Below are 57,671 nucleotides of genomic sequence, written 5' to 3' on the forward strand. Positions count from 1 at the left end.
TCCGCACGACGGGTCGACCTACGGCCCGGCTCGGAGCCCCCTCACGGGAGCCGCACAGCGGAGGTACGCGCCATGCACGGACGACGGGAGCATCCCGCGCGTTCCCGTGCCGTATGCGCGTGGTCGATGATCGCCGACGGGCGATACCTCCGCGCGTTCCGCTGTCCCTGCTGACGCCGAACGCGCCACCCCGCACCGCGCCGCACGCGCCCGCCCGGTCGACCCGGCGCCGACCGCGAGCCACCGCATCTGAGCTCGACGGCTCCGCCGCCCGCCACCGAGCCCGATCCTCCGGCCGGCTCCCAGGCGACCGACTCACGGCACCGGCGTCACCACCGAGGCTCGCGACCGACCCGCGGCCCTGCCCGACCCGGTCCAGCCGGGCGGCGTCCGCCCACCGAACCAGTCCCACACCCGCGCACCGCATGACCCGCGGTCCGCCCCGTGCTCGAGGAGTACACCGTGTCCCAGGTCCTCGACCTCCCCGTCCGCGCGACGCCGCTGCTCGGCGACGCCCCCACGCCCGACGAGGTGCCCGCCGGCGCACCCGTCGACGACGTCGTCGTCGTGTTCGAACGCAACGTCCCGGTCGCGGGCGGCTCGTTCCACGCGCGCGTCGCGCATGGGCCGGCCCGACCGGGTGACGCGCGGGTCGCCGAGCTCACGGGGGTCTGGGCGGTCCCCGGGCGTCGTCGCCGCGACCGGATCCGGCGCGCCCTGGCGGCGCTCGAGTCGAGCGCCGCGACCGCGGGGTTCGCGCGGCTGCAGGTCGCCGTGGACCCGGCGCGCACGGACGCGCTCGCGCTGCTGCGCGAGCGTCGCTTCACGCTGGTCACGACCCCCGACGAGCCGTCGAGCGAGGTCGAGCTGGAGAAGCGGCTCGCGTGAGCCGCGCGAGCACCGTCCCGGACCACAGGTGCTGGGCGGCGTACGCGCGCCACGGCGACCACGCCCGCGCGCGGGCCTCGACGTCGCGCGGCTTGTCCAGGCCGAGCGCCTGACGCAGCACCAGGTCGCCTGCGGGCAGCACGTCGCGAAGACCCGTGGCCCGCAGCGCGAGGTAGTCGGCGGTCCACGGCCCGATCCCGGGCAGCGCCAGCAGGCGTGCGCGGGTGCCCGCCGGGTCGTCCGTCGCGTGCAGGTCGAGCCCGTCGGCGCACGCGCGCGCGAGTCCGACGAGCGTGCGCGACCGGCTCGCGGGGACGCGCAGGGCCGCGCGCAGCTCGCCGGGGTCCGCGTCCGCGATCTGCGCGGCCGTGGGGAAGAGGGTGAGCCCACCGGCGTGCACGGTCCCGAGCGCCTGGGCGAGCCGCCCGGTGAACGTGCGTGCCGCGGCGAGCGAGACCTGCTGCCCGAGCACCGTCTGCGCGGCGACCTCGATCGCGTCGACGTGTCCCGGCACGCGCAGGCGCGGGCGTGCGGCGACGAACGGTGCGAGCACCTCGTCGTCGCGCAGGTGCGACACGGCGTCCGCCAGGTCGTCCGCCAGCCCGAACCACCGCGCGAGCAGCTCGCGCACCTGCTCCTGCGTCCACCCCGCGCGGCCGCTCGCCGTCGGCACGACGTGGGCGCGGACCTCGTCGTCCGCGAGGTGCACGACGAGGCGCCCGACGCCGCCGTCGCCGTCCGGGACCAGCCGCTCGACGGTGCCGACGGCCGGGTCGGCCGGGTCGGTCGTCAGGAGCTCGACGCCCGGGACCACGTGCGTCGCGAGGTAGGCGAGCGTCGCGGCCGCGTCGAACGGCACTCGCACGACCAGCGTCGTGGACGTCGGCGGGGGAGCGGCGGCGGGTGGCGTCATGGTTCGTCACCGTAGCTGGGGGGTCCTACGGTGGGCCCGTGCCCGTCGACCCCGCGCCGCGTGACCCGATGCCCACGGACCCCTTGCGACCGGACCGTGACGCACCGGACCCGATGCGTCATGCGTACGGCTCGCCGACGGCGACGGTGACCATCGTCGAGTTCGGCGACCTCGAGTGCCCGCACTGCCGCGCGGCCGCGCCCGTGCTGCGCGAGGTCGTCGAGGACTCGGGCGGTCGCGTGCGTCTGGTGTGGCGGCACTTCCCGCTGTTCGAGATCCACCCGCACGCGCTCACCGCGGCGCTCGCGGCCGAGGCGTTCGCGGCGCACGGTCGCTTCTGGGACCTGCACGACGCGGCGTTCGCGCACCAGGACCGCCTCGCGGACCCGGACCTGCGCAGGTACGCGAGCGACGCGGGGATCGATCCCGACGAGGTCGTCGGCGAGGCGGTGCAACGCTGGGCGCCCGCGGTCGAGGCCGACTACCTCGACGGCCTGGCCCACGACGTCGCCGGCACCCCGACGCTGTTCGTCGACGGCACCCGCTACACCGGCCCGATCACCGCCCCCGCCCTGCGCACCGCGACGTCCGGCTGACCACCCGGTAGCCGTGCCGGCGCCCTCGGCTGCGTGCGCCGCGACCCGGCGTGGCAGGGTGGGCGGGTGATGCGGACGGCGTTGGTGACGGGGGCGGGCAGGGGCATCGGGCGCGGGATCGCCCTCGGGCTGGCGCGTGCGGGGTACGACGTGGCGGTCGTCGGCCGGACCCGCGCGCACCTCGACGACACGGCGGCGGAGATCGCGCGGGAGGCGCCCGCGGCCACGGTCGTCGTGGCGGCTGCGGACCTCGTCGATGCGACGGAGGTGGCCGACGCGGTGGCACGCGCCGAGGACGGCCTCGGTGCGATCGGCCTCGTCGTCAACAACGCCGGCGTGATCGAGCACGACGAGACGGACTTCGCGTCCGACGACGTCGAGGACGCCTGGCGTGTCGTCGAGACGAACGTGCGCGGCCCGATGCTCGTCGCGCACGCCGTGCTCCCCGCGATGCTCGCGCGCGGCGAGGGACGGCTCCTGCAGGTCAACTCGGGCTCGGGCTACAACCTGCAGACGTCGTACACGGGCTACGGCATCAGCAAGGGCGCGCTCGGCCGGCTCACGGCGCTGCTCGACGCGCAGTACCGCGACCGCGGCATCCGCACGCTCGACCTCGCGCCGGGCGTCGTGGCGACGGACATGACCGCCGCGATGCCCGTGCACGCCGACCGCACGGCGTGGACGTCGGTCGACGAGGTCGTCGCGCTGGTCCGCGCGTTCGGCGACGGCGAGCTCGACGCGTTGTCCGGCCGGTTCGTGCGTGCCGGTGCGGACACGGTCGAGTCGCTGCAGGCCGCCGCCGAGGTGATCGTGCGCGAGGACGCGCGTCGGTTCCGTGTCCCGGCCTACGGCGCCGACGACCCGCTGGCCTGACCGCCGGCGCCGGACGCCTCGTCGTCCAGGTCCGTGACCGACGCCGACTCTGCGGACGCCGAGCCCACAGACGCCGAGCCCCCGGACGCCGCGCCGGACGACTCCGGGGCACGCCAGGGGAGCGGCGGGAGTGAGGTCGGCGCCTCGCGCGGCGGCGAGCACAGCGGGAGCCGCTCGCCGAGCCAGCGCAGCAGGACCGAGCCTGTCGCGGCGGCCAGCAACGACCCGGCGAGGATGCCGACCTTCGCCTGGCCCAGGTGCTCCTCGTCGTCGAACGCGAGCTCGGCGATGAACAGCGAGATCGTGAACCCGATGCCCGCGAGCACGGCGCCACCGAGCAGGTGCCCGTAGCGCACGCGTCCGGGCAGGTCGCCCATGCCGAGCCGGATCGCGATCGTGGACGCGCCGCTGATGCCGATCGCGTTGCCGACGACGAGTCCGACGACGACCGCGATGGTCAGGCGGGAGCGGGCGGCGTCGGCGAGCGACTCCGCGTCGAGCCGGACGCCCGCGTTCGCCAGACCGAACAGCGGCACGACGACGAACGCGCTCCAGGGGTGCAGCATGCGCTGCAGCCGGTCACCCGCGGGGACGGCCGCGCGCGCGGCGAGCTCGGCGAGGCGCTCGCGGTCCGCCGTGGTCTCCTCGACGAGGTCACGCGCGTACCAGCGCACGGCCTCGACGTCCTCGCGACGGGGTGCGGTCGCCGGCACGACCAGCCCGACGGCCACTCCCGCGAGCGTCGCGTGCACGCCGGAGGCCTGCACCGCGACCCACAGCGCCACGCCGCACAGCACGTACGGCAGGAGCCGCCACACGCGCAGCCAGCGCAGGACGAGCATCGCGACGACGAGCGAGCCCGCGACGCCGAGTGCGATCAGGTCGACGTCGTCGGTGTAGAAGACGGCCATGACGGTGATCGCGCCGATGTCGTCGACGATCGCGAGCGTCAGCAGGAACAGCCGCAGCCGGTCGGGGCACGCCGGCCCGAACAGCGCGAGGATCCCGACGAGGAACGCGGTGTCGGTCGACATCACCACGCCCCACCCGTGCCGCACGTCGGTGCCCGCCGTGATCGCGAGGAACAGCAGCACCGGCACGACGAGCCCGCCGAGCGCCCCCATCGCGGGCACGGCGACGCTGCGCCGGTCGCGCAGCTCACCACGCGTCGCCTCGCGGCTGATCTCGAGCCCGACGACGGTGAAGAACACGGCCATCGCCGCGTCGTTGACCCAGCCGTGCAGCGTCAGGTCGAGCGACCAGTCGCCCACGTGCAGCCCCGCGGTGGTGTCCCACAGCGCGTGGTAGGCCGACTCCCAGGGGGAGTTGACCCACACGAGGGCGATGACGGTCGCGGCGAGCAGCACGAGGGCCGACCCGGCCTCGGTGCGCAGGAAGTCCCGCACGTTCGGCGTCAGGGACGGCACGCGGACGCGCAGCGCCGGCCCGACGCTCGTGCTGGTCGAGCTCGCCGTCACAGGTCGCGTTCGGCGTCGCCGCGCAGGGAGGCGACGTGGTCCGGCACGTAGGTGGACAGCTCGCGCGGTGGGCGCTCGTAGCCGGAGGACGGTGCGGGGCGGTCGGGCAGGACGACCTTCTCGTGCGGCACGTCCGTGTACGGGATCGTCGACAGCAGGTGCGCGATCATGTTGAGCCTCGCGTGCTTCTTGATGTCGCTCTCGACCACGAACCAGGGGCTCGCGGGCACGTCGGTGTGGACCATCATCTCGTCCTTGGCCCGCGAGTAGTCCTCCCACTTGGAGATCGACTGCAGGTCGGTGGTGGACAGCTTCCACTGGCGCAGCGGGTCGGCGAGGCGGGAGCGGAACCGCCGGAGCTGTTCCTCGTCCGAGACCGAGAACCAGTACTTGCGCAGCAGGATCCCGTCCTCGACGAGCATCTGCTCGAAGATCGGGGTCTGGCGCATGAACGTCGCGTACTCCTGCGGCGTGCAGTACCCCATGACGCGTTCGACGCCCGCGCGGTTGTACCAGGAGCGGTCGAACAGCACGATCTCGCCAGCGGCGGGCAGCTGCGCGACGTAGCGCTGGTAGTACCACTGCGTCTTCTCGCGCTCGGTGGGCGTGGGCAGCGCGGCGATGCGCGCGGTGCGCGGTGAGAGGTACTCGGAGATCCGCTTGATCGTGCCGCCCTTGCCGGCTGCGTCGCGGCCCTCGAACACCACCGCGATGCGCGCCCCGGTGGCCCTGGTCCACTCCTGGACCTTGACGAGCTCGGTCTGCAGGCGGAACAGCTCGGCCTCGTAGACCGCGTCCGGGATCTTCTGGGCGGCGCGGCCCGCCTTCTTCGCCTTCTTCCCCTTCGTCCCCATGTCGGGACGCTACCGCGCCGCACGCGTGCGGTCGCCGGGAGTCGAGGACGAGGCACCTGGGCGCGGTCCGTCGCGCGGGCGCGGGCGACGACGAGGCGTGACCGGCGGCCGCCGGCGGCGACGCCGTCGATGCGTCGCAGGTGCGTGCCGAGACGATCGCGCGCGCCGCAGATGCGGCCCTAGAGTGGGGTCCCGTGACGCACTATCGGATCAGCGAGGCCGCCGAGCTGCTCGGCGTCAGCGACGACACCGTGCGCCGGTGGGTCGACGCCGGTGCGCTGCCCGCGACGACGGATGCCGCGGGACGCGCCGCGATCGTCGGTGCCGACCTCGCCGCGTTCGCGGTCGAGCGCGCGGCTGCGCCCGACGACCCCGCGGCGCACCGCTCGTCGGCGCGCAACCGGTTCTCGGGGCTCGTCACCGCGATCACGGCCGACACCGTGATGGCGCAGGTCGAGCTCCAGTGCGGGCCGTTCCGCGTCGTCTCGCTCATGTCCAGCGAGGCGGTGCGGGAGCTCGGGCTCGAGGTCGGCTCGCGCGCCTCGGCGGTCGTCAAGGCGACGACGGTCGTCGTGGAGACCACCAGCGGGGTGCGGTGAGGCGGCGTACGGTCGCAGGCGCCGCGCTCGGCCCTGTGCTCGCGGTCGCGCCCGTGCTTGCGGTCGCGCTCGCCGCGGTACTCGCGGGGTGCGGCTCGTCGTCCGCGCCCGCCGGGGGTGCGCCGGCGTCGTCGGCCGGGGCCGGTCACGCGCCGGGCGGTGAGCTGACCGTGTTCGCCGCTGCGTCCCTCGAGCCCGTGATCGACGAGCTCGCGGCCGCGTTCACCGCCCAGCACCCGGGTGTGACGTTCGCGCGCGTGACGTACGACGGCTCCTCGACGCTCGCGACGCAGCTCGTCGAGGGTGCGCATGCCGACGTCCTGGTCACGGCCGATCCCGCGAGCATGCAGACGGTGGCCGACGCCGGGCTGGTCGACGGCGAGCCCGCCGTCGTCGCCACCAACACGCTGCAGATCGTCGTGCCGGCGGGCAACCCGGACGGCCTGACCTCGCTCGCGGACCTGGCGGCGCTGTCCGCGCACGGCGGCAAGGTCGTGGTCTGCGCGGCGCAGGTGCCGTGCGGCGCGTCCGCCGCGAGCGTCCTGGAGTCCGCCGGCGTGACCCTCGTGCCCGCGAGCCTCGAGCAGAACGTCACCGCCGTGCTCACCAAGGTGACCGCGGGGGAGGCCGACGCGGGCCTCGTGTACCGCACGGACGTACTCAAGGCCGGCGACGCCGTCGAGGGCGTCGACTTCACCGAGTCGTCCGAGGCCGTCAACGCCTACCCGGCTGCGGTGCTGACCGACGTCACGGCCCCGGCCGTCGCGCGTGCGTTCGTCGACTTCCTCGTCTCGCGCGAGGGCCAGACCCTCCTGGCCGCGCGAGGCTTCGCCCCGCCCTCCGAGGCGGGCTGACCGATGCCGCGCCCTGCCCCGACCGCAGCAGCCCCGACCGCACCTGCACCGATCGCATCCGCACCGATCGCATCCGCACCGACCGCATCCGTCCCGACGGCGCCCGCCCCGACGCCTCGCTGCGCGACGGCCGGACGTGCGAGGGGGCGCAGGTGACGACGACGAGCGTGCGCGGGCCGGGCGCGCCGCGGCTGCTGTGGCTGCCCGCCGCGCTCGCGGTCGGACTGCTGGTGATGCCGGTCGTCGCGCTCGTCGTGCGCGCGAGCTGGGCCACGCTGCCCGAGGACGTGTCGTCGCAGGCCGCGCGTCAGGCGCTCGCGCTGTCGCTCGGCACGTCGCTCGCCGCGACCGCGTGCTGCCTCGTGCTCGGGGTCCCGCTGGCCCTGGTGCTCGCCCGCGCGACGGGCTGGGCCGCCGACGTGCTGCGCGCCCTGGTCACGCTGCCGCTCGTGCTGCCGCCGACCGTCGGCGGCATCGCGCTGCTCTACCTGCTCGGCCGACGCGGGCTCGTCGGGCGCTCGTTGGACGCGTGGTTCGGCGTGACGATCCCGTTCACGACGACGGCGGTGGTGATCGCGCAGGTGTTCGTCGCGATGCCGTTCCTGGTGCTGGGGCTCGAAGGCGCGCTGCGGACGGCCGGCACGCGGTTCGAGACCGTCGCGGCGACGCTCGGCGCGGGGCGCTGGACCACGCTGCGGCGCGTGACGCTGCCGCTCGCGGCACCCGGGCTGCTGGCCGGGACGGTGCTGTGCTTCGCGCGGGCGCTCGGCGAGTTCGGCGCCACCGCCCTGTTCGCGGGGAACACGCCGGGCGTCACGCAGACCATGCCGCTGGCGATCTACGCAGCCTTCAACGGCGCGGGCGTGACGCAGGGCGCCGCGGTCGCGCTGTCGTTGCTGCTCGTCGTCGCGGCCGTCGCGGTGCTGCTCGTCGCCCGCGCATGGCGACCGGGCCGGATGGCGGGCGCATGAGCGACCTCGACGGGACGGTGATCGGGCGCGGGCAGGGGCGTGCCGTGGGGCGTCCCGGTGGAGGCGCCCGCGGTGGGCCGGGTGGGCAGCCGGACGACGCAGCGCGCGGTGCGCTGGTCGCGGACGTGCACGTGCGGCGTGGTGCGTTCACGCTCGCGGCCGCGCTCGCGGTCGAGCCCGGGCGGGTCACCGCGGTGCTCGGGCCGAACGGCGCGGGCAAGTCGACGCTCCTCGCGCTGCTGGCGGGCACGCTCGGCGTCGAGCGCGGGCACGTGCGCGTGGGGGACCGCGTGCTGACCCGGACGATGCCGGGCGAACGCGACGTGCACGTGCCCGTGGACCGGCGGTCGGTCGGGCTGCTCGGGCAGGACCCGCTGGTGTTCCCGCACCTCGACGTGCTCGAGAACGTCGCGTTCGGGCCGCGCGCCGCGGGGGTGCGGCCGGCGCACGCGCGCGACGAGGCGGCGGCGTGGCTCGAGGCCGTGGGGCTGGGCGACCTCGCGCGTCGTCGGCCCGACGAGCTCTCGGGCGGTCAGCGCCAGCGGGTGGCGCTCGCGCGCGCGCTCGCGGCCCGCCCCGACGCGCTCCTGCTCGACGAGCCCTTCGCGCAGCTCGACGTGCGCACCGCCGCCGAGCTGCGCGACGTGGTGCGCGAACACGTGCGCGCCGCGCGCGTGCCGACCGTGCTGGTCACGCACGACGTGGTCGACGTGCTCGCGCTCGCGGACCACGTCGTCGTGCTGCACGACGGCGACGTGGTCGAGCAGGGCGACCCTGTGACCGTCCTCACGGACCCGGTCCACCCCTTCACCGCCGCCCTGGCCGACCTCAACCTCCTGCGCGTCACTCCGATCACCCCTGCAGGTGCCGGCGCGCCGGCCCTGCTCCGCTCCCCGTCGCTCGCGCTGACGGTCCCCGCCGACGCCTTCGCCTCGTGGGTGGAGAAAGCGTCGGCTGGCGTGACCTTCTCCACCCACGACGCGTGGCAGCTGACGTTCTCACCCGGTGACGTGCGGATCTGCGGCGTTGCCGACGGGACGGGGGACCGGCCGGGGGACGGAGCGGCCGACGCGCGTGCCGACGACGTGTCGGCGCGCGACGGCCGGGCCCAGCTCGCGTGGGACGCCGTCGTCGTCGACGTCGAGCGGGGGCCGCGGGGCCTGCGCGTGCGCACGACCGACGACGTGCTCGTCGACGTCGCGGCGGCGAGCGCCGTGGCGCTCGACCTGCGGCCGGGCAGTCCCGTCCGGCTGCGCGTCGCGGCCCCCGACGTGCGCGTCCGCGCCGTCTGACGGCCCCCGTCCCGCACGCGCGTCGGCCCTCGTCCCGCACGCGCGTCGGGCGACTTCTCACACGCGCGTCGGGCGACCCGTGCGCGAAAGGTTCCCGCGACGCAACAGCGGGACCACCGGTACCGAAACATCCCGTTCCTAGCGTCAGGCACGTCCGAGCCCCCACCGAGCCCCGGAGGCCCCCATGGCGCAGCCGCTCGCGACCGTCGACCCGCAGGCGTCGACCCCCACCGCCGTCCCGACACCGGTCGCCGCTCCTGGTGCGCCGCTCGTCCACCGTCCCGGCCGCTGGATCGACGGCTGGGACCCGCAGGACGAGGGGCAGTGGTCGACCGTCGGGCGGCCGATCGCCCGGCGGAACCTGATCCTGTCGATCTTCGCGGAGTTCCTCGGCTTCGCCGTGTGGGCGCTGTGGAGCATCGTCGTGCCCCAGCTGCCCGCGGCGGGGTTCGCCCTCAGCGTGGACCAGATGTTCTGGCTCATCGCGGTGCCGAGCCTCGTCGGCGCCACCCTGCGTATCCCGTACACGTTCGCGGTGCCGCTGTTCGGCGGCCGCAACTGGACCATCGTGTCCGCGCTGCTCCTGCTCGTGCCGACGATCAGCCTCGCGGTCGTCGTGCAGAACCCGGACACGTCGTTCGGCGTGCTGCTCGGGGTCGCCGCGCTCGCCGGGCTCGGCGGCGGCAACTTCGCCTCGTCGATGGCCAACATCTCCTTCTTCTACCCGGAGCGTGAGAAGGGCCGTGCCCTGGGGCTCAACGCCGCGGGCGGCAACCTCGGCACCGCCGCGGTCCAGCTCGCGGTGCCGCTCGTGATCGTCTCCGGTGCGGGCGTCGCGCTCGAGCGTGCGGGGCTGATGTTCGTGCCGCTCGCGATCCTCGCGGCGGTCCTGGCGTGGCGCTGGATGGACAACCTGTCGCACGCGAAGTCCGACCCGCGGTCCTACGGTGTGGCGGCCCGTCAGCGGCACACCTGGATCATCTCGTTCATCTACATCGGCACGTTCGGCTCGTTCATCGGCTTCTCGGGCGTGTTCCCGACGCTGATCAAGGGCACGTTCCCCGAGATCACGGCGTCGGTGGCGTTCCTCGGTGCGCTCGTCGGCTCGGTGGCCCGGCCGCTCGGCGGGATCCTCGCGGACCGGCTCGGCGGCGCACGCGTGACGATCGCGGCGTTCGCGGTCATGGCGGCGGGCGTGGTCTCGGCGATCGCCGCGCTGCGGTCCCACAGCTTCGGCGCGTTCCTCGCGTCGTTCCTGGTGCTGTTCGTCGCGACGGGTGCGGGCAACGGCTCGGTCTACCGGATGATCCCCGCGGTCTTCCGGCACGGCGCCACGGACGACGAGGACCGGGCACGGCGCGCGCGGTCCGCGGCCGGCTGCCTGGGCATCGCGGGAGCGGTCGGGGCGTTCGGCGGGTTCCTCATCCCGCGCGGCTTCGCGATCTCGACGTCGCAGACCGGCAACATCCAGGCGGCCCTGTGGGTCGTCGTCGGGATGTACGCGGTGATGGCGTTCGTGACGTGGGCGGTGTACTCGCGGCGCGGGTCGTCGTTCGGCCAGACGGTGATCTGAGGCCCCTTGACGACCACCACCACTGCTCCGCAGGGGAGCACGCCGTCGCTCGAGCAGGTCGCGACGGTGTGCTCCTACTGCGGCGTCGGCTGCGGCATCGTCCTCGACGTCGCGCGCGACGACGAGGGGAACCGCGTCGCGCGCTCGGCGCGGGGCGACCGGTCCCACCCCGCGAACGCCGGCCGGCTGTGCACCAAGGGCGCGACGAGTGCCGACATGCTCGCCGCGGGCGGGCGCGCCACGCGTGCGCTCGTGCGTCCCGAGCGCGGCGCGGAGCCCGAGGCGACGGATCTCGACGAGGCGATCGACCTCGTCGCCCGCCGCCTGCGCGAGGTCGTCGAGACGCACGGACCGGACGCGCTCGCGTTCTACGTGTCCGGGCAGATGAGCCTCGAGGCGCAGTACCTCGCGAACAAGCTCGCCAAGGGCTACGTGCGCACGCACCAGATCGAGTCGAACTCGCGCCTGTGCATGGCCAGCGCGGGCACGGGCTACAAGCTCTCGCTCGGAGCGGACGGGCCGCCCGGGTCGTACGACGACCTCGACCACGCCGACGTGTTCCTCGTCATCGGCGCGAACATGGCCGACTGCCACCCGATCCTGTTCCTGCGCCTGCTGGACCGCGTCAAGGCGGGCGCGAAGCTCGTCGTCGTCGACCCTCGTCGCACCGCGACCGCCGACAAGGCGGACCTGTTCCTGCAGGTCCGGCCGGGTACGGACATCGCGCTGCTGAACGGGCTGCTGCGGCTCGTCGTCGAGGCGGGCGGCCTCGACGAGGAGTTCGTGAGCGAGCACACCGACGGCTGGGACGCCGTCGAGGCGATGCTCGAGGACTACCCGGCCGACGAGGTGGCGCGCCTGACGGGCGTGCCGGAGGCGGACCTGCGGGCCGCAGCCGCGCTCATCGCGGGCGCCGCGAACTGGGTCTCGTGCTGGACCATGGGTCTCAACCAGTCCACGCACGGGACCTGGAACACGAACGCCCTGGTCAACCTGCACCTCGCGACGGGGGCGATCTGCCGCACCGGGTCCGGCCCGTTCTCGCTCACCGGGCAGCCCAACGCCATGGGCGGGCGCGAGATGGGCTACATGGGACCGGGCCTGCCGGGGCAGCGGTCGATTCTCGACGCCGACGACCGCGCGTTCGTCGAGGGGGTCTGGGGTCTGGCGCCCGGGACGTTGCGCGCCGACTTCACCGGCCGCGGCACGGTCGACATGTTCGAGCGCATGGCCGCGGGTGAGATCAAGGCGTGCTGGATCGTGTGCACCAACCCGGTCGCCTCGGTCGGGAACCGACGCACGGTCATCGAAGGGCTCGAACGCGCCGAGCTCGTCGTGACGCAGGACGCGTTCGCGGAGACCGAGACCAACGCGTACGCGGACGTCGTGCTGCCGGGCGCGCTGTGGTCGGAGTCCGACGGGGTGATGATCAACTCCGAGCGCAACCTCACGCTCGCGCGCGGTGCGCTGCGCCCGCCGGGGGACGCCCTGCCCGACTGGCAGCTCATCGCGCGCGTCGCGACCGCGATGGGCTACGACGGGTTCGACTACGCGTCGTCGCAGGAGGTGTTCGACGAGCTGTGCGCGTTCGCGAACCCGCGCACCGGCTACGACCTGCGCGGGGTGACGTACGAACGTCTGCGCGAGGGGTCCGTGCAGTGGCCGGCCGCCCCCGGATCGCCACGCCGCAACCCGATCCGCTACCTCAACGACGGCGTGAGCCAGCCGCTGCTCGAGCGTCCCGACGGCACGCGCCCGCGCCTGCACTTCCCGACCCCGACGGGCCGTGCCCAGTTCCACGCGCGGCCCCACCTGCCCGCCGCCGAGCTGCCCGACGACGACTACCCGTTCGTGCTCAACACCGGTCGCGTGCAGCACCAGTGGCACACGCTGACCAAGACCGGCAAGGTCGCCAAGCTCACCAGGCTCGCGCCGGGACCCTTCGTCGAGATCCACCCGTCCGACGCCGCCGCGCTGGGCGTGCGCGACGGCACGCACCTGGAGATCGCGTCGCGACGCGGCCGGGCGGTGCTGCCCGCGGTCGTGACGGACCGCGTGCGCCCCGGCGCGCTGTTCGCGCCCTTCCACTGGAACGACCTGTTCGGGGAGTACCTCGCCGTGAACGCCGTGACCAGCGACGCCGTGGACCCCGTCTCGTTCCAGCCCGAGCTCAAGGTGTGCGCGGTCGCCGTCACGCCGGTGGCGACACCGCCCGGCGCGGCGGGCGCGGAGCAGCCGGCGGGCGTCGGCGGGGCGCTCGACGGTGCAGTGCTCGACGATGCCGCGCACGACGGCGCAGGTTCGTCGTCCGGGGTGGTGACCTCGGCGCTCGACCCCGACGACGACGCCCGCACGCGCGGCGGGCTGACCCCCGGCGCGCTGGCGATCCGCGCGCTGGGGGCCGCGCTGGGTCTCGACGGCCTCACCCCGCCGAGCCTCGGCGACGACGAGCGCCGCTACCTCGCGGGCTTCCTCGCCGGGCTGGGCGGGGGAGCGCCGGGCACTCCCGTGCTGCCGCCGACCGCGCCCCTCGACCCGGACCAGGCGCTGTGGGTCGACGGGCTGCTCGCGGGACTCTTCTCGCGCACGCCCGACCCGCGCGCGGGCAGGGCGGGCGACGGGGCCGACGGCCGGGGCACGGCCCGGCGCGTGCGGCAGGTCGTGGTGCTGTGGGCGTCCCAGACCGGCACGGCCGAGGAGCTCGCGGGGACGGTGGCGCAGCGCCTGGGCGCGCTGGGTCTCGACCCGCGCTGCGTCGCGATGGACGACTGCCTGCCCTCGGACCTTCCGACGGGCGCCGATCTCCTGCTCGTGACCAGCACGTTCGGGGACGGGGACGCACCCGACAACGGCACGGCGTTCTGGGAGTCGGTCGCCGCGGCCGACGCGCGTCGGCTCGACGGGTCGCGTTTCGCCGTGCTCGCGCTCGGTGACTCGAGCTACGACCGGTTCTGCGGTCACGGCCGCCGGCTCGACCACCGCCTCGAGGAGCTCGGCGCGTCGCGGCTCGTCGACCGCGTCGACGTCGAGCCCGGGGACGACGACCGTGCGCAGGCCTGGATCGACGCGGTCGTCCGGACCCTCGCGCCCGACGGTGCGCCGGAGCCGACGCACGCCGCGCCTGAGGGGCAGGGCGCACCCGCAGGGCCGCGCACCGCCGCGGGCCCGGTCGACGTCGCCGCGGCGCCCGAGGGCCCCGCGCGCGCGACACGTCAGCGCCCGGGCACCGCGCGGCTCGTCGAGAACCGCCTGCTGTCCCTGCCCGGCTCTGCCAAGGAGGTCCGGCAGATCGTCCTCGACGTCGCCGACAGCCCGCGCGCCGTCACCTACCGCGCGGGTGACGCGCTGTCGGTCCGGCCGACGAACTCGGACGCCCTGGTCGACGAGTGGCTCGCGGTCACCGGATGGGACCCGGAGCAGCAGGTCGACGTCGAGGGCCAGGGCATGCGCCTGCGCGACGCGCTGACCACCGAGCTCGACATCACGCGCGTGTCGCACGACCTGCTCACGCTGGTCGCCGAGCGGTCCGGGGACGCCGAGCTGCGTCGCGTCCTGCGGCCCGGCAACGGGAGCGACCTGGCGCGCTGGACCTGGTGCCGGCAGGCCGTCGACGTCGTCGCCGAGCTCGCCCCGGACGTCCCCGCGGCCGACCTCGTCGCCGTCCTGCGCCGCATCGCGCCGCGGCAGTACTCGATCTCGTCGAGCGCACGCGTCAGCCCTGACCGGGTGGCGCTCACGATGTCCGTCGTGCGCTACACGTCGCCGTCGGGCGCGGCGCGCGGCGGACTCTGCTCGACCTTCCTGGCCGACGCGCCGCTCGACACGCTCGTCCCCGTCCACGTCCAGCCGAACGCGCACTTCCACCCGCCCGCGGCGGACGTCCCCGCCATCATGGTCGGCCCCGGCACGGGTGTCGCGCCGTTCGTCGGGTTCCTCGCGGACCGCGCCGCCGCCGGGCACACTGGACGCAACTGGCTGTTCTTCGGCGAGCAGCACCGGGCCACGGACTTCTACTACCGCGACGAGCTGTCCCGCATGATCTCCGACGGCACGCTCGACCGGCTCGACACCGCGTTCTCGCGCGACCAGCGGTCGAAGGTGTACGTGCAGGACCGGATGCGCGAGCACGGCGCGCGGCTGTGGGCGTGGCTGCAGGACGGCGCGTCGTTCTTCGTGTGCGGGGACGCCTCCCGCATGGCGAAGGACGTCGACACGGCGCTGCGCGAGATCGTCGCGACGCACGGCGGCCTGTCGCCCGACGCGGCCGACGCCTACGTCAAGGACCTCACGACGACCCGCCGCTACGTGCGCGACGTGTACTGAGCACGGGCGAGGGGGCCCCGCGCTCAACCCACCTGGACCTGGACGTAGTCGTACCCCGTCGCGCCGTCGGGCAGCACACCCGCGGCCGCACCCGTCTGCGGTCCGTCGGGGTCGAACGCGCGCACCCGCAGCTCGTGCCGGCCCGGCTCGGTGGCCGTCCACGTCCAGCGCCACTGCCGCCACGAGTCGATCCCGCCCGAGTCGGCGAGCGTCGCGTCCTGCCACGGCCCGCGGTCGACCTGCACCTGGACGCGCGTGATCCCGCGGTGCTGCGCCCACGCCGTCCCGGCGACGACGACCTCGCCCGCATCGAGCTGCGCGCCGTCACCGGGCACGTCGATCCGCGACTGCGTCTTGACCGGGCCGTGCGGCGACCACCCGCGATCCGTCCAGTACGCCGTCGCGTCCGCGAACCGCGTGACCTCGAGCTCGGTGACCCACTTGGTCGCGGACACGTACCCGTACAGCCCCGGCACGACGAGCCGCACGGGGAACCCGTGGGCGACGGGTAACGGCGCACCGTCCATCCCGACCGCCAGGAGCGCGTCCCGGTCATCGGTCAGCGCCGCGAGCGGGGTCGACGCCGTCCAGCCGTCGGCGCTGCGCGACAGCACCATGTCCGCGTCGCCGAGCGGCCGGGCGCGGGCCAGCACCTCGCGCACCGGCAGCCCGAGCCACCTCTGGTTCCCGACGAGGTCGCCGCCCACCGGGTTCGACACGCAGCACAACGTCACCCACGCCTCGACCAGGTCGGACGCGAGCAGCTCGTCCCACGTGAGCTCGACCTCCTGCTCGACGAGCCCGTGCACGCGCAGCGTCCACGTCGTCGGGTCCACCTGCGGCACGACGAGCGCGGTGTCGATCCGGTAGAAGTCGTCGGGCGGCGTCGCCCACGGCCCCACGCCGTCCGCGCCGACGTCGACCCCGGCCGGGACCGCCGGCGCAGCGGTCCGCGGGGCGGGCAGGCGGATCGTGTCCCGCACGGCGGTCACCGCGCGCCCCGCCGCGCCGGCGAGCCGGCCCATCGCGACCGCCACCAGCCCGAGCGCGGTCGCGACGCCCGCGGCCTGCAGGAACCGCCGGCGGTCGGTCCCGCGCGTGACCTCCGTCGCCGGACCGTCGTCCGCCGACCGCCCCTGGCCTTCGGGCACGTCGGTCGGCCCGGTGTCCTCCCCGCGCCCTGTCGGGTCGTCGGCGCGTCGCTGTCGTCGCGGTCGGGTCACGTCACGAGGGAGTCGGTCGACGAGCGCCTTGAGCGTCCACAGCCCGGCGACGGTGCCCGCGAACGACGGGATCATGGCCGTCCAGGACGCGTCCGGCCGGCCGAGCGCCGCCGCCATCGCGACGAGCCCGAGGACGACGACCACCGCGGCGCCCCACGCCCAGCGCCGCGCGGCGAGCACCCCGGCGAGCGCCGCCAGCGCCGCGAGGACGACGGCCTCGCCGATCATCAGGACGGCCTTGTCCGCCGTGCCGAACGTCGAGGCGGCGACCTCCTTGAGCCACGCCGGCGTCGCGTCGACGAAGGCCGCCCCGACCGCGACCAGCGGGTCCGTCGGCGCCCCGGCCACGATCGCGACCAGCGACCCGACCCCGACCGTGACGACGCCCGCGGCGAGCCCGGCGAGCGCCGCGGCCCATGCCGGTGCGCGCGCCGGACCGTCGGACGGGCGTGGCGCGGGCGGTGTGGACGGGTGCGCCGCGCCGGGGGCGGGCGTCGCTCCCTCCGGAGCGGCTGTCGTCATCACCCCATGCTCCGACCAGAACCGCGTGAGGACCAGGGGTCTCGGTGCTGCGGATCTGGGGTGCGCGCGTGTCGGAGCGGGTGCGCCGGCTCGGTGGCAGGCCGGTGCTGTGACCGTCGTCGCGTCGCCGACGGGCAGACAGCGCGGCCTGTCACTGCCACGCTGGGGCCATGAGGGACCAGCGCGAGCGCCCCGGCAGACCGACGACGCGTGCGCTCGTGGTCGACGGCGGCAAGCACGCCGTGGCGCTCGGCGTGAGCGCAGGGGTGTGGTTCGCGGCGCTCACCTCGTCCCGGGTCTCGTGGGACGCCGAGGGCGCGGCTGTGCTCGCACGCGGCGTCGGCGCGCTGCTGGTGCTCGTCCTGGTCGGGCACCTGCTGCCGACGGCGCTGCTTCGTCAGGTGTCGTGGCTCTGGAGCTCGTTCGCCACGGCCGGTGCCGTCCTGGCGTGGACGGTGCTCTCGGCGGGGACCAGTCGCGGCGACGTCCTCGCGACGGTCCCGTTCGGCCTGCTGATCGTCGTCCTGCCCGTCCTGGTGCTCACGACCGCGCTGCGCACGTTCGTCCGACCGCTGCGCCCCACGCGCGCCCTGCGCACGCCGCTCACCGCTGCGATGGCGCACACCCCTGACGCGCCCGCGGCCTGACCCGGCGGTCCGCTCGGACCGAGGCGCTCAGAGCGCGGGCGAGGCCAGCGAGCGGGGGACGCGGTCGCCGTGGCCGGCAGCGCGCAGCGCCGAGCGCACACGCTCCGCGGCTGCGTCGAGGGCGTCGGCGGGGACGTCGGTGCGGGCGTTGGCGAACGTCAGGCTGGCCTCGTCCCACGCCGGGAGCACGTGCAGGTGCAGGTGTGGCACCTCGAAGCCGGCGACGAGCAGCGCCGCGCGCGGCGCGTCCCACTCGGCCTTGACCGCCGCGCCGATCGTGCGCGCGACGACCGCGAGGTGCGCGATCACGTCGTCGGGGGCCGCGGTGAGCTCGGCGACCTCGGCGCGCGGGACGACGAGGACGTGACCGTCGGTGATCGGGGCGATGGTCCCGAACGCGACGCACACGTCGTCGGCCCACACGAACCGTCCGGGGATCTCGCCGTCGATGATCTTGGTGAAGAGCGTGGCCATGCGCCCAAACTAGTCCGCACGGACCCGACGACGCGGGCCCGGCGACGGACGCCAGGCGCGCGTCGTGGTCGGGCCGTGGTCGCGGTCAGCCGCGGCGCAGGGCCTCGCGCACCTTCATGCGACCACCGGAGTGCAGCACCGCACCGGAGTAGATCCGGCCCGCGAGCCAGACCAGCACGGGGATGAGCGCGAGCGACAGCCCGAGCGCGAGCAGGACCTCCCAGGTCTCGGCGGCGCCGAGCGCGATCCGGATCGGCATCAGCATCGGTGAGCAGAACGGCACGAACGACAGCCACGTCGCCAGCTCGTTCGTCGGGTCCCACGGCAGGACGGAGATGCCGAGGACGTACGGGACGATCATCAGCGTCATGACCGGGCCGATCACCGAGCCGACGTCCTCCTGCCGGGACACGAGCGCCCCGAGCGCGCCGAGGACCAGCGCGTACATCGCGAACCCGACGACGAACCAGATCAGCGCCCAGACCGCGGTCGACCCCAGGTCGAGCGAAGACGAGTCCAGCAGTCCCAATGCCGTCGCGGTACCCGCCCCCGCGCCGACGACGAGCACGACCTGCAGCAGCCCGACGACGCCGATGCCGAGCACCTTGCCCGCCATGAGCTGAGCGGGCCGCACGGACGCCAGCAGGAGCTCGACGACCCGGCTCGACTTCTCCTCGACGACGCCCTGGGCGACGAGCTGCCCCGCGGTCATGAGCGAGATGAACAGCAGGATGCCGGCGATGAAGCCGCCGACGATCTGGCCCCCGTCGCGCTCCGGCTCGGGCTCGAGCGCGACGACCTGCGGCGCGGCCGAGGCGATCTGCTCGGAGACGTCGGCGGGGTCGCCGCCGAGGTCGGTCACGGCGGACGCGAGCGCGAGCTGCTGGGCGAACGCCGTGAGCACGGGCTGCATCGTCTCGCCGACGGCGGTCTCGACCTGGACGTCGAACGTCGGGTCGACCGAGGTGACGACGAGCGCCACGTCGCCGTCGCGCAGCGCCTGCTCGCCCGCCGCGGCATCGGCGACGTCGGTCGTCTCGACCGTGACGCCCATGCCCGTGGCGGTGGCCTCGAACGCGGTCGCGGCAGCGGATGCCTCGGGCGTGAAGCCGACTTTCGTGGCGTCGTCGTTCCCGCCGACGAGGTCGAGCAGCAGCCCGCCGAGGACGACGGCGGCGACGAACAGCGCGGTCGTCCAGAGGAAGGCCTTCGTCCGGACCCGGGTCGAGATCTCCCGGCCGGCGACGAGACGGATCGCGGCGCCCGTGCTGAGCTCGCCGGTCGCGGCGGGGGCGGGTCGCGTCGACGTGGGCGTGCTCATGCGGTCACCTCGGCGGGGGTGCGGTCGGTGGTGGCGGAGGAGTCGTCGCTCGCGACGACGTGGCGGTACAGCTCGACGAGCGACGGGCGCACCCGGGCGAACTCGCGCACCGGTCCGGCGGCGACGGCCGCGCCGAGGAGCTCCTGGTCGACCTCGGCGAGACCGGCGTCGGTGACCTCGACGACGCTGCGGTACACCGTGCCCGTGCCGGCGACCGGCTCCGACGAGACGAGGCGCGCCGCGGGCACGCGGGCCAGCCAGCCGTCGGGCGTCGGCCCTTCGACGACCCATCGTCGTTCGGGCGTGCTGCGCAGCTCGTCGATCCCACCGATGGCGACCATCGAGCCGGAGCGCACGATCCCCACGCGGTCGCACAGCCGCTCGACGAGCTCGAGCTGGTGCGACGAGAACATCACGGGGACGCCCGCGGCGGCTTGGTCGCGCAGCACCTGGCTCATCACGTCGACCGCGACCGGGTCGAGCCCGGAGAAGGGCTCGTCGAGCACGAGGATGTCGGGGGAGTGCACGAGCGCGGCTGCGAGCTGGACGCGCTGCTGGTTGCCGAGCGAGAGCTTGAGCACCTCGTCACCGCGCCGCGCCTCGATCCCCAGCACGCGCGTCCAGTGCTCCATGGCCTCGACGGCCGCGGACTTCGACATGCCGTGCAGCCGGGCGAGGTAGACGAGCTGCTCGCCGACGCGCATGCGCGGGTACAGCCCGCGTTCCTCGGGCATGTACCCGATCCGGCGCCGCACGTGCAGATCGAGCGGCGTGCCGTTCCAGCGCACCTCGCCGGCGTCGGCGGCGAGCACGCCCAAGACGATCCGCATCGTCGTGGACTTGCCGGCGCCGTTGGACCCGACGAAGCCGAAGATCTCGCCGGCGCGCACCTCGAACGACATGTCGCGCAGGGCCTGGACCTGCCCGTACGCCTTGGACAAGGAGTCGATGGTCAGCTCGGACATGCGCTCGATCCCATCAGACGATCCCTGCCGGTGCCAGACCATTCGCCGCGCGCCGCGCCATCCGCGTCGACGACGCCCACCGGTCACACCGGGTGGCAGGCCGGGCTCCTTGCTGTTCCTCACTCACGCTCGCGGACGAGGGCGTCGAGCGCGAGCGCCGTGTTCCAGTTGCGCGCGGTCCCGCGTCGGCCGGCGGCCTTCTCGAGGATCGGCAGCGTGAGCTTCGACCGACCTTGGCCGTCGGGGTAGTAGGCGTACAGCTCGTGGCTGCGCCACTGCAGCCGCTCCGGCCCGTAGCGCGCGGGGTCGAACGACTGAGCGCTCGCGGACACGGATCCGTCCCAGGTGACGACGACGAGGTGCGACGGGTCGTCGCGTGCCTCGTCGGGGAACGGCAGCGCCTCGACGATCGCGTGCCACTCGCGCGCCGTCCTGGTGATCACGGGGACGGCGAACCCCGCCTCGGCGGTCAGCGCCGCGCTGAGCGCGTCGGCGACCTGCGCGGCGCTGACCGACGACGCGAGCACGACGTTTCCCGAGTTCACGTACGTCTTCACGTCCGTGTACCCGAGCCGCTCGGCGGTCTCCCGCAGCTGCGCCGACGTGAGCTTGCGCCCGCCGACGTTCACCGCCCGCAACAACCCCACCACCACGTCCCGTGCCACCGACGCTCCTCTCGCCTCTGGTTCTCCCGCGCCTCTCGACCACGCCTTCGACGCGGTCGACGCCGCAGCGGTCCTGTCGCCGTGCTGCCCGCGCACCTGCGCCGCACGTCGGTCCTCCGCGACGTGCGCCGCCTCCGGGAGCCTCATCGTCGGCGCCCACCCCGAGCCACCATCACGCGCCCGAGCCACCATCGCGCACCCCAGCCACCATCACGCACCCCGAGCCAACATCACCGGCTCGACCTGCGCCACTGAGCTCGGCACGTCCGGTGGACCCGGGGCGCGCCGCGCTGTCGCGCCGTTGTCTCTCGTCGCGCCGTTGTCTCTGGTCACGCCGTTGACCTCACGCCCTGCGCGGTCCACGAAGACGTAGAGCTGTGGACCGGGCAGTGGTGTGAGCAGCCGGCCGGACACCGGCTGCTCACCGAGCACGTCTCCTCGTCGCTGCACGCGAGGCGCGTCCGCTCGCGACCGTCCTTCAGGTGGATCCGCCGGCCCTGGTGGTCCCAGGCGGCGGACGTCGAGGTCGAGGCGGTGGACCTCGTGGTGGTGGAACGAGCAGAGCAGTACGGCGTTGTCGAGGTCCGAGCGCCCGGCGTCGCGGTGCCACCACCGGATGTGGTGCAGCTGACTGTGACGCGCGGTGGTCGAGCAGCCGTTCCAGGCGCATTTCCGGTCGCGCGCGATCACGGCCGTGCGCTGCGCAGGCGTGAACATCCGTCGACTGCGGCCGACGTCCAGAGGTAGACCCTGTTCGCTCATGACCACGCGCGTCATGGCGCAGTCGCACAGCGCGGCCGCGAGCTCGGTCCGCGTCAGCACGACCCCGTCGTCGCTGACGGCGGGGGGCGCCACCGCGGGCGTCGCGGTCGGCGCTGCCTCGGCCGGCACCGGGACCGCACGCTGCTCGGACACTGTCGGCGCCGCTACGCCGACACCGCTGGGGCGACGACCACGGCGAGCCTGCTGATGGCGGCGCACCTCGAGCCACGTCTCAGCGGGCACGAGCAGGTTCACCTGCGCGGCCGGTGCGGCGGTCGCGCCGTCAGGTTGCGGCGCGTCCGGACACCCGTCCCGTCCACCCCCACGGTCCGCGGGATGCACCCCGGCACGCGCGTCTGGCGCAGCGGCGGCACCCGCGGGGCGGGCGTCCCCGTCGGGCATAAGGCGCCGGCCCTGGCTCAGCGTGTGCTGGGCAAGGGCGGTCAGTGCGTCGGCCCGCGCCTGGTCGCCCGTGCGCTCAGGATCGGCGCGGTGCCCGGTGCCCTCGAGCGCCCGGGCGAGCACCTGCCCGGCGAGCGGGTCCAGGCGCCCCTTGAGGAACGTGGCGTCGTGCCCGTGGGTCACGGTCAGGAAGCGCGCACGCCGCGAGGCCTCGCGTGCATCCTCGACCGCGTCCGGGTCGTGCGCGGCGACCAGCGCGGCCACCGTGCGCGCGAACTGGCGCTGGTCGGTCTGGCGCGCCTGGTCGATCAGGTGCTCCTGCGTCGCCGGGGAGGCGAGGGCGGCGCTGACCTCGGGACTCGCCTCGGCCAGGACACGTCCGAGCACGTCGACGTGGCCGGTGGGCATCGCCTGGTCCAGCACGGCCTGCGCGACCTGGGGCAGCGCGGTCATCGCCTGCGCCGAGCCGACCTGCCGGGCCGCGCCGAACCTCGTCGTCCCGGTGAGGCGAGCGCGGGTGTCGACGAACGATCTCTCCGCCCCGACCGCCGCAGCCGCCGCGTGCTGCGCGACCAGGACCGGTGCGCGCGCCGCGGTGACGAGCGCCTCCAGCCCGTCGAGCACGCGGACGCACGCCGCCCTCGTCGCACCGTCCCACCGCGCGGCCTCACGTGCCGCGACCGCGAGAACCCGCAGGTCGTCGGCGACGTCCTGCAACGCGGCCAGCACGTCCGCACCGACCGGCCGCGGCAGCGCGCTTCCGGCCAGCACAGTGGCGGGGGAGTGAGCAGCAGAGGCGTCGAACACGTGTTCGATTCTACGCGAACCGGACATGCGTGCGCCAGACCCGACTGCATGTGCGTCGGGCGACCGAGAGCGCGCGCCCGTCTCACATCCCGCCTCCCGCCGGTGTGCGAGAAAGGTTGCGGTGGGGAAACGCACGCACACGTCTGCCGGTAACACGCCGTTCGTACGGTCGGTGCTGTCGTCGTCACCCGTCGGACGGAGCATCCCGTGACCCAGCACCTCGTCGTCGTCGGCGGCGGAATGGTGGCGCAGCGCCTCGTCGAGGCCATGCGCGACCGTGACGCCGACGGCCGCTGGCGCATCACCGTCCTGGCCGAGGAGCCGCGGCGTCCGTACGACCGGGTGGCCCTGACCAGCTACTTCTCCGGCCGCGACGCGGACGACCTGGCGCTGGGCGATGCGAGCCTGTGGGACGACCCGCTGGTCTCGTTGCGCCGCGACGACAAGGTCGTGGCGATCGACCGGGCCGCGCGGACGGTGACGACCGAGCGCGGTCGCACGGAGCCCTACGACCACCTGGTCCTCGCGACGGGCTCGTCGGCCTGGGTACCGCCCATCGAGGGCGCGGACCTGGAGGGCGTGTTCGTGTACCGCACGGTCGACGACGTCGCGGCGCTGCGCGGCTACGTCGAGCAGCTGAAGGCGACGAAGCCGGTCGTGCGGGGCGCGGTGCTCGGCGGTGGTCTGCTCGGGCTCGAGGCCGCGGGGGCGCTGCAGGCGCTGGGGGCGCAGGCGACCGTGCTGCAGGTCGGCACGCACCTGATGTCGACGCAGATCGACCTGGGCGGCGGCGAGGCGCTGCGGCGGCTGATCAACGGCCTGGGCGTGGGCGTCCGCCTGAACGCGATGACGACGCGCATCCGTCCGCACCGCCGCGGTGGCGTGGGGCGGCTCGACATGGCGGACGGTGGCCGCGTCGACGTGGACGTGGTCGTGGTCGCGGCGGGTGTGCGGCCGCGCGACGAGCTCGCGCGCGCTGCGGACCTGGTGATCGGCGAGCGCGGCGGGGTCGTCGTGGACGACTCGTGCCTGTCGAGCGACCCGCACATCTCGGCGGTCGGTGAGGTCGCGTGCATCCAGGGCCAGTGCGTGGGCCTGGTCGCCCCGGGCTACGCGATGGCGGAGGTCGCGGTCGACCGTCTGCTGGGCGGCGCCGCGCAGTTCCCCGGCGCGGACACGGCGACCAAGCTCAAGCTCGCGGGCGTGGACGTCGCGAGCTTCGGTGACGCGTTCGGCACCACCGAGGGTGCGCTCGAGGTCGTGTGGGCGGACCCGGTCGCCGGTGTCTACAAGAAGCTGGTCCTGTCCGACGACGCGCGCACCCTGCTGGGCGGCGTCCTCGTCGGGGACGCGTCCGCGTACGCGAGCCTGCGGCCGATGCTCGGTCGCGAGCTCCCGGGCGACCCCGCGGCGTTCCTGCTGCCCGAGGGCGGCGCGGGGGCGCCGGACCTCGAGCTGCCCGACGACGCGAGCGTGTGCTCGTGCAACAACGTCAGCGCGGGCACGATCCGCGGCGCGGTCACCGAGCACGGCTGCACGGACGTCGGCGCGGTCAAGGCGTGCACGAAGGCCGGCACGTCGTGCGGCTCGTGCCTCCCGCTCGTCAAGAAGCTCGTGGGCACCGAGCTCGCCAAGCAGGGCATCACGGTGTCGTCGGCGCTCTGCGAGCACTTCGCGCTGTCGCGGGCTCAGCTCTACGACGCGATCCGGGTCGCGGGCGTGACGTCGTTCACCGAGGTCGTCGCGCGGTTCGGCACGGACCTCGCCGGGCGCGGGTGCGACATCTGCAAGCCCGCGGTCGCCTCGATCCTCGCGACGACCGCGCCCGCGCACGTCCTCGAGGGCGAGCGCGCCGCGCTGCAGGACACCAACGACCACGTCATGGCGAACCTGCAGAAGGACGGCTCGTACTCGGTGGTCCCGCGCATCCCGGGCGGCGAGGTCACGCCCGAGGGGCTGATCACGATCGGCGAGGTCGCCCAGGAGTTCGGGCTCTACACGAAGATCACCGGCGGTCAGCGCATCGACCTGTTCGGTGCGCGCATCGACCAGCTCCCGCTCATCTGGCAGCGGCTCGTCGACGCGGGCTTCGAGTCCGGGCACGCGTACGGCAAGTCGCTGCGGACCGTGAAGTCGTGCGTCGGGTCGACCTGGTGCCGGTTCGGCGTGCAGGACTCGGTCGCGCTCGCGGTCCTCCTGGAGCTGCGGTACCGAGGGCTGCGCAGCCCGCACAAGATCAAGCTGGGCGTCTCGGGCTGCGCGCGCGAGTGCGCGGAGGCGCGCGGCAAGGACGTCGGCGTGATCGCCACGGACAAGGGCTGGAACCTGTACGTCGGCGGCAACGGCGGCTTCACCCCGCGCCACGCGCGGCTGCTGGCCGAGGACCTCGACACCGAGACCCTCATCCGCACGATCGACCGCTTCCTGCTGTACTACGTCCGCACCGCGGACCGGCTGCAGCGCACCGCGCCGTGGGTCGACGAGGTCGAGGGCGGTCTCGAGGGCGTGCGTGCGGTCGTCCTGGACGACTCGCTCGGGATCGCCGCCGACCTCGACGCGCAGATGGCCCGGCACGTCGAGGAGTACGAGGACGAGTGGCGCGCGACGCTCGAGGACCCCGAGAAGCTGCGCAGGTTCGCCTCGTTCGTGAACGCCCCGGACACCGCCGACCCGTCCCTGGCCTACGTCCCCGAGCGGGGGCAGGCCCGTCCCGCCACGGCCGACGAGCGGGCCGCCGCCGAGCGCGGCGAGCCGGTGCTCGTCGCCGGAACCACCCTGGAGGTGCGCGCATGACCGTCCTGGACACCCCGCCCGCGGTGACGGCGACGTGGACCGCGGTCTGCCGTCTCGACGACCTCGCCCCCGAGCGCGGCGCCGCGGCACTCGTCGACGGCGAGCAGCTCGCCCTGTTCCGCCTGGTCGACGACTCGGTCCTGGCCGTGCAGCAGCAGGACCCGTTCTGCGGCGCGTTCGTGCTGTCGCGCGGGATCGTCGGCACCCGGCACGTGGCCGACGAGGTCGTGCCGACCGTCGCGTCGCCGATGCACAAGCAGGTGTTCGACCTGCGGACCGGTGCGTGCCTCGACCCGGTCGGCAAGGCGCCCGTCCTGGGTCTGGCTGCTGACCTGCGGACTTGGCCGGTACGTGTCGTCGATGGGATCGTCGAGGTCGGCGGACCGGCCGTGTCCGACGGGCCGGCAGGGGGTGGCGCATGACGACGATGCTGGGTCTGGACCTGACGGGTCGGCGCGTGCTCGTCGTCGGCGGTGGTCCCGTCGCGGCGCGCCGCGTGCAGGCGCTCGTCGCGGACGGAGCCCGCGTGCTCGTCGTCGCGCCCGCGCTGTGCGAGCCGCTGCGCGACGCGCACCGGTGGGGGCAGGTCGAGTGGCGGTCGCACGAGGTCCGCGAGGACGACCTGGACGACGCGTGGCTCGTGCTCACCGCGACGGGTGACCGCGCGACCGACGACCAGGTGGCCGCCTGGGCGTCGCAGCGTCGCGTGTTCTGCGTGCACGCGGGTCGCGTGGCGGGCGGCACGGCCCGCACGCCCGCGACGACGAGCCTCGGCGACGTGCTCGTCGGCGTGGTCTCGACCGGAGCGCCCGACCCGGGCCGGACCACGGTGGTGCGCGACGCGCTCGCGGAGAAGGTGCGCGACGTGCTCGCGGACCACCTGCGAGAGGGCCACGTGGACGTGCGGGGCAAGCGGCGCCGCGACGAGGGTCGCGTGGTGCTGGTCGGCGGCGGTCCGGGCGACCCGGGGCTGCTGACGCTCGCAGGACGCCGCGCGCTCGCGGAGGCGGACGTGGTGGTCACCGACCGGCTGGGCCCGGTCGACGTGCTCGACGAGCTCGCGCCCGACGTCGAGGTCATCGACGTGGGCAAGACGCCGGGGAACCACCCGGTCCCGCAGCACGAGATCGGCCGCATCCTCGTCGAGCAGGCGCAGCGCGGTCGGGTCGTGGTGCGGCTCAAGGGCGGCGACCCGTTCGTGTACGGGCGCGGCGGCGAGGAGGTCCTGGCGTGCCGTGAGGCGGGCGTCGCGGTCAGCGTGATCCCGGGCGTGAGCTCGGCGCTCGCGGCCCCCGCCGCGGCCGGCATCCCGCTCACGCACCGGGGCACGGTCGGCGCGCTGCACGTCATGAACGGTCACGACGGCTGGTCGCAGGCCGCGCTCGTGGGGCTGCGGGACGCCACGTGCACGGTGGTCGTGCTCATGGGCGTCTCCGCGCTGGGTGAGCTCGCGTCGCGCGCGCTCGAGTTCGGTGTGCCGGCGACGACGCCCGCGGCGATCGTCGAGCGCGCCACGACGCCCACGCAGCGCGTGACGCGCGCGTCGCTCGCGACGCTCGAGGCCACCGCGCTCGCCGAGGGCGTCCGGGCGCCGGCGGTGCTCGTCCTGGGCGAGGTCGCGGCGGAAGGGCTGCTCGCACCGCGGCCGGTGGACTCACCCGACGCATCGGACCTCACAGACCGCACAATGGCGTGGTGAGCGCCGCCACCACGAGCAGACCCTCCGACCCCGGGATCGACCAGACCCTGGCCGGGTGCGTCGTGCTCATCACGGCGGACCGCCGCTCCCACGAGCTGACCGCCGCCCTCACGCGTCGCGGCGCGACCGTCCGGCACGCCGCCGCGCTCGGGATGATCCCGCACATCGACGACGCGGCGCTGCTCGCGGCGACGCGCGACGTCATCGCGGACCCGCCCGACACGGTCGTCGTGACGACCGGGATCGGGTTCCGCGGCTGGGTCGAGGCCGCGGACGTCGCCGGTCTGGCCGACGACCTCGTGGAGGCGCTGCGCGGTGCGCGGATCGTCGCGCGCGGCCCGAAGGCGCGGGGTGCGATCCAGGCCGCGGGGCTCACGCCGGACTGGGTCGCGGAGTCCGAGACGAGCGCGGAGGTCGCGCAGGTCCTGCTCGACGAGGGCGTGACGGGGCGCGACATCGTCGTGCAGCACCACGGTGCGGGCTCGGACGGGCTCGACGCGGCGTTCGTCGCGGCGGGCGCGCGCGTGCGCAGCCTGGTCGTGTACCGCTGGGGTCCGCCGCCCGACCCCGCGGCGGTCGCGGCGTCGGTGCGCGCCGTCGCGGCGGGTGAGGTGGACGCGGTCGCGTTCACGTCCGCGCCGGGCGCGAGCGCGTGGCTCAGCGCCGCCGACGAGCAGGGCGTCACCGACGAGATCGTCGCGCGCTGCCGGGACGGCGCGGTCGTCATGGCCGCCGTCGGACCGGTCACCGCGCTTCCGCTCCAGGAGCGCGGCATCGAGCCCCTGGTGCCGGACCGCGGCCGGCTCGGCTCGCTCGTGCGCCTGATCGTCAACCACTACGGCGGTCTCGAGGCGCTCGAGACGATCGCCGGACCCCTGCGCGTCTACCGGGGTGCCGCGGTGCTCGGCGAGCGCGTGCTGCCCCTGACGCCGACGGGGCTGGAGATCCTGCGGCTGCTCGCGCACGCGCGAGGCTCGGTCGTGCCGCGCGACCAGGTGCTCGCGGCGCTGCCCGGGGACTCGCGCGACCCGCACGCCGCCGAGGTCGCGATCGCCCGGCTCCGGGAGGCGACAGGCTCGCGTGGGCTCATCCGCACGGTCGTCAAGCGCGGTTACCGGCTCGAGCTGGCGGCGCTGTGAGTGCGCCCGCGGGGCGCCCGCCCGTCCTGATCGGCTGCTCGCACGGCACCGACGACCACGACGGGCGTGCCGCGGTCCGTTCGATCCTGGCCGACGCGGTCGCGCTGCGCCCCGACCTCGACGTGCGCGAGGCGTTCGTGGACGTGCAGACGCCCGCGGTGGCCGACGTCGTCACCGAGGTCGTCGGCACCGGCGGCGAGGCCGTCGTCGTGCCACTGCTGCTGTCGGTCGGCTTCCACGTGAGCGTCGACATCACGAGGGCCGTCGACCTGCCCGGCGCGCGGTCGGCCGCACCGCTCGGACCCGACACGTCGCTCGTCGAGATCCTCGCCGACCGCCTCGACGAGGCGGGGCTGACCGCGCAGGACAGCCTCGTGCTCGCCGCAGCGGGCTCGCGCGACCCGGCGGCGGCGGCCGCCGTGCAGGCCGTCGCGCAGGAGCTGGCGACGCTGCTCGGCCGGCACGTGGGACCGCCCGACGAGCGCGGCCCCGGGCTGGTCGTCGGCTACGGTGCGGGCGCTCTCCCGCGCGTCCCCGACGCCGTGCAGCTCGCGCGCGGCACCGACGACCGCCGGGTCGTCGTCGCGTCCTACCTGCTGGCACCCGGGTACTTCTACGACCGCGTGCTCGAGGCGGGTGCCGACGTCGTGTCCGCGCCGCTCGCGCCCGACAAGCGGCTCGCGCACCTGGCCCTGCGCCGGTACGCCGAGTCCCTCTCCTGACCACGCGGGTCCTCGTCAGCCGCTCCTGACGAGCCTTGCGTGCCGTCAGCCGACCCTGCCGAGGAGGGGCGCCCGGGAGAGGATCAGCTCCCGGGCGCCCCGTCGGTCGGTGCCGTGCTGGGCAGGCCGCGCGTCGCGGCACGAGCGGGCGATCAGGCCGTGCGCCGCCGGACGACCGTGCCGACCACGCCCGCGGCGGCGAACAGAGCCAGGGCGGCGACGCCCTTGCCGATGCTCGTCGCCCCGCTGCCGTCGGCGCCTGCGATCTCGATCGAGTACGCCGTGGCGCCGGTCGCGCCCTCGGGCGCCCCGTAGGCCATGCCCTCGTCGGCCGCGCGCTGGGCGCCCGCCGCCAGGACGGCGTACCCGGTGCCGAACGTCGCCGCGGTCTGCGCCCCGGACTCGACGAGCTGCGACGTGCCCTCGTCGGACAGGCGCTGGGCGCCGTCGACGAGCTGCGGCGCGGACTCCGAGGCCGTGCCCAGGCCCTCGGCGAGGAGCTCGGACCCGTCGGCCGCGCGCTGGATGCCCGCGGCGAGCGTGGTGGACCCGGCCGCGGCCGTGCCGATCCCGGCCGCGAGGGTCGACGAGCCGGAGGCAGCCGACCGCAGACCCGCGAGCAGCTTCTCGGAGCCGGACGCGGCGGCCCCGAGGCCGTCGGCGACCTTCGTCGACCCGGCCGCCGCGCCGTCCAGACCCTCGGAGATCGCCGCGGCACCCGTGGCAGCACCAGCGAGCCCGTCGGCGAGGTCCTTCGACCCGGAGGCGGCATCCGCGAGACCGGTCGAGAGCGCACCGGCGCCCGTGCTCAGCTTCGACGCGCCGTCGCCCAGTCTCCCGAGACCGGCGACGAGGTCACCGCCGCCGCCCTGGATCGTGCCGACGCCCGCGCGCAGCCCGTTGACGCCGCCGCGCAGCGTCTCGTCGTCGGGCGTGTCGGTCGCCGAGCCCACGCCGCCCTGGACCGAGGCGACGACCTTCGTCGTCAGGTCCTGGAGCCCCGCGTCGAGGCCGGCGAGACCTTCGAGCAGCCCCGGCTTGGCGGTGCTGCACACGCCGGGGAGCGTGGCCGACGACAGTCCGCACTGGACGGCGGCGAGCGTCGTGGCCGCCGTGCTCAGCTTCGACGCGGAGTCGCTCATGCCCGCGCTCAGCTGGTCGAGACCACCGGCGACGTTGCCCAGGCCCGCCTGGTAGGACGCCTGCGCACCCGCGGGGAGCATCGACGTGAACGCCGCGAGTCCCGTGGTCGGGCTCGTGACCCCGGCCTTGAGATCCGCGATGGAGTCGACGGTGTCGCCCGCGGTCGTGGCCGCGGCGCCGAGCTGGCTGCGGACCGCGTTGACGGCGTACAGCAGCGAGGGCTGCTCGCCCGGGGCGGGTGCGGCGGTCGACCCGATGCCCGCGCGTAGGCGCGCGATGCCGTCGCGCAGCGGCTGTGCCTTGGTCGGCAGCGTGCCGATCTGCGTGGAGAGGTCGGCCAGGCCCTTGTCGACCTTCGCGAGCCCGTCGTCGACCTGGGTGAGGCCGGCGATGAGCGCAGGTGCCTTGGCGGCGGCGCTCGCCAGGCCGGCGTCGAGGGCGGCCGCGCCTGCCGCGAGCTCGGCGGCACCCGGCGCGGCGCTGTCGTTCAGGCCGGCCGCGAGCTTCGCGGCACCCGGGGCGGCGTCGTCGGTGAGACCGTCGGCCAGGGTCGCCGCGCCGGGCGCGAGCTGGTCGTTGAGCCCGTCGGCGAGCGTCTTGGCCCCCGGTGCGAGCTGGTCGACCAGGCCGGAGCTCAGCGTCGAGGCCCCCGGCAGGAGCTGGTCGTTGAGCCCGTCGGCCAGCGTGCGTGAGCCGGGCAGGATCTTGCCGTTGAGACCGGCCGCGAGGTCGCCCGCGCCCGGTGCAGCCTCCAGCGTGAGCCCGTCGCGCAGCGTGCCGGCGCCCTCGTCGAGCTGCACGAGCCCCGCGAGCAGCGTCGCGGCGCCGTCGTGCAGCCGCAGGAGGTTGTCGTTGATCGTGATCGCGCCGCTCGTCAGGTCGACGCCGGACTCGGCACCCGACGCGTAGCTCGCCGAGCCGCCCTTGAACGACGGGTAGTCCAGCGGCGAGACCGGCATCGACGTCAGGGAGGCGGCGGGCACGACGCCGCGCGAGATCCGTGCGGAGTAGCCGAACTCCGCCGTGGGCGAGCCGATCGGCGGGAACAGCGTCATCTGGAACGTCAGTCGCGTGCCGCCCCGGCCGTCGCCGGCGACCCCCGCCTCGGCCGTCTGCACGTCCGTGAAGGACGGCGGCAGGGTCGTGACGAGCTGGCCGATCATCGGCACGACGGTCGTGGCCGTCGCGGTCGCCGTACCACCGCGGCCGTCGTCGAACGTGACCTCGTCCTCGCGGCTGGTGAGGTTGGTGACCGTGTACCGGACCTCGAGCAGCCCGGACCGCCCGACGACGTCGCCGGGTGCGACGGTCGTGCCGTCGAGCGTGTAGCGGATGTCGACGCCGAGCGGCAGGTCGCCGTCGAAGTCGCTGACCGTGCGCAGGCGCCGCTCGCCGTCGACCTCGACCTGGGTCACGAGGCGGCCGTCCTCGACGCGGAACGCGCCGAACCCGTCGAGGTTGCGCAGCCCGCTCGTCGAGACCGGGTTGGCGATGGTCGCGGTGCCGCGGCCGGACAGCGCGAGCTGTTCGTAGACGCGCGCCTCCTGCAGCGCGCCGGTCGCGTCGAGCTTGGCCTGCACGGTCTCGGTGTTGACGACGGTGACATCGCCCGAGTCGTCGGCGGCGCCCGCGGAGCTGCCGAGCACGAGGGGGAGCGTCGCGGTGACGGCGACGACGGGGAGGATGCGACGCACGTCAGGCCTCCGGGCGGGGGTCGAGGGCGAGCGAGGGGCGGGGGGTGGCGACGTCGGGCGAGAAGGTGCGCGGCTCGCGCAGCACGGTGTGTGCAGCGGCACGGCGCGGCTCGGCGTGGACCGACGAGGGCAGCGGCTGCCCGTGCACGAGCGCGTCGGCGTCGTCGACGGCCGGAGCCTCGTCCTGCTGCGCCGGCTCGTCGGTGGGGCCGAGGAACACGGTGGCGAGCAGGCCGATCGCGGCGGCGAGCAGCACGCCGCTGACCGTCGCGATCGAGGTCGTGACCACGGATGTCGGGTCCTGTGCGTAGACGCGCTCGTACGCACCGACGACCGCCGCGACGCCGAGCAGGAGCGGCCACAGCGGGACGCGGCCATGGGCGACGGCGACCACGCCGACGACGAGGGCGAGGACGACGAGCACCGCGACGGCGCGGCCGGCCGTGGAGTCGGGCAGGGCCGCGGCGCGCAGCAGGTAGCCGACCCAGGCGATCACGGCACCGGCCAGGAAGCCGGCGACCCGGCTGACGACCGTGCCGCCCGGCACGAGACCGAGAGCGCCACCGAGGGCGGCGCCGAGCAGGACGACGGGTGCCACGTCGGCACCCAGGAGCGACAGCGCGACCACCGCCGTCGTGAGGACAGCGAGGACAACCCCCGCCAGCACGTTCCGCTTCATCGACCACCTCGTCGTGGACTCGGCCGGGGACTCCGGGGCCGGTCGTCCTCGTCGACGTCCGGCCGCGCGACTGTCTACCAGCGGGCCGATTACCGTGACCATGCGGTACTAGGTAAAGGAGGGGCGGTACTAGGTAACTGCAGCAGGAGTATCAGGTAACCGTTACGGTCCCGTGACCTGGGGTGGGACCTGTGACCCTCGCGGGGCCCGTCGCGATCGCACCGCGACGAGCCCCTCCCCGAACGCGACGACGAGGTCCCGCACGCACCCGCTCAGAGGTAGCGCGTCGGGTCGAACTGCTCGAGCGGGATGATCCGGACCCGCGGGAGCGAGACGTTGAACGCCTGCACGTCGTGCTCGAGGTCGAACGCCTGCAGGCCCTGCGCGATCAGCCCCGACAGCGAGGTCGAGGTGAACTCCCGGAACGCGATGAGCCCCGTCCGCCGCGACTCGTCCTCGACGAGCGTCGCGAGCTCACCCGCGAAGTCGCCGTCGTGGCTCACGAGCATCACGTCGCCCGCACGCCCGGCGATCGCCTCGAGCGTGCGCTTGATGCCGATGTCGACGACCTTCTCGTGCGCCTCGCCCGACAGCGGGATCGGCTGGAAGCCGATCGCGAGGAGCGCCTGCACGAAGCTCATCGGCAGCGAGCCGTTCGAGGCGTTGAGGAAGAACAGGCCCTTGACGTCCTGACCCCACTGCTGCTGCGCGAAGGCGAGCACGCGCTCCCAGCGCGGTCGCTGGTCGGGCGCGGGCCGCGCGCCCAGGATCGCGGTCCCCAGGGTCGCGTCGATGTTCTCGCCGTCGACGACGACGTACGTCGTCCCGGTACCCGTCCGGCTGCCCGCCTCGCTGCTCATCGCCCCAGGCTAGACGCTGATCGGCCCGCGGCGTGCGACAGTGGGCGCGGGCAGTCGTGCCTCGGGACGCGAGAGGGGAAGCGTGTGGGGGAGACGGTCGGACGAGCAGCGACGCCGCGCGAGTCGGCCCAGGCGTGGGAGTCGCTCTTCCGCGCCCAGGTCGCGCTCATGCGCCGGTTCACGCACGAGGACGTGTGGGGCGACCTGTCGGTCCGGGAGTACGACGTGCTGTTCACGCTCTCGCGCTGCGAGGGACGCGCCGCGCGGCTGCGTGACCTCGGCGCGGAGAGCCTGCTGACGCAGCCGAGCCTGTCGCGGCTCGTCGAGCGGCTCGAGCTGCGCGGCCTCGTCGTGCGGTCACCCGCGACCGACGACGGGCGCGGTGTCGTCGTGACGCTGACCGACGAGGGTGCGCGCGAGCAGCGGGCGATCGGCCGGCGGCACGTGGAGCAGATCCACCGGCTCGTCGGCGGGGCGCTGGACGCCGAGGAGCTCGCGACGCTTCGTCGGCTCACGGACACGCTGCGCGCCCGCCAGGCCTCCATCCCCTGATCGCCCGGCCCCCGCGTCCCGGGACGCTGGACGCCGCACCGTGCCGGATGCTGGACCGGTCGCAGTCGCAGACTGAGATGACGCGAAGTCAGGACCGAGGGCCCACGCGCCCCCCGAGCAGGGCCCGCACCATGGAGGACGAACTAGGGGAGGTGCGGCATGAAGGTGCTCGTCGCAGTGGCGTCGCGCCACGGTGGCACATGGGGGATCGGCGAGTGTGTGGCCGAGGTGCTGCGTTCCCGGGGGCACAGCGTGGAGCTGCGCGAACCCGAGGACCTGGTCGACGCGCAGGGGTACGACGCCCTCGTGCTCGGCTCGGCGGTCTACACGGGTCACTGGCTGCCGGCCGCACGCGCCCTCGCCGAGCGGGTCGAGCAGGGTGGCAACCCGCCGTTCGTCTGGCTGTTCTCGTCGGGTCTGGCGACCCAGCCCGCGGCGGCCGCCAACTCGCCGCACGAGCTCGCCGCGCTCGGCGCGTCGCTGCGCGCGCGCGGCCACCGCAGCTTCCGTGGCCGCCTCGACATCGCCGCGCTGTCGTTCGCCGAGCGCGCGATCATCGCGGGCGCCCGTGCGCGTGCCGGCGACCACCGCAACTTCGAGCTCGTCGAGCAGTGGGCGCAGTCCATCGCGGACGCGCTCGTCCTGCAGCCCGCGCGCTGACACGACGAGGCGCACGGCCCGCGTCGCGCTGACGACGGGCCGGTGGCGGCCTGCGGTCGACGGCCGGCGGCCGACGGGGATCCTGACGAAGTGTCCGTTCGATCTCACGTCGCCGTGCCCGCCGCCCGCAGGTGCCGCCGCAGGGCGCGGTGCGATGATCGACACGTGCCTCACGAGACCAGCCTGAGCCCGGCCGCGCCCTACGACGCCCTCCTGCTCGCCTCGTTCGGCGGCCCCGACGGCCCCGACGACGTGCTGCCCTTCCTGCGCAACGTCACCGCCGGCAAGGGCATCCCCGACGAGCGTCTCGCCGAGGTCGCCGAGCACTACCACCACTTCGGCGGCGCGAGCCCGATCAACCAGCAGAACCTCGCGCTGCAGGCCGCCCTGACCGCCGAGCTCGAGCGCCGCGGCGTGGACCTGCCGGTCGTGTGGGGCAACCGCAACTGGACGCCGTACACCAAGGACGCGCTCGCAGCCGCGCACGCCGACGGCGCCCGTCGCGTCCTCGCGCTCGTGACCAGCGCGTACGCGTCCTACTCGGGCTGCCGGCAGTACCGCGAGGACTTCTGGACCGCGCTCGAGGAGCTGGGCGCCGAGCTCGGGCTGGCCGCGGGCGAGCAGCCGCTGGTCCTGGACAAGGTGCGGCCGTACTTCAACCACCCGGGCTTCGTCGCGGCGAACGTCGACGCCGTGACCGAGGCGTTCGGCAAGGTCCCCGAGGACGCACGGCTCGTGTTCGTCACGCACTCCATCCCGGACACGATGGAGGAGGCCTCCGGGCTCGTCGCCGCGCCGTACTCGGCGCAGCACCTGGACGTCGCGGCGACCGTCGCCGCGGCGGTGGGCGAGCGGCTGGGCCGCACGGTCGAGTGGGACCTCGCCTACTGCTCGCGGTCCGGCCCGCCCAGCCAGCCCTGGCTCGAGCCCGACGTGAACGACCTGCTGACCGACCTCGCCGGCCGTGGCGTGCGCTCCGTCGTGCTCTCGCCGATCGGGTTCGTCTCCGACCACATGGAGGTCGTCTACGACCTCGACACCGAGGCGCTCGAGACCGCCGAGGCGCTCTCGATGACGGCCGTGCGCGCCGACTCGGTCGGCACGCGCGAGCCGTTCGTCCGCGGCCTCGTCGACCTGATCCTCGAGCGTGCGGCGACCGCCCGCGCCGTCGACGCGGGCCAGACCCCTCCCGAGCCCGCGACCGTGGGCGCGCTGCCCGCGCGGTACGACGTGTGCCGACCCGGTTGCTGCCGACGCCAGGCCGGCGTCGACTCGGGCCGACCCGCGGCGTGCTCGGTCGACCCGCTGTCCTGACCTGAGCGCCGTCCCGGCGCCGCCCTCGTCTCCCACCCTGCACGGAAGGACCGTCGCGTGACCGACGTCGACCACGAGACCCTCAACTCCACGATCCGCTACACGATGTGGTCGGTCTTCGCCCTCGAGGAGGTGCTGCCCGCCGACGACGACGAGCGCGCCGACCTCGTCGCGCAGGCGCTGGCCGCGGTCGGGCAGGACGCCGACCTCGTCGTGCGCGGCTGGTACGACGTCGCGGGTCTGCGCGCCGACGCCGACCTCATGGTGTGGTGGCACGCGGAGACCGTCGAGCAGGTCCAGGGCGCCTACCAGCGGCTGCGCCGCAGCGACCTCGGTCGCCACCTCCTGCCCGTGTGGTCGGTCGTCGGCCTGCACCGCGCCGCGGAGTTCAACCGTCGGCACGTGCCCGCGTTCCTCGCGGGAGAGGAGCCGGGTGACTACCTGTGCGTGTACCCGTTCGTGCGCTCGTACGACTGGTACGTCCTGCCCGAGGAGGACCGCCGCCGCATGCTCGTCGAGCACGGCCACGCCGCGCACGACTACCCGGACGTGCGCGCCAACACCGTGTCGGCGTTCGCGCTCGGCGACTACGAGTGGCTGCTCGCCTTCGAGGCGCCCGAGCTGCACCGGATCGTCGACCTCATGCGCGAGCTGCGGGCGGTCGAGGCGCGACTGCACGTCCGCGAGGAGATCCCGTTCTACACGGGCCCGCGCACGACCCTCGAGGCGTGGGCCGACCGGCAGCCGGTGGGCTGATCCGCGCGGCCGGTGCCATGATCGGCACATGCTGCGACTCGTAGGGGAGTGGCGCGTGAGCGTGCGGACGCACGCCGTCGTGCCGGACGCTTCGACGCACGACCCCGCGGGCGACGGGCAGGGTCAGGGCCCACGCGACGAGCCTGCTCGCCTGGCGTCGCTCACGTTCGACGGCGACGGCCAGGTCTTCGGCACCGGAGGCGTGAACCGCCTGCGCGGGACGTGGTCGATCGACGGCGACCGCCTCGCGTTCGGCCCAATCGCCTCGACGCTCATGGCCGGCCCGCCCGCCGCGATGCGTCAGGAGGCCGAGCTGCTGCGGCTGCTCGGCGAGGGCCTCGTGCTCCGCACGGCCGGGGGCTCGCCGCACGGCGTCGCGGACCCGCTGCTCGACCGCGCCGCCGGCACTCCCGCGCCCGTGGTCGAGCTCGTCGCGCCGACCGGCGAGCGGCTCGTGCTCACGCGCGTCGACGCGGCAGCCCGGCGCTGAACCCGGGGGGATGCGGGCGGACGCGGACCCGTGAGCCCGCGCCCGCCACCAGCCCCGGCCCGGACAGCGGGCGTCAGGGGTAGAGGCCGCGGATCTGGTGCGCCTCGGCGACGCGGCGCACGCCGATCGCGAGGGCCGCGTCGCGCAGCGAGAGCGACTGGTCGCGTGCGGTCTCCGCGACCGCTCCGTAGGCCGCGTGCATGCGCTGCGCGAGGCGCTCGGCGATCTCCTCCGACGTCCACCAGTAGGCCTGGTTCGCCTGCACCCACTCGAAGTACGAGACGACGACGCCGCCGGCGTTCGCGAGGATGTCGGGAACGACGACGATGCCGCGGTCCGCGAGCACGCGGTCGCCCTCGGGCGTCGTCGGGCCGTTCGCGCCCTCGACGACCCAGCGCGCCTTGATACCCGTCGCGGTGTCCGCGTCGATCACGCCCTCGACCGCGGCGGGGATGAGCAGGTCGACGTCGAGCGCGAAGATCTCGTCGTTCGACACCGGCGTCCCGCCCTCGAAGGAGCTGACCGACGCGCCCGTCGCGACGTGCGCCAGGAGCGCCGGGACGTCGAGCCCGTCGTCGTTGCGCGTCCCGCCGTCGACGTCGGTCACCGCGACCACGCGCGTGCCCGCCTCGTGGAGCCAGTGCGCCGCGTGCGAGCCGACCTTGCCGAAGCCCTGGACCGCGGCACGGACCTCCGCGAGGTCGACGCCGTCGTCGGCGAGCGCGGCGGCCGCCGCGTGCACGACGCCGCGCCCCGTCGCCGTCGCACGCCCCAGCGACCCGCCCACGGGCAGCGGCTTGCCGGTCGTGACACCCGGGATCGTGTACCCCAGGTTGACCGAGTACGTGTCCATGACCCACGCCATGGTCTGCTCGTCGGTCCCGATGTCGGGCGCCATGATGTCCCGCTCAGGACCGATGATCGGCATGATCTCGGAGGTGTAGCGGCGCGTGACGCGCTCGAGCTCGGCCTGCGAGTACTGCCGGGGGTCGATCGTGACGCCGCCCTTGGCGCCGCCGTACGGGACGTCGACGACGGCGCACTTCCAGGTCATCCACATGGCCAGGGCGCGCACCTCGTCGATGTCGACGCTCGCGGCGTAGCGCAGGCCTCCCTTGCCGGGGCCGCGCGAGATGTTGTGCTGCACGCGGTAGCCGCGGTGCAGCACGATCTCGCCGGAGTCGCGCCGCAGGGGCACGGCGACGTGCATCTCGCGGCGCGGCGTGGCCAGCATCTCGTGCAGGCCGGGGGAGTAGCCGAGGATCTCGACGGCGGAGGCGAGCTGGGCGAGGGCTGTGGTCAACGGTGACGTCACGCGGCCACTCTGCCACCGACGCCCGCGCTCACGCACGAGCACAGGCCCGGGGCGCGTCGCGCACGGCCCCCAGCACCGTGCGCGGGAGCCCCGGGCTGACCTTGGCCTCAGGCGGAGGCGCGGACCACGAGCTCGGGGGCGAAGATCAGCGGCTCGCGCGGGAGCTGCTCGCCGTGGAGCTGCGCGAGCAGCCGGTTGCCCGCTGCGCGCGCCATCGACACGACCGGCTGGACCACGGTCGTCAGCGGAGGCGTGGTCGAGGCCGCGACGCCGATGTTGTCGTAGCCGACGACCTTGATGTCGCCGGGGATGTCCTTGCCGATCTCGGCGAACGCCGCCAGCGCACCAGCCGCCATGAGGTCGGACGCGACGAACACGCCGTCCACGTCGGGGTACTTCTCGACGAGCTCGTGGGCCAGCCGCGCGCCGGACGCGAGCGTGAAGTCGCCGTGCAGCACGGCGTCGTCGGACAGGCCCGCCCTCCGGACGGCGGAGCGCCACCCCGTGAGGCGGTCGACACCCGCGGACATGTCCTGCGGGCCCGCGATCGTCGCGATGCGCGTGGCGCCGCGCTCGATCAGGTGCTGCGCGGCGAGCTCGCCACCCGCGACGTTGTCCGTGTCGACGAAGTGCACCTCGCGGGGGTCGACGGACAGCGGCCGGCCGACGAAGACGTTGGGCAGGCGCGACGTCAGCAGGACCCGGTCGAGGTCGTCGGTCCGGTGGTGCGACACGACGATCGCGCCGTCCACGTGCCCGTTGCGCAGGTAGCGCACGGTGCGCTCCGACTCGCCGGGACGGGCGATCACGAGCACGACCTGGATGTCGGAGTCGGCGAGCGCGGTGCTCAAGCCGTTGAGGGTGCCGGCGAAGAACGGGTCCGACAGGACGCGCTCGTCGGGCTCGGGCACGACGAGCGCGATCGAGTCGGTGCGCTTCGTCACGAGCGAGCGGGCGGCCCGGTTGGGCGTGTACCCGAGCTCGGCGACGGCGGCCTCCACCGCGGCCAGGGCGTCGGGGGAGACCCGCAGCCCGCCGTTGATGGCGCGCGATGCCGTCGACCGGGACACACCCGCACGTTCTGCGACCTGCTCGAGCGTCGGCGCAGACGGGCGGTCGCCGTCGAGGGCGAGGGGTGAGTTCTCGACCACCATCGGTCAGTTCCCTTTCGTGTGCCAGACAGTCGTCCCGGGCGGGGCGCGTGGCGCCGGTGGCCCGGGGTCGGGCCGGCGTCGTCGCCGGCCCGACCGTCGGCGATCAGCCCTTGACTGCTCCGGCCATGATGCCTGCCACCAGCTGGCGACCGGCGAACGCGAACAGGATGAGCAGCGGCAGCGTCATGAGGAAGACGCCGGCCATGATCAACGAGTAGTCCACGAAGTAGTTCTGCTGCAGCAGACGGATCGCCAGCGGCAGCGTCGGGTTCTGGTTGTTGAGCACGATCGACGGCCAGAAGAAGTTGACCCACTGGGCGACGAAGGTGAACAGCGCGAGCATCGCGGCTGCCGGCCGGGCGGCGGGCAGGGCGATCGACCAGAACGTGCGGAACATCGAGGCACCGTCGACGCGCGCGGCCTCGACGAGCTCGTAGGGCAGTGCCTCCTCGAGGTACTGCGTCATCCAGAACACGCCGAACGCGCCGACGAGCGACGGCACGATGACCGCCTGCAGGTGCCCGATCCAGTTGAGCTTCGACATGATGATGTACAGCGGGACGACGCCGAGCTGCGTCGGGATCGCCATCGTCGCGATGACGAACACCAGCAGGCCCTTGCGGCCCGGGAACCGCAGCTTCGCGAACGCGAAGCCCGCGAGCGTCGACAGCAGCACGGTCGAGGCCGAGACGACCACAGCGATGATCACCGAGTTGCCGACCGCCTGCCAGAAGCTGAACGACTCGGCGTTGATCACGTTCTTGAAGTTCGTGAACAGGCTCGCGTCCGGGTACCACTGCGGGAGCGGCTTCTGGGCGATCGACACCGTGTCGGACGAGCCGATCACGAGCGTGTAGTACAGCGGCGCGAGGCCGATCACCACGACGAGGCCGAGGAGGATGTAGTTGAGGACACCCGGACGGCGGTCGTAGCCGCCGACCTTGCGGCCGGTCTTGCGGGCGGCGGCGCGCGCAGCTCCGCGCCCGGCGACCTGCTCGATGGCGGGGATGGAGTTCATGACTGCTTCCTCTGCGCTTCGTACCGCTTCTGTGCTGCCTTGATCTCCTTCTTCGACAGGTTCGAGTCACCCGTGGAGATGCGCTTCGTGACCCAGAAGTTGACCATGCCGATGACCAGGATGAGCAGGAACAGGAGCCAGGCGATCGCGGCCGCTCGGCCCAGGTTGTACTGGCCGCTCCAGCCGGTGTTGTACAGGTACAGCGTCGTGGTCAGCCACTGACGCGAGGCGCCACCGGCGCCGGTGGCGTCGAACACGCGCGGCTCGTCGAAGATCTGCAGACCACCGATGGTCGAGGTGATGACGACGAAGATGACCGTGGCGCGGATCTGGGGGATGGTCACCGAGAAGAACTGCCGCGCGCGGCCCGCGCCGTCGATGATCGCGGCCTCGTAGAGCTCGCGCGGGACGGCCTGCATGGCTGCGAGGAAGATCAGGGCGTTGTAGCCGGTCCACCGGAAGTTGACCATGGACGCGATGGCGATGTGGCTCGCGAGCGGGTCGACGTGCCACAGGACGGGGTCGATGCCGATCGCGCCGAGCCAGGAGTTGATGAGCCCGGACTGGTCCGCGAACAGGCGGCCGAAGATCAGGCCGACCGCGACGGGCGCGACCACGTAGGGCAGCAGGACGCCCATGCGCCAGAACGTCTTGGCGCGCAGGTTCTGGTCGAGCAGCGCGGCGATGAGGATCGCGGCGATGACCTGGGGGACCGACGAGAGGATGAAGATCGACAGCGTGTTGCGCAGGGAGAGCCAGAAGTCCTTCTGGTCGAACACGTCGGTGAAGTTCTTGAAGCCGACGAAGTCACCCTGACCCTGCAGCAGCTGCCACTTGTGCACCGAGACGTAGCCCGTGTACAGGATCGGGAACAGGCCCGTGACGAAGAACAGGATGAAGAACGGGGAGATGTACAGGTAGGGCGAGACCTTGACGTCCCAGCGGCTGAGCGTCTGGGAGAAGCCCACGCGGCGGGGCTGCCGCGGTGCCGGCGCGAGATCGCTCTCGGGCTCGACGGGTGACTGGACGGACATGACCACCTCATGGACGGCGTGAGTGGACGCGGCGCCCGGCAGGTTGCCCTGCTCCCACAGGGGGAGGGCACACCTGCCGGGCGCCGCTCGGATCCGGGGGCCGACCGGTTGTCAGTCGGCCACTCGGCTGGTCGGGTCAGGCGCCGGAGCACCTGACCCGACCGGGGTCACAGACCCAGCGCGTTGAACGCGTCGAGGGCACCCTGCCAGGCAGCAGCCGGGTCCGCCGACTTGTCGACGTCGACCTTGGTGATGGCGTCAGTCACGGTCGTGTGGATCGAGAAGTAGTTCGGGCCCTTGAACGGCGTGACCGTGATGGCCGCGTAGCGGTCGGCGAAGATCTTGCCGGTCGGGGCGTCGTTGAAGAAGTCGTTCGTCGCGGCGGTCAGAGCCGGGTCGGACGAGGCCTCGGTCTGGCTCGGGAAGTTACCCGCGTTGAGGAACGCCTTGACCTGGATCTCGGGCGAGGTCAGCCACGCGGCGAGCTCCTTGGCAGCCTCGGCGTTCTTGCCGGCCGCCGGGACGGTCAGGTACGAGCCGCCCCAGTTGCCGCCGCCGCCGGGGAACACGTTGGCGATGTTCCAGCCGGTGACGCCGCCCGCGCGCTCCTCGATCGGACCCGTCATCCAGGACGGGCAGAGCATGGTCGCGAAGCCGTTGTTCTGGAACGCGGCGTCCCAGTCACCGGACCACTGGCCGAGGTGCGCCGACAGCTCCTGGACGTCCGCGCCCGTGACCGTGTCGAACAGGCCCTTGACGGCCGAGTTGTCCTGGAGCGCGATCGGCGTGCCGTCCGTGTTCTCGTACGCGGTCTCGAGCTGGTTCACCATGCCCTGGTAGATCGCGTTGCCCGAGTCGAACCAGGCGCTGTCCGACTTGTCGACGAACTGCTTGCCGACCTCGAAGTACTTCTCCCAGGTGGCGCCGTCGCCACCGAGCAGCTCCGCGACCGCCTCAGGCGTGCTCTCGAGGCCGGCAGCCTCGAAGAGGTCCTGGCGGTAGCAGATCGCCTCGGGGCCGACGTCGGTGCCGTAGCCGATGAGCGCGCCGCTGGCGGTCGTGGCCGGCTTCGTCTTGAACTCGGGCCAGCGACCCTCGACGTCCGCCGAGTTGAGGTCGAGGAACTTGTCACCCGACTGCACGAGCTCGGGCAGCCAGTCGATCTCGATGGCCTCGACGTCCGCGAGACCCGCGCCACCGGCGGCGAGCTTCGTCGTCAGGTTGGTGCGAGCGTCCTCGGACTTGGCAGCGATCGTCTGCTTGACCGTGACGTTGGGGTGGTCCTTCGAGTACTCGGCGAGCAGCTCGTCCGTGTAGCCGAAGTTGTTGAACGTCGCGACGGTGAGCGTGATCGGCGTCGAGTCGTCGCCGCCCTTGGTCTCGCCGCTCGTCGGGGTGCCGCTGCCGCCGTTGTCGTCGGAGCAAGCGGTCGCCAGGAGGGCGATGCTCGCGACCCCGGCCGTGACGGCCAGGAACTTTCGAGTGGTCTTGCGCACTGTGACTCCCTTGTCAGTCGGACGGCAGCCATGCCGTACCTCACCTGTCGCCTTCGCGGACCCCGGCTTCTTCGCCGCCGGGACCACGTCAGCGTGGGTCTGAGAGACCCCGCTTGGAAGCGCTCCCCTCCGCAGTGTGCGGGAGCGTTCCCACGCGCTGGGTGACACTGTCGTCGGGCGACCGCGGGGTGTCAAGGAGGTCCGGGTCCGAAAAGGTCGTGGTAGCGATCCCACAGGAGTATCACCGCAGGTCAGAGGCAACTTCCACGGTTCCCACGTTACCGAATCGTTACGGCGTGGAACCGCTTCCGTGACCAGCCCGCGACGGCCCCACGTGCACCCGCGCGGGTGACCTGACGTCGGACGCCGTCGGTGACGCGTGTGACCAGGGCGCTCTACGCGAACCGATGCCGCGCGACCTGCTCCTCCGCGGCGAGCGCCCCGCGGATCGCCGCCGCCGTGGCCTCCTCGACAGCGCCGCCGAACAACGGGATCGCGGCGTGCACCTCGCCGTCGTACCGCACGGCCGTCCGCGCGGCGCCGTGGGCGACGAGCGTGACCCGCCCGGCGAGGCGCACGGGGACGCCGACGACCTCGACGACGACCGTCCCGACGCGCGCCCCCTCGTCGTCCGGTGCCTCCCAGGCCTCGACCTGACGCACCTCGATGCGGTTGCCGACGAACGCTCGGACCTGCGCCGGGATCTGGTCGGTCGGCAGAGCGCGCCGGGTGGTCACCGTGAAGGCGCCCACGTCGTCCCCGGCGCCCGGTGTCGCGTCGCCCGCGGGCGCGGGGTCCGCGTGCGCGTCGTCGTGCGTGACGTCCACCTGCTCGCACGTCGCTCCGGCGGCCTCGACCTTCTCGCGCACGTAGCCCGGGTCCGCGAGCAGCCGCGCGGCCGTGCGCGGGTCGGTCGGCAGGACGAGCATCTCCGACAGGTGCACAGCGACCCCCTCGTTCGGTGCCGCGTCGCGCGGCGCGGTCGAGCCTAGTGGCGCCCGTAGGCTGAGCGCGTGTCCACCCTGAGCGTGCTCGTCGAGCGTCACGGCCCCTTGCCCCCGGCGGACCTGGAGTGGCTCCACCTGCTCGTCGGCGACTGGCAGGTCGTCTCCGATCTCGCCTTCGCCGACCTCGTGCTGTGGCTGCCGACCACCGACGGCGACTTCGTCGCGATCGCGCAGTGCCGGCCCTCGACCGGGGCGACCGTGCACTACGACGACGTGGTGGGCTCGCGCGCGCCGGAGGGGCAGCGGCCGCAGCTGCAGCGCTCGCTCGACGAGCGGCGTCAGCTGCGCTCGCGCGAGCCCCGGTGGTTCGGCTCGTACGCGGTGCGCGAGGAGGCGATCCCCGTCGTGCGGGACGGTCGTCCGATCGCCGTGATCGCCCGGCAGACGAACCTCGGCGGCGCGCGCACGCCGAGCCGGCTCGAGCTGAACTACGTCGAGGCGGCCGACGACATCTTCGGGATGATCGCGTCGGGCGACTTCCCGGCGGCTGACGCGCCCACCGGCCCGCGCCGCGGCGCGCCGCGTGTCGGCGACGGGCTGGTGCGCCTCAACTCCGAGGGCGAGGTCCTGTACGCGAGCCCCAACGCGCTGTCGTGCTTCCACCGCCTCGGAGCGCTCGGGGACCTCGTCGGCCGGTCGCTGGTCGAGGTGACCGCCGACCTCATCCCGGAGCAGCGCGCGACCGTCGACGAGTCGATGCCGCTCGTGCTCATGGGGCGCGCGCCGTGGCGGACCGACGTCGAGGTCGGGGGAGTGGCGCTCTCGCTGCGCGCGGTGCCGCTGACGGACGAGGGCCAGCGCATCGGCGCGGTGCTGCTGTGCCGCGACGTGTCCGAGCTGCGGCGCCGCGAGCGCGAGCTCATCACCAAGGACGCCACGATCCGCGAGATCCACCACCGCGTGAAGAACAACTTGCAGACCGTCGCCGCACTGCTGCGGCTGCAGTCGCGGCGCATGACCTCGCCCGAGGCGCGCGACGCGCTCACCGAGGCCATGCGACGCGTCGCGACGATCGCGCTCGTGCACGACTCGCTGTCGCAGACGATCGACGAGAGCGTCCCGTTCGACGACCTCGTCGGGCGCAGCCTGCGGCTCGCGGCGGACGCGGCCTCGGCCGGTGCGCACGTCCGCACGACCGTGTCGGGCACGTTCGGCTCGGTCCGGGCGGAGGACGCCACGGCGCTCGCGCTCGTGCTGACCGAGCTCGTGACGAACGCGGTCGAGCACGGGTTCGAGGGGCGCGAGTCGGGGCGCGTCGAGGTGTTCGTCGAGCGCGAGGACGACGACCTCACCGTCACGGTGGCCGACGACGGCTCGGGTATCCCCGAGGGCCGCGGCGCGGGTTCGGGGCTCGGCACGCAGATCGTCCAGACGCTCGTCACCAACGAGCTGCGCGGAGGCATCGAGTGGCGGGCACGGCCCGAGGGCGGCACGGCGGTCGTCGTGCGGGTCCAGCTGCGCACGTCACGCGACGCCGCCCAGGTCGGCTGACCGCCCACGTCGGCTGACGCGCACGCCGTCGGGGACGACGCGCGTGCGGCCCGCGGGCGTGGGACGACGAGGCCCACGAGGGTGGGACGACGAAGGGGCCGGCCAGACGGCCGACCCCTTCGGAAAGCTGTGGTGCGCGGCTGGTCAGCCGGCGCGGCGCTGACGCGCGGTGCGGCGCTTGAGCGCGCGACGCTCGTCCTCGGACAGGCCACCCCACACGCCGGCGTCCTGACCGGTCTCGATCGCCCACTTGAGGCACGTGTCGACGACGTCGCAACGACGGCAGACAGCCTTGGCCTCCTCGATCTGGAGGAGGGCAGGACCCGTGTTGCCGATCGGGAAGAACAGCTCGGGGTCCTCGTCGAGACACGCTGCGCGGTGGCGCCAATCCATGTGAACTCTCCTTGGGCGCACGACGACGACCGCACCCGGGTGAGGGCGCGCGTGACGTCATGCACGATGCGTTGGGGGGCTGGGCGGAAGACCTGCTGCATCAAGACTCACACCCGATCTTCGTTCGCACAAGGGGTTACGAGATGGTTTCGACTTCATGACGGCTGAGGCGTTGGTCACAGTGGTCTGAGCGTGTTTCGCCCGGGTCGGATCGATTCGGACGGGTCTGGGGGCCGACGGCGAGTGAGATGTGGTCGAACGGCGTGTCCGGACGTGGTATGGGTCACGTCGGCGTGTCGGTGTCGCCACGCGGGGGCGGGTGTGCGTCGGCACCGGCGAGCCGCCCGACCGGACGACTGAGACGCGTCGCGGGGCGCGCGCCCGGCTCCCCGTAGGCTCGGCGCGTGAGCTCCCCGACGCCCGCCTCCGCCCACCCGAGCCGCCCGGCCGCGCTCGTCGTCGTGTGCCTCCTGACGCTGCTCGAGGCCGCCGCCGCGGTCGGCCTCGCGGTCGCCTGGGCCGTCGACCTCGTGCGTGGGGTGTCCGTCCGGCCCGCAGCGACCGTGTTCCTCGTCGTCTTCGGGCTCGGCGTCGCGCTCGTGCTGGCGGCGTCCGCGCGCGGGCTGTGGCGCGGCCGCCGGTGGGCGCGCTCGCCCGTCATGACGTGGCAGATCATGCTCGTCGTGCTGTCGGTGGGCTGGCTCGGCGTCGAGTCGAGCCTGTGGGCGTGGGGTGTCCTCGTCGCCGCGGCGGTCGTCGGCGTCGGTCTGCTCCTGCCCGCGGTCGTCGCCGTGACGACGGCTCCGCGCGAGGACGCCAGCGGCGCCCCGGGTACCCCCTCCGGTACTCCGAAGCGCCGCTGAACGCCCCTCGCGCGGTGCGCGGTCAGTCGACCGCGAGCGCCGCCACGGGTGAGGTCCGCACGGCCGAGCGAGCCGGCAGGACCGAGGCCAGCAGGCCGGCGCCGAGCGCGACCGCGACGATCACCGCCACGTCCGCCCAGTCCACCGCGAGGCGCGGCTCACCCATCGCGCCGAACGCGATCGCCGAGCCGGCCCACCCGTACAGCACCCCGAGCACCACGCCGAGCACGCCGCCGACGCCCGAGATGAGCATGCCCTCGGCCGCCAGCGACAGCCGCAGCCGCCGCTTGGTGAGCCCGATCGCGCGCAGCGTCGCCGACTCGCGGCGCCGCTCGATCACGGACAGCGACAGCGTGTTCGCCACACCGACGAGCGCGATCACGACCGCGACGGCCAGCAGGCCCACGACGATCGCCAGCAGCGTGTCGATGAGCTGCTCGTACTGCGTGCGCAGCGAGATCGGCGACTCGATCGCGACCGACTCGTCGGCCAGCTCGTTGCGGACCGCCTCGACCACCGCGACCGCGTCGGCGTCGGACGCGATGCGCGCCCAGACCGTCGTCGTCGGGGTGTCGTCGCCGACGATCGCGTCGAACGTCGCGGGGGTCAGGTACGCGGTGCTCTCGCGACCGCTGTCCACGACGACCGGGTCGAGGACGCGGGGCTCGCCGACGTCCATGGGCTGCCCGGTGAACGGGTCGATCCGAGTGACCGGCTGGCTCGCGTCCCACACGTCGGCGGCCACGACGATGCGGTCGTCGCCCGCCGCCGCGGCGATCCGGCCGTCGCGGAGCACCGCCTCGACCTCGGGGGTCAGCGCACGTGCGGTGTACCACTGGTCACCCAACGACACCTCGGCGCTCGGCACGTCGACGGCGCTCTCGATGCCGTTGACGCCCGCGACGGTCCGCGCGACGTCCGCGGACAGCGGCTCGACGCCCTCCGACGCGCTCCTGATCTCGATGTCGACGTGGTAGTGGGCGTCGAGCTCGGCGGCGAGCGACTCGCGTGCGCTGGCCGCGCCCGTCGACATGAGCGCGACCAGGGTCACGCCGATCAGCAGCGCGGTGCTCGTCGCCGCCGTCCGGCGCGGGTTGCGCACGGTGTTGGCCGAGGCCAGGCGCGCGGCCGGGCCGGCCTTGCCGAGGAGGCGGCCGACGAGCGCGACCATGAGCGGGACCCAGAAGACTGCGCCGACCAGGACACCGACGAACGACACGCTGCCACCGAGGATGCCCAGCCCCAGCCAGGTCAGCGCCTCCGAGGGCCGCGCGTGGGCGCCCACGAGCGCCATCGCGAGCACGGCCGTCCCGCCGACGAAGAGCAGGAGCGAGAAGCCCAGCCGCAGCTTGCCGGCGCGCGAGGCGACGTCGGGTGCGTCGATCGGTCGCAGCGCGGCGATCGGGCTGACCTGCGTCGCCGCACGCGCCGGGACGAGCGCCGCGAGCACCGTGACGACCACGCCGACGAGCACCGGCACGAGCACGACCGACGGCGTCAGCTGGACGAACGCCGGCAGCGGCATGTCGTCCTGCATGCGGCCCAGCACGGACAGCGCCCCCTGCGCGACGCCCGTCCCGAGCAGCACACCGAGGACCGACGCGCCCACACCGAGGATCGCGGCCTCGAGCAGCACCGAGCGGCGCAGCTGACCGCGCACGGCACCGACGCAGCGCAGCAGCGCGAGCGTGCGGGCCCGCTGCGCGACGAGGACCTGGAACGTGTTGGAGATGACGAGCGCGGCCACGATCAGGGCGACCGCCGCGAAGCCGAGGATCGCCGCGACGACGAAGTTGTTGCCGTCGCCGGTCTCCTCGATCTGCGCCTCGGCGGCCTGGTCGCGCGTGAGCACCTCGACCGGCTCGGCGTCCTCCCGGTCCGCTGTCGCCGCCCCGAGCATCGTGCGGACGGCCTCGTGCACCGCCGGGGTGTTCTTCGGCGCACTGATCAGCGCGCCGTCGGCGCCGGCCGCCTCCGGGTCGAGGTTCGTCCAGGTGAGCATCGAGTCCCGGGTCGCGAGCGTGGCGCCGCCGAAACCGGTCCAGGCCCCGCCCGGGTCGGTCGTGAACCCCGACACCGTCGCGTCGGTCGTGTGGTACTCGGGGTCGGCGTTCTCGGGCCACGTGGTCCACGAGACCTCCACGGTGCCGCCGACCTGGACGTCCAGTCGCTTCGCGACCGAGCGGGGAAGGGCGATCTCGTCGTCCTCCTGCGGCTCGCGCCCCTCGACGACCGTGAGCGAGGACAGCGCGGGTTCGGACGCGACCGGCAGCATGATCTGCCAGGACCGCGAGGCGCCCTTGCGGATCTCGGTACCGCCGACGAGCACGGGGTCGACCGCCTGGACGCCGGGCACGTCGGCGATCTCGTCGAGCAGCCCGATGACGTCGCCGTCGACCACGAGGTCCGCCTGGGCGAAGCTCGCGGTCACCGAGTCGTAGCTCGCACGCTTGATGACGCCGCCCGTGAGCAGCGTCGCCGCGACGAACGCGGTGCCGATCGCGATCGCGATCGCGGCCGCGGTGAGTCGGCCCAGGCTGCGGCGCATCTGGGCGAGGGTGAGGCGGAGCATCAGGCGCTCACCCCGTCGGCGATCGGCGCCTCGAGCGTGCGCAGGGCCTCGAGGCCCGCGAGCACGGACTCGGGCGTGGGCTCGGCGATGTCGCCGGCGATCCGGCCGTCGGCGAGCAGCACCACGCGGTCGGCGTAGGCGGCGGCCGTCGGGTCGTGGGTGACCATGATGACCGTGCGACCCAGCTCCCGGACCGAGCGGCGCAGGAACGAGAGCACCTCGGCGCCCGAGCGCGAGTCGAGGTTCCCCGTGGGCTCGTCGGCGAACACGACGTCGGGGCGCGTGATGAGCGCCCGCGCGATCGCGACACGCTGCTGCTGACCGCCGGACAGCTCGCTCGGGCGGTGCGTCAGGCGTCCCGCCAGGCCGAGCGTCGCAGTCAGCAGGTCGAGCCACTCGCGGTCGACGCGTGCGCCGGCCAGCTCGAGCGGCAGCGTGATGTTCTGCTCGGCGGTGAACATCGGCAGCAGGTTGAAGGACTGGAAGACGAACCCGATCCGGTCACGACGCAGGTGCGTGAGGGCGTCGTCGTCGAGCGACGTCAGCTCGGTCTCACCCAGGCGCACGGACCCGGACGTCGCCAGGTCGAGCCCGGCGAGCAGGTGCATGAGCGTCGACTTGCCGGAGCCCGACGGCCCCATGATCGCCGTGAACGCGCCGGCCGCGAAGTCGACGTCGACACCGTCGAGCGCACGCACCGCGGCGGCCCCCGACCCATAGGTCTTGGTCAGGCCGCGCGCCGACGAGGCGGGGACCGCTCCGGGCGTGCCGGGCACGGGAACGGCTGCGGGCGTGGAAGAAGACACGGTGCTCCTCGGGTGGTGTCGGGATCGGTACGTGACCAGGCTAGGAACGAGCCGGACGCGGGCTCGTCGCCCCCCGGTCTCGACGTGCGCGACCTGCGTCATCCCGCGGGATGACCTGCCGCTACCCCCGTGGTGGCGTCAGCAGCCGGGACGCACCAGACCGGCCTCGTACGCGGTCACCACGGCCTGGACGCGGTCACGCGCGCCGAGCTTGGCCAGGATCCGGCCGACGTGCGTCTTGACCGTCGCCTCGGCGACGAACAGGTCGCGGCCGATCTCGGTGTTCGAGCGGCCGCGTGCCATGAGCAGCAGGACCTCGCGCTCCCGCTCGGTGAGCTCGGCGACCATCACCTGCGCCGCGTTCGGCTGGCCGTCCTCGGTCGCGGGCTCGGGCAGCGCGGTGACCAGGTGCTCGATCAGGCGGCGCGTCGACGAGGGCGCGATGACCGCGTCGCCGTGGTGGACCGTGCGGATCGCCGCGAGCATCTCCTCGGGCGGGGCGTCCTTGAGCAGGAACCCGCTGGCCCCCGCCCGGATCGCGGCGAGCACGTACTCGTCGAGGTCGAACGTCGTCAGCACGATCACGCGCGGGGCGGGGTGCTCGGACGTGCCGCGCGCGACGATCTGCGCGGTCGCCTCGAGGCCGTCCATCGTCGGCATGCGCACGTCCATGAGGACGACGTCGACGCGGCCGAGCGCCGTCGCCGCGCCCGGGTCCAGCGCGCGCACCGCCTGGGCGCCGTCCCCGGCCTCGAGCACGACCTCGAGGTCGGGCTGCGAGTCGATGACCATGCGGAACCCGGCGCGCACGAGCTGCTGGTCGTCGACCAGCGCGACGCGCACGACGCCGTCGGCGGGCGTCGCGGCGCCGGTCGTCGTGGCGCCGGGCGTCGTGGTGCCGTTCGGCTGGTCGGTCATCGGTCGTTCTCCTGCTGCGGGTCGGGGGTGGTCGCGCGCGGCGCGCCCGTGGCGGGGACAGTCTCGTCGGCGCGCGGGGGTGCCGTCACACGCGCGGACCCTTCGTCGCCGTCGTGGGGGCCGCGGCCGCACGCGGGACGTCGTCCGGGGGTGCGGGAGCATCAGGGGCGGCAGTGGCGCCCGCGGTCGTGGCCGGGGCGTCGGAGCGCGACGTCCCGAAGCCCGGGACGGCGGAGCCGGGCACGCCTCGGCGGGGGAACGGCAGGCGGGCGTGCACGCGGAAGCCGCCGCCCTTGCGCGGACCCGCGGTGACCTCGCCGCCGAACATCGCCGCGCGTTCCTGCATGCCGCGCAGGCCCTGGCCCAGCCCGTCGGAGTCGGCGGACGCGCCGCGCCCGTCGTCGGCGACGTCGAGCTCGATCGCGTCGCGCAACCACTGCACGACGACCGTCACCCGCGGCGACGGGCCCGCGTGCTTGAGCACGTTGGTGAGCGCCTCCTGCGTGATCCGGTAGACCGCCAGCCCGACGCCCGGGGGCAGCGGGTGCGGCTCGCCCATGCGGACGAGCGACACGTGCGCACCGCTGAGCCGCACCTGCTCGACCAGCCGGTTGATGTCGGCCTCGCCGGGTTGGGGGGTGGTCTGCGCGGGGCTCGCGTCGGGCAGCACACCCGGCCCGTCGGCGGTCGCCCGGAGCCTGCCGTCGTCGCTGCGCAGCACCCCCAGCAGCCGGCGCATGTCGGTCAGCGCGGCGCGGCCCGTCTCGGCGATCGTCTCGAGCGCCCGTGTCGCGGCCCGGGGGTCGACCTGCGCGGCGTAGCGCCCGCCGTCGGCCTGGGCGATCACGACGGACAGCGAGTGCGCGACGATGTCGTGCATCTCGCGTGCGATGCGTGCGCGCTCGGCGGACGTGGCGATCTGCGCCTGCTGGTCGCGCTCCTTCTCGAGCCGCTCCGCGCGGTCGACGAGCGCCTCGAGCGTCTCGCGCCGCGAGCGGCGCACGAGCCCGAACGCGAACACGGTCAACGAGCTCGTCGCGACCAGCATGCAGATGACGACGACCGCGGGCGCGTAGTAGTCGGCGACGAGCTGCAGCGGCAGCAGGACGCTGCTCAGGAGCGCCCCGCTGATCGCCGCGCGGTACGCCCAGCGCGGGCCGTGCACGGTGACGGAGTACAGCGCGACGAGCACGGCGAGGTCGGCGGGCAGGATGCCGGGCACGGTGATGAGCTGGGCGAGCGCGACCAGGTAGACGGCGGCCGCGGACGCGGTGGGTCGCACGCGACGCCACGCGAGGGGCCCGATGAGCAGGAGCGCCCAGAGCAGCAGCGCGTCGCCGGACATCGGCAGGCCCGAGCCGGCCATCGTCAGCGGGCCGAGCAGGAAGAAGAGCAGGATCGCCCCGGTCGCGTCCACCGCGAACCGGTGCGCGTCCTCCCAGCGCAGCAGGCGGTCCCAGATGCTCACCCCGCGAGCCTAGGGCGGCGCCGCGGCCCCGTCGTGCGCCTGCGGTCGGACCCGGGAGTGCCGCGCGTGCGACTGAGGGTGCGCAGCGGACACGTGCGCACCGACGAACCTCACACGGTGCGTGGGTCGCGAGTCCTGGCGGCGGATACCAGAGCGTGACCTAGCATGGGCGAATGACCCAGGTGCTTCTGGCGGAAGACGATCCCGCTATTGCCGAGCCTTTGGCGCGGGCGCTCGGACGTGAAGGCTATGACGTGAGCGTGCAAGGTACCGGTCAAGGGGCGATCGACGGGGCGGCCACGGCCGATCTCGTCGTGCTCGACCTGGGCCTGCCGGACATGGACGGCCTCGACGTCGCGCGCGCGATCCGCAACCAGGGCCTGACCACGCCGGTGCTGGTGCTCACGGCGCGTGCGGACGAGGTCGACCTGGTCGTCGGCCTCGACGCGGGCGCCGACGACTACGTCACCAAGCCGTTCCGGCTCGCCGAGCTGCTCGCGCGCGTCCGGGCGCTGCTGCGCCGCACCGCGGTCGAGGCCGGCGACGAGGACGAGCTGCACGCGCAGAACGTGCGCGTCGACGTCGCGGCGCACCGCGCGTTCCAGGGCGAGCGCGAGCTGCACCTGACCGCGAAGGAGTTCGACCTGCTGCGCGTGCTCGTCGCGTCGGCCGGCAACGTCGTCGCGCGCGAGACGCTCATGCGTGAGGTGTGGGACTCCGACCCCACCGGCTCGACCAAGACGCTCGACATGCACGTGTCGTGGCTGCGCCGCAAGCTCGGCGACGACGCGAACGCCCCGCGCTACATCTCCACGGTGCGCGGCATGGGCTTCCGGTTCGAGACCGGCCCCGTGCCCGCCGGGATCTAGGACCGACGGCGCGTGCGTCGTCGCGTCCTGCAGGCGACGATCGCGGCGGTCACCGTCGCGGTGGTCCTGCTCGGCTTCCCGCTGGCCTTCCTCGGGGCACAGCTCGTGCGCGAGAACGAGCTGCAGCGGCTCGAGACCCGGGCCCAGTCCGCGGCCCGTGCGGTGGACTTCCGGATCGGGCTCGGGATCGAGCTCAACGACCAGATGTTCGAGCCGTTCGCCGACGGCAGCGACGGCGAGGTTCCCGCCTCCGTCGTCGTGCACGCGCCCGACGGCACGGTGTACCAGGCGGGCACCCGCGTCGAGGGGCGCAGCCAGTCGGTCGAGGCGGTCTCCGACCAGGGCGCGATGGTCGTGCTGTACGTCTCCTGGTGGGAGGTGTTCTGGCTCAGCGCGCGCGTGATCGCGCTCGTCGTGATCGCGGCGGTCGTCGCCTTCGCGGCCGGGATCGCCATGGCCATCTGGCAGGCGAACCGGCTCGCGGCGCCGCTCGTGTACCTCGCGGCGTCGGCCGAGCAGCTCGGGTCGGGGCAGGTGCGGCCGCAGCTCGAGCCGTCCGGCGTCGAGGAGATCGACCTCGTGGCGTCCGAGCTCGCGCGCAGCGCCGACCGCATGGCCGGGCGGCTCGCGGCCGAGCGCAAGTTCGCCTCGGACGCCTCGCACCAGCTGCGCACGCCGCTGACCGCGCTGTCGATGCGGCTCGAGGAGATCATGCTCGCCTCGGACGACCCGCAGGTCCGGGAGGAGGCGCGGATCAGCCTCGAGCAGGTCGAGCGCCTCGTCCGCGTGGTCGACGACCTGCTCATGTCCTCTCGCCGCGCGCAGGGCGGCACGACCGAGGCCGTGCAGCTCCTCGAGGTCGTGCACCAGCAGGAGGAGGAGTGGGCGGCCACGTTCGAGGCGGTGGGCCGCCGGCTCGTCGTCGAGGTCGACCGGGCCACGCAGGTGCTCGCGACGCCCGGCGCGCTCGCGCAGGTGCTCGCGACGCTCATCGAGAACTCGCTGCGGCACGGCGCGGGCACGACGACGGTCCGCTCGCGGTCGGGCGGGCCGTCCGGCACGGTCGTCGTCGAGGTGGCCGACGAGGGTGACGGCGTGCCCGACGAGCTCGCCGGGCGGATCTTCGAGCGCGACGTGACCTCGGGCAAGGGCACGGGGCTGGGCCTCGCGCTCGCGCGCGACCTGGCGTCCGCCGACGGCGGCCGGCTCGAGCTCGCGCAGCGCAGGCCGGCGGTCTTCGCGCTGTTCCTCTCGGGTGTGCCCGCGTCCCTGCGGCCCGACGTGGTGCTCCCTCTGGGCGCGGTCGTCTCGTCGCGCCCCGATCGTCGGCGCCGCTGAGGGCCACCTCGGAGCGCCCCGGAGCGGGGGCGGGTTTGGGTACTGTAAGCGCTCGCGACGAGCCCGGAAGGACGTGCATGTACCGCCTCGAACCCGCTCTCCAGCACTACGTCTGGGGATCGACGCACGCGATCCCGGCGTTGCTCGGGTTCGCGGCCGATGACCGGCCGGTCGCCGAGGCGTGGTTCGGTGCGCACCCCCTGGCGCCGGCTCGGCTCGTCGGGGCGAGCGCGCCGACGCTCGACGCGCTCGTGAGCGCCGACCCGCACGCGGTGCTCGGCGACGACGTGGTCGCGCGGTTCGGCCGCGAGCTGCCGTACCTGCTCAAGCTCATCGCGGCGGCGTCCCCGGTCTCGCTGCAGGTGCACCCGTCGCGGGAACGTGCGCGCGTCGGGTTCGAGCGTGAGGACCGCGCCGGGGTGCCGATCGACGCCCCCGAGCGCAGCTACCGCGACGTCAACCACAAGCCCGAGCTCGTGTTCGCGCTGTCGCAGCTCGACGCGATGGTCGGGTTCCGGGCGCCGCGGCGTGCGGCCGAGCTCCTCGTCGGGCTCGAGTCCTCGCTCGCGGAGCAGCTGCACAAGCTCCTGACGCGCGACCCGTCGCCCGGGGGTGTGCGTGCGGCCTTCGAGTGGCTGCTCGCCCCGGCCACCCGGCCGCACCCCGACGAGGTCGCCGCGCTCGCGCACGCGTGCCAGCGCCGCCTCGACGCGGGCTCGCCCTCGCCGCGCACCGACCGGACCGTCATCCGCCTGCACGCCCAGTACCCGGGCGACCCGGGCGCGGTGACGTCGGTGCTGCTCAACCCGGTGACGCTGCAGCCGGGGGAGGTGCTGTTCGTCCCGGCGGGCGCGGTGCACGCCTACCTCGAGGGCTTCGCGGTCGAGCTCATGGCCAACTCCGACAACGTCCTGCGCGCGGGCCTGACGTCCAAGCACGTCGACGTGCCCGAGCTGCTCGACAACCTCGACACGGTCGCCGCCCCGCCGATCCGGATCGCCCCCGAGCACGTGTTCACGTCGACCGACGTGTTCTACGCGCCCGTCGACGACTTCGAGCTGTCGGTCACGCAGCTGCAGGACGAGTCCGACGAGGTCCGGCTGCCCGGGCGCGGCCCGCGCGTGCTGCTGTGCCTCGAGGGCACGGTGCAGGTGCGCGGCGAGCACGACGGCACGTTGCGGCTCGAGGCCGGCCAGTCGGCGTTCGTCCCCGCCGCGGAGGGTCTGCTCATGGCGCGCGGCGCCGGCCGCGTCGTGCAGGCGGGCGTTCCCTGACCGTCAGGGGAGGGGCTCGGGCTCGTGCTCGAGGTGGTGCTGCTCGTACAGCTCGTCGGCCGCGACCACCGCGCCGAACGGCACGACCGGCTGCACCGCGAGAGCGACGACGGCCTCCGCGGTCGCGCGCTCGTCGGCCGACGGCACGTCGTCGTCCACGTCACCCGTGAACACCCAGCGCTTGTAGCCCACGTACCGCAGGGCCGTGCCGAGCGCGATGCCCAGCAGGTTGGCGACGTTGTCCGGCACCGGGCCGTCGAGGTGCAGCACGTACTGCGAGAACGCCAGGGGAGCAGCGCCCACCGCGAGCCCGAGCCCGTTGACGACGACGAACAGCAGCAGCTCGCGTCCGCGGTGCTGCGTGCGGTGCTGCGAGAACGTCCACAGCCGGTTGCCGACCCACGACACGAGGGTCGCGACGAGGGTCGAGACCACCTTGGCGGTGATGGGCTTCTCGGCGAGCAGCTCGCCCGGGCCGAACCGCAGGAGGTTGAACAGGCCCATGTCGACGACGAACGCGACGCCTCCCACCGACAGGAAGCGCGCCAGCTCGGCGAGCCGGGCCCGGTGGTCGGGACCCAGCAGGCGGGTGAGCACGGCGGTCGTCACGTTTGTGAGGATAGCCCGCGTCGCCGTCGGACGGGCCGACCCAGGTCCCGGCCTACTCGGTTAGGGTGGTCGCCCGTGAACGCACCCCTGGTCGCCGTGGTCGGCGGCGGACAGCTCGCCCGCATGATGGTGCCGGCGGCGACCGCGCTCGGCATCCACCTGCGGGTGCTCGTCGAGAGCCCCACGGGCTCGGCCGCGCAGGTCGTCGTGGACGCCCCCGTGGGCGAGGCGTCCGACGAGGCCGCGATCACCGCGCTCGCGCAGGGCGCCGACGCGCTGACGTTCGAGCACGAGCACGTGCCGAACGCGCTGCTGGACCGGCTCGTCGCCGCGGGGGTCGCGGTGCGTCCCGACGCCGCGGCGCTCGTGCACGCGCAGGACAAGATCGTCATGCGACGCCGCCTCACGGCGCTCGGCGTCCCGTGCCCGCGCTGGGCGCCCGTGGCGAGCCGCGAGGACCTCGCGGCGTTCCTGGCGGACCAGCCGGGCGGTGCGGCCGTGGTCAAGACCGCGCGGGGTGGGTACGACGGCAAGGGTGTGCGC

At 74.2% G+C, this 57,671-nt stretch carries 50 protein-coding genes (1 of these 50 running past the window's edge); 26 read left to right on the forward strand and 24 right to left on the reverse strand.

Features of this window, described 5'->3' with window-relative positions:
* Positions 1-444: 444 nt before the first annotated feature.
* The gene (locus CPE01_RS04045; RefSeq protein ID WP_146805359.1) at positions 445-888 is read left to right on the forward strand and encodes a GNAT family N-acetyltransferase; all 444 of its coding nucleotides are present in this window, start codon (positions 445-447) and stop codon (positions 886-888) included.
* Here CPE01_RS04045 and CPE01_RS04050 read toward each other — a convergent pair.
* Positions 833-1,801, reverse strand: a complete 969-nt coding sequence (locus CPE01_RS04050) for a DNA-3-methyladenine glycosylase family protein (protein ID WP_146805360.1) — start codon at positions 1,799-1,801, stop codon at positions 833-835. The genes CPE01_RS04045 and CPE01_RS04050 overlap by 56 nt on opposite strands.
* Positions 1,802-1,839: 38 nt before the next feature.
* Here CPE01_RS04050 and CPE01_RS04055 point away from each other — a divergent pair, with 38 nt between their 5' ends.
* Both CPE01_RS04055 and CPE01_RS04060 read left to right on the forward strand, forming a co-directional pair.
* Positions 1,840-2,397 carry a DsbA family protein gene (locus CPE01_RS04055; RefSeq protein WP_246783727.1) on the forward strand — a complete coding sequence of 186 codons (558 nt, stop codon included), beginning with the start codon at positions 1,840-1,842 and terminating at the stop codon, positions 2,395-2,397.
* A 69-nt stretch (positions 2,398-2,466) separates the two neighbouring features.
* Positions 2,467-3,270 (forward strand): SDR family NAD(P)-dependent oxidoreductase, encoded by an 804-nt coding sequence (locus CPE01_RS04060; RefSeq protein WP_146805361.1) that lies wholly within the window; start codon positions 2,467-2,469, stop codon positions 3,268-3,270.
* On the opposite strand, the gene nhaA is transcribed toward CPE01_RS04060, so the two are convergent.
* Together nhaA and ppk2 are read right to left on the reverse strand one after the other, a co-directional pair.
* Positions 3,243-4,748, reverse strand: a complete 1,506-nt coding sequence (gene nhaA / locus CPE01_RS04065; RefSeq protein WP_146805362.1) for a Na+/H+ antiporter NhaA — start codon at positions 4,746-4,748, stop codon at positions 3,243-3,245. The genes CPE01_RS04060 and nhaA overlap by 28 nt on opposite strands.
* On the reverse strand, positions 4,745-5,602 hold the full coding sequence (gene ppk2 / locus CPE01_RS04070; protein WP_146805363.1) for a polyphosphate kinase 2: 858 nt from the start codon (positions 5,600-5,602) through the stop codon (positions 4,745-4,747). Before ppk2 ends, nhaA begins: the two co-directional genes overlap by 4 nt.
* Positions 5,603-5,796: 194 nt before the next feature.
* Here ppk2 and CPE01_RS04075 point away from each other — a divergent pair, with 194 nt between their 5' ends.
* The 6 genes from CPE01_RS04075 (at position 5,797) to CPE01_RS04100 (ending at position 15,214) form a co-directional block, all read left to right on the forward strand.
* The gene (locus CPE01_RS04075; RefSeq protein WP_146805364.1) at positions 5,797-6,201 is read left to right on the forward strand and encodes a TOBE domain-containing protein; all 405 of its coding nucleotides are present in this window, start codon (positions 5,797-5,799) and stop codon (positions 6,199-6,201) included.
* The gene (gene modA, locus CPE01_RS04080) at positions 6,198-7,055 is read left to right on the forward strand and encodes a molybdate ABC transporter substrate-binding protein (RefSeq protein WP_246783728.1); all 858 of its coding nucleotides are present in this window, start codon (positions 6,198-6,200) and stop codon (positions 7,053-7,055) included. Before CPE01_RS04075 ends, modA begins: the two co-directional genes overlap by 4 nt.
* 152 nt (positions 7,056-7,207) lie before the next feature.
* Entirely contained in the window at positions 7,208-8,026 is an 819-nt protein-coding gene (locus CPE01_RS04085) for an ABC transporter permease (RefSeq protein ID WP_246783729.1), read from the forward strand.
* Complete coding sequence (locus tag CPE01_RS04090) at positions 8,023-9,318, forward strand: ATP-binding cassette domain-containing protein (RefSeq protein ID WP_146805365.1); 1,296 nt, start codon at positions 8,023-8,025, stop codon at positions 9,316-9,318. The genes CPE01_RS04085 and CPE01_RS04090 overlap by 4 nt, the downstream gene beginning before the upstream one ends.
* Positions 9,319-9,502: 184 nt before the next feature.
* Positions 9,503-10,891 carry an MFS transporter gene (locus tag CPE01_RS04095; RefSeq protein WP_146805366.1) on the forward strand — a complete coding sequence of 463 codons (1,389 nt, stop codon included), beginning with the start codon at positions 9,503-9,505 and terminating at the stop codon, positions 10,889-10,891.
* Between the two features lie 6 nt (positions 10,892-10,897).
* Complete coding sequence (locus tag CPE01_RS04100; protein WP_146805367.1) at positions 10,898-15,214, forward strand: bifunctional nitrate reductase/sulfite reductase flavoprotein subunit alpha; 4,317 nt, start codon at positions 10,898-10,900, stop codon at positions 15,212-15,214.
* 23 nt (positions 15,215-15,237) lie between these two features.
* Here the strand turns inward: CPE01_RS04100 and CPE01_RS04105 are convergent, their stop codons facing one another.
* Complete coding sequence (locus tag CPE01_RS04105; protein ID WP_146805368.1) at positions 15,238-16,959, reverse strand: molybdopterin-dependent oxidoreductase; 1,722 nt, start codon at positions 16,957-16,959, stop codon at positions 15,238-15,240.
* A 170-nt stretch (positions 16,960-17,129) separates the two neighbouring features.
* On the opposite strand from CPE01_RS04105, the gene CPE01_RS04110 reads away from it, so the two are divergent.
* Entirely contained in the window at positions 17,130-17,606 is a 477-nt protein-coding gene (locus CPE01_RS04110; protein ID WP_146805369.1) for a hypothetical protein, read from the forward strand.
* Between the two features lie 27 nt (positions 17,607-17,633).
* On the opposite strand, the gene CPE01_RS04115 is transcribed toward CPE01_RS04110, so the two are convergent.
* The 5 genes from CPE01_RS04115 to CPE01_RS04135 form a co-directional block, all read right to left on the reverse strand.
* On the reverse strand, positions 17,634-18,080 hold the full coding sequence (locus CPE01_RS04115) for an HIT family protein (protein WP_146805370.1): 447 nt from the start codon (positions 18,078-18,080) through the stop codon (positions 17,634-17,636).
* A gap of 85 nt (positions 18,081-18,165) precedes the next feature.
* Complete coding sequence (locus CPE01_RS04120) at positions 18,166-19,401, reverse strand: ABC transporter permease (protein ID WP_146805371.1); 1,236 nt, start codon at positions 19,399-19,401, stop codon at positions 18,166-18,168.
* On the reverse strand, positions 19,398-20,366 hold the full coding sequence (locus CPE01_RS04125; RefSeq protein WP_146805372.1) for an ABC transporter ATP-binding protein: 969 nt from the start codon (positions 20,364-20,366) through the stop codon (positions 19,398-19,400). Before CPE01_RS04125 ends, CPE01_RS04120 begins: the two co-directional genes overlap by 4 nt.
* A 119-nt stretch (positions 20,367-20,485) precedes the next feature.
* Positions 20,486-21,031 (reverse strand): DUF1697 domain-containing protein, encoded by a 546-nt coding sequence (locus tag CPE01_RS04130; RefSeq protein ID WP_146805373.1) that lies wholly within the window; start codon positions 21,029-21,031, stop codon positions 20,486-20,488.
* 210 nt (positions 21,032-21,241) lie between these two features.
* On the reverse strand, positions 21,242-23,002 hold the full coding sequence (locus CPE01_RS04135) for an HNH endonuclease signature motif containing protein (protein WP_146805374.1): 1,761 nt from the start codon (positions 23,000-23,002) through the stop codon (positions 21,242-21,244).
* A 207-nt stretch (positions 23,003-23,209) separates the two neighbouring features.
* Between CPE01_RS04135 and nirB the strand changes: the two genes are divergently transcribed.
* From nirB to CPE01_RS04160, 5 genes are read left to right on the forward strand one after another with little or no spacing between them, the layout of a single operon-like run.
* Positions 23,210-25,795 (forward strand): nitrite reductase large subunit NirB, encoded by a 2,586-nt coding sequence (nirB, locus tag CPE01_RS04140; RefSeq protein WP_146805375.1) that lies wholly within the window; start codon positions 23,210-23,212, stop codon positions 25,793-25,795.
* On the forward strand, positions 25,792-26,217 hold the full coding sequence (nirD, locus tag CPE01_RS04145; RefSeq protein WP_146805376.1) for a nitrite reductase small subunit NirD: 426 nt from the start codon (positions 25,792-25,794) through the stop codon (positions 26,215-26,217). Before nirB ends, nirD begins: the two co-directional genes overlap by 4 nt.
* Entirely contained in the window at positions 26,214-27,494 is a 1,281-nt protein-coding gene (gene cobA, locus CPE01_RS04150; RefSeq protein WP_146805377.1) for a uroporphyrinogen-III C-methyltransferase, read from the forward strand. Before nirD ends, cobA begins: the two co-directional genes overlap by 4 nt.
* Positions 27,491-28,633, forward strand: coding sequence for a uroporphyrinogen-III synthase (locus tag CPE01_RS04155; protein WP_146805378.1), 1,143 nt, complete (start codon positions 27,491-27,493; stop codon positions 28,631-28,633). The genes cobA and CPE01_RS04155 overlap by 4 nt, the downstream gene beginning before the upstream one ends.
* A complete protein-coding gene (locus CPE01_RS04160) occupies positions 28,630-29,355 on the forward strand; it encodes a sirohydrochlorin chelatase (RefSeq protein WP_146805379.1) in 726 nt (241 codons plus the stop codon). The genes CPE01_RS04155 and CPE01_RS04160 overlap by 4 nt, the downstream gene beginning before the upstream one ends.
* Before the next feature lie 152 nt (positions 29,356-29,507).
* Here the strand turns inward: CPE01_RS04160 and CPE01_RS04165 are convergent, their stop codons facing one another.
* From CPE01_RS04165 to CPE01_RS04175, 3 genes are all read right to left on the reverse strand, one after another.
* On the reverse strand, positions 29,508-32,192 hold the full coding sequence (locus CPE01_RS04165) for a hypothetical protein (protein ID WP_146805380.1): 2,685 nt from the start codon (positions 32,190-32,192) through the stop codon (positions 29,508-29,510).
* A gap of 1 nt (position 32,193) precedes the next feature.
* Complete coding sequence (locus tag CPE01_RS04170) at positions 32,194-32,871, reverse strand: hypothetical protein (protein WP_146805381.1); 678 nt, start codon at positions 32,869-32,871, stop codon at positions 32,194-32,196.
* A 272-nt stretch (positions 32,872-33,143) separates the two neighbouring features.
* Entirely contained in the window at positions 33,144-33,731 is a 588-nt protein-coding gene (locus CPE01_RS04175; protein WP_146805382.1) for an NYN domain-containing protein, read from the reverse strand.
* Positions 33,732-33,815: 84 nt separating this feature from the next.
* Here CPE01_RS04175 and CPE01_RS04180 point away from each other — a divergent pair, with 84 nt between their 5' ends.
* The 5 genes from CPE01_RS04180 (at position 33,816) to CPE01_RS04200 (ending at position 37,503) form a co-directional block, all read left to right on the forward strand.
* Positions 33,816-34,283, forward strand: a complete 468-nt coding sequence (locus tag CPE01_RS04180) for a MarR family winged helix-turn-helix transcriptional regulator (RefSeq protein ID WP_246783730.1) — start codon at positions 33,816-33,818, stop codon at positions 34,281-34,283.
* 159 nt (positions 34,284-34,442) lie between these two features.
* Positions 34,443-34,943: a flavodoxin domain-containing protein gene (locus CPE01_RS04185; RefSeq protein WP_146805383.1), complete on the forward strand. Its 501-nt coding sequence runs from the start codon at positions 34,443-34,445 to the stop codon at positions 34,941-34,943.
* 165 nt (positions 34,944-35,108) lie between these two features.
* A complete protein-coding gene (locus CPE01_RS04190; RefSeq protein WP_146805384.1) occupies positions 35,109-36,257 on the forward strand; it encodes a ferrochelatase in 1,149 nt (382 codons plus the stop codon).
* 57 nt (positions 36,258-36,314) lie between these two features.
* Positions 36,315-37,013 (forward strand): hydrogen peroxide-dependent heme synthase, encoded by a 699-nt coding sequence (gene hemQ / locus CPE01_RS04195; protein ID WP_371861979.1) that lies wholly within the window; start codon positions 36,315-36,317, stop codon positions 37,011-37,013.
* Positions 37,014-37,041: 28 nt separating this feature from the next.
* The gene (locus tag CPE01_RS04200) at positions 37,042-37,503 is read left to right on the forward strand and encodes an META domain-containing protein (protein WP_146805385.1); all 462 of its coding nucleotides are present in this window, start codon (positions 37,042-37,044) and stop codon (positions 37,501-37,503) included.
* Positions 37,504-37,576: 73 nt separating this feature from the next.
* On the opposite strand, the gene CPE01_RS04205 is transcribed toward CPE01_RS04200, so the two are convergent.
* The 6 genes from CPE01_RS04205 to CPE01_RS04230 all read right to left on the reverse strand — a co-directional run bounded on the left by CPE01_RS04205 (position 37,577) and on the right by CPE01_RS04230 (position 44,464).
* Entirely contained in the window at positions 37,577-38,818 is a 1,242-nt protein-coding gene (locus CPE01_RS04205; RefSeq protein ID WP_246783731.1) for a Glu/Leu/Phe/Val family dehydrogenase, read from the reverse strand.
* 107 nt (positions 38,819-38,925) lie between these two features.
* Complete coding sequence (locus CPE01_RS04210) at positions 38,926-39,972, reverse strand: LacI family DNA-binding transcriptional regulator (protein ID WP_146805387.1); 1,047 nt, start codon at positions 39,970-39,972, stop codon at positions 38,926-38,928.
* 103 nt (positions 39,973-40,075) lie between these two features.
* On the reverse strand, positions 40,076-40,990 hold the full coding sequence (locus CPE01_RS04215; RefSeq protein ID WP_146805388.1) for a carbohydrate ABC transporter permease: 915 nt from the start codon (positions 40,988-40,990) through the stop codon (positions 40,076-40,078).
* On the reverse strand, positions 40,987-42,024 hold the full coding sequence (locus tag CPE01_RS04220; protein WP_146805389.1) for a carbohydrate ABC transporter permease: 1,038 nt from the start codon (positions 42,022-42,024) through the stop codon (positions 40,987-40,989). Before CPE01_RS04220 ends, CPE01_RS04215 begins: the two co-directional genes overlap by 4 nt.
* Before the next feature lie 167 nt (positions 42,025-42,191).
* Positions 42,192-43,520 (reverse strand): ABC transporter substrate-binding protein, encoded by a 1,329-nt coding sequence (locus tag CPE01_RS04225; protein WP_146805390.1) that lies wholly within the window; start codon positions 43,518-43,520, stop codon positions 42,192-42,194.
* Positions 43,521-43,915: 395 nt separating this feature from the next.
* Positions 43,916-44,464 carry a DUF2505 domain-containing protein gene (locus CPE01_RS04230; protein ID WP_146805391.1) on the reverse strand — a complete coding sequence of 183 codons (549 nt, stop codon included), beginning with the start codon at positions 44,462-44,464 and terminating at the stop codon, positions 43,916-43,918.
* 69 nt (positions 44,465-44,533) lie between these two features.
* On the opposite strand from CPE01_RS04230, the gene CPE01_RS04235 reads away from it, so the two are divergent.
* Complete coding sequence (locus CPE01_RS04235; protein WP_146805392.1) at positions 44,534-46,018, forward strand: sensor histidine kinase; 1,485 nt, start codon at positions 44,534-44,536, stop codon at positions 46,016-46,018.
* Positions 46,019-46,162: 144 nt separating this feature from the next.
* Here the strand turns inward: CPE01_RS04235 and CPE01_RS04240 are convergent, their stop codons facing one another.
* A complete protein-coding gene (locus CPE01_RS04240) occupies positions 46,163-46,411 on the reverse strand; it encodes a WhiB family transcriptional regulator (RefSeq protein WP_013883096.1) in 249 nt (82 codons plus the stop codon).
* A 404-nt stretch (positions 46,412-46,815) separates the two neighbouring features.
* Between CPE01_RS04240 and CPE01_RS04245 the strand changes: the two genes are divergently transcribed.
* Positions 46,816-47,274: a hypothetical protein gene (locus tag CPE01_RS04245; RefSeq protein ID WP_246783732.1), complete on the forward strand. Its 459-nt coding sequence runs from the start codon at positions 46,816-46,818 to the stop codon at positions 47,272-47,274.
* Positions 47,275-47,296: 22 nt separating this feature from the next.
* Here CPE01_RS04245 and CPE01_RS04250 read toward each other — a convergent pair whose 3' ends face one another.
* The 4 genes from CPE01_RS04250 to CPE01_RS04265 form a co-directional block, all read right to left on the reverse strand.
* Positions 47,297-49,846 carry an FtsX-like permease family protein gene (locus tag CPE01_RS04250; protein ID WP_146805393.1) on the reverse strand — a complete coding sequence of 850 codons (2,550 nt, stop codon included), beginning with the start codon at positions 49,844-49,846 and terminating at the stop codon, positions 47,297-47,299.
* Positions 49,846-50,652 carry an ABC transporter ATP-binding protein gene (locus CPE01_RS04255; protein WP_443092625.1) on the reverse strand — a complete coding sequence of 269 codons (807 nt, stop codon included), beginning with the start codon at positions 50,650-50,652 and terminating at the stop codon, positions 49,846-49,848. The genes CPE01_RS04250 and CPE01_RS04255 overlap by 1 nt, the downstream gene beginning before the upstream one ends.
* A 138-nt stretch (positions 50,653-50,790) precedes the next feature.
* Positions 50,791-51,570: a response regulator gene (locus CPE01_RS04260; protein ID WP_146805394.1), complete on the reverse strand. Its 780-nt coding sequence runs from the start codon at positions 51,568-51,570 to the stop codon at positions 50,791-50,793.
* Between the two features lie 85 nt (positions 51,571-51,655).
* On the reverse strand, positions 51,656-53,038 hold the full coding sequence (locus CPE01_RS04265; RefSeq protein ID WP_146805395.1) for a sensor histidine kinase: 1,383 nt from the start codon (positions 53,036-53,038) through the stop codon (positions 51,656-51,658).
* A gap of 173 nt (positions 53,039-53,211) precedes the next feature.
* Between CPE01_RS04265 and CPE01_RS04270 the strand changes: the two genes are divergently transcribed.
* The 3 genes from CPE01_RS04270 (at position 53,212) to manA (ending at position 56,519) form a co-directional block, all read left to right on the forward strand.
* Positions 53,212-53,907: a response regulator transcription factor gene (locus CPE01_RS04270; RefSeq protein WP_146805396.1), complete on the forward strand. Its 696-nt coding sequence runs from the start codon at positions 53,212-53,214 to the stop codon at positions 53,905-53,907.
* Between the two features lie 12 nt (positions 53,908-53,919).
* Positions 53,920-55,245, forward strand: a complete 1,326-nt coding sequence (locus CPE01_RS04275) for a sensor histidine kinase (RefSeq protein ID WP_146805397.1) — start codon at positions 53,920-53,922, stop codon at positions 55,243-55,245.
* A 77-nt stretch (positions 55,246-55,322) separates the two neighbouring features.
* Entirely contained in the window at positions 55,323-56,519 is a 1,197-nt protein-coding gene (gene manA / locus CPE01_RS04280; RefSeq protein WP_146805398.1) for a mannose-6-phosphate isomerase, class I, read from the forward strand.
* 3 nt (positions 56,520-56,522) lie between these two features.
* On the opposite strand, the gene CPE01_RS04285 is transcribed toward manA, so the two are convergent.
* Complete coding sequence (locus tag CPE01_RS04285) at positions 56,523-57,128, reverse strand: GtrA family protein (RefSeq protein WP_246783733.1); 606 nt, start codon at positions 57,126-57,128, stop codon at positions 56,523-56,525.
* 75 nt (positions 57,129-57,203) lie between these two features.
* Between CPE01_RS04285 and CPE01_RS04290 the strand changes: the two genes are divergently transcribed.
* A protein-coding gene (locus CPE01_RS04290; RefSeq protein WP_146805399.1) for a 5-(carboxyamino)imidazole ribonucleotide synthase crosses the window boundary here: on the forward strand, positions 57,204-57,671 show its 5' end (the start). The gene runs 699 nt beyond the window's last position; the window shows 468 of its 1,167 coding nt (coding positions 1-468); its start codon is at positions 57,204-57,206; its stop codon lies off the right edge, out of view.

It is taken from the genome of Cellulomonas persica (genome assembly GCF_007989825.1).
GTDB classification, from domain to species: domain Bacteria; phylum Actinomycetota; class Actinomycetes; order Actinomycetales; family Cellulomonadaceae; genus Cellulomonas; species Cellulomonas persica.

Excerpts from the sequence above, each read along its gene's own strand:
- CPE01_RS04105 (WP_146805368.1), bottom strand. The coding sequence starts at position 16,959 with ATGACGACAGCCGCTCCGGAGGGAGCGACGCCCGCCCCCGGCGCGGCG.
- CPE01_RS04095 (WP_146805366.1), top strand. The coding sequence starts at position 9,503 with ATGGCGCAGCCGCTCGCGACCGTCGACCCGCAGGCGTCGACCCCCACC.
- CPE01_RS04050 (WP_146805360.1), bottom strand. The coding sequence starts at position 1,801 with ATGACGCCACCCGCCGCCGCTCCCCCGCCGACGTCCACGACGCTGGTC.
- CPE01_RS04170 (WP_146805381.1), bottom strand. The coding sequence starts at position 32,871 with ATGAAGCGGAACGTGCTGGCGGGGGTTGTCCTCGCTGTCCTCACGACG.
- CPE01_RS04215 (WP_146805388.1), bottom strand. The coding sequence starts at position 40,990 with ATGAACTCCATCCCCGCCATCGAGCAGGTCGCCGGGCGCGGAGCTGCG.
- nirD (WP_146805376.1), top strand. The coding sequence starts at position 25,792 with ATGACCGTCCTGGACACCCCGCCCGCGGTGACGGCGACGTGGACCGCG.
- CPE01_RS04200 (WP_146805385.1), top strand. The coding sequence starts at position 37,042 with ATGCTGCGACTCGTAGGGGAGTGGCGCGTGAGCGTGCGGACGCACGCC.
- CPE01_RS04240 (WP_013883096.1), bottom strand. The coding sequence starts at position 46,411 with ATGGATTGGCGCCACCGCGCAGCGTGTCTCGACGAGGACCCCGAGCTG.
- CPE01_RS04185 (WP_146805383.1), top strand. The coding sequence starts at position 34,443 with ATGAAGGTGCTCGTCGCAGTGGCGTCGCGCCACGGTGGCACATGGGGG.
- CPE01_RS04125 (WP_146805372.1), bottom strand. The coding sequence starts at position 20,366 with ATGTCCGAGCTGACCATCGACTCCTTGTCCAAGGCGTACGGGCAGGTC.
- CPE01_RS04210 (WP_146805387.1), bottom strand. The coding sequence starts at position 39,972 with ATGGTGGTCGAGAACTCACCCCTCGCCCTCGACGGCGACCGCCCGTCT.
- CPE01_RS04115 (WP_146805370.1), bottom strand. The coding sequence starts at position 18,080 with ATGGCCACGCTCTTCACCAAGATCATCGACGGCGAGATCCCCGGACGG.
- CPE01_RS04175 (WP_146805382.1), bottom strand. The coding sequence starts at position 33,731 with ATGAGCAGCGAGGCGGGCAGCCGGACGGGTACCGGGACGACGTACGTC.
- ppk2 (WP_146805363.1), bottom strand. The coding sequence starts at position 5,602 with ATGGGGACGAAGGGGAAGAAGGCGAAGAAGGCGGGCCGCGCCGCCCAG.
- CPE01_RS04260 (WP_146805394.1), bottom strand. The coding sequence starts at position 51,570 with ATGACCGACCAGCCGAACGGCACCACGACGCCCGGCGCCACGACGACC.
- CPE01_RS04090 (WP_146805365.1), top strand. The coding sequence starts at position 8,023 with ATGAGCGACCTCGACGGGACGGTGATCGGGCGCGGGCAGGGGCGTGCC.
- cobA (WP_146805377.1), top strand. The coding sequence starts at position 26,214 with ATGACGACGATGCTGGGTCTGGACCTGACGGGTCGGCGCGTGCTCGTC.
- CPE01_RS04220 (WP_146805389.1), bottom strand. The coding sequence starts at position 42,024 with ATGTCCGTCCAGTCACCCGTCGAGCCCGAGAGCGATCTCGCGCCGGCA.
- CPE01_RS04250 (WP_146805393.1), bottom strand. The coding sequence starts at position 49,846 with ATGCTCCGCCTCACCCTCGCCCAGATGCGCCGCAGCCTGGGCCGACTC.
- CPE01_RS04120 (WP_146805371.1), bottom strand. The coding sequence starts at position 19,401 with ATGAGCACGCCCACGTCGACGCGACCCGCCCCCGCCGCGACCGGCGAG.
- manA (WP_146805398.1), top strand. The coding sequence starts at position 55,323 with ATGTACCGCCTCGAACCCGCTCTCCAGCACTACGTCTGGGGATCGACG.
- CPE01_RS04270 (WP_146805396.1), top strand. The coding sequence starts at position 53,212 with ATGACCCAGGTGCTTCTGGCGGAAGACGATCCCGCTATTGCCGAGCCT.
- CPE01_RS04060 (WP_146805361.1), top strand. The coding sequence starts at position 2,467 with ATGCGGACGGCGTTGGTGACGGGGGCGGGCAGGGGCATCGGGCGCGGG.
- CPE01_RS04110 (WP_146805369.1), top strand. The coding sequence starts at position 17,130 with ATGAGGGACCAGCGCGAGCGCCCCGGCAGACCGACGACGCGTGCGCTC.